Annotated in this window: 57 protein-coding genes (1 of these 57 running past the window's edge); 3 read left to right on the top strand and 54 right to left on the bottom strand. The window is 29.0% G+C overall.

Annotation, left to right across the window (positions count from 1 at the left end; translation table 11 throughout):
• From smc to pta, 9 genes are all read right to left on the bottom strand, one after another.
• Positions 1-2001 carry the 5' portion of a chromosome segregation protein SMC gene (gene smc, locus Q0G30_RS01720; protein WP_294385678.1) on the bottom strand. Its footprint begins 1557 nt before the window's first position, so the window shows 2001 of its 3558 coding nt (coding positions 1-2001); it begins with the start codon at positions 1999-2001; its stop codon lies off the left edge, out of view.
• Between the two features lie 297 nt (positions 2002-2298).
• Positions 2299-3330 carry a radical SAM protein gene (locus Q0G30_RS01715; RefSeq protein ID WP_294385676.1) on the bottom strand — a complete coding sequence of 344 codons (1032 nt, stop codon included), beginning with the start codon at positions 3328-3330 and terminating at the stop codon, positions 2299-2301.
• Positions 3323-4021 carry a ribonuclease III gene (gene rnc, locus Q0G30_RS01710; RefSeq protein ID WP_294385674.1) on the bottom strand — a complete coding sequence of 233 codons (699 nt, stop codon included), beginning with the start codon at positions 4019-4021 and terminating at the stop codon, positions 3323-3325. Before rnc ends, Q0G30_RS01715 begins: the two co-directional genes overlap by 8 nt.
• Positions 4022-4143: 122 nt before the next feature.
• Positions 4144-4374, bottom strand: a complete 231-nt coding sequence (gene acpP, locus Q0G30_RS01705) for an acyl carrier protein (RefSeq protein WP_294385672.1) — start codon at positions 4372-4374, stop codon at positions 4144-4146.
• 150 nt (positions 4375-4524) lie between these two features.
• A complete protein-coding gene (gene plsX / locus Q0G30_RS01700; RefSeq protein ID WP_294385670.1) occupies positions 4525-5526 on the bottom strand; it encodes a phosphate acyltransferase PlsX in 1002 nt (333 codons plus the stop codon).
• 56 nt (positions 5527-5582) lie between these two features.
• Entirely contained in the window at positions 5583-5768 is a 186-nt protein-coding gene (rpmF, locus tag Q0G30_RS01695; protein ID WP_005213472.1) for a 50S ribosomal protein L32, read from the bottom strand.
• Positions 5769-5780: 12 nt separating this feature from the next.
• Positions 5781-6278: a DUF177 domain-containing protein gene (locus tag Q0G30_RS01690; RefSeq protein ID WP_294385667.1), complete on the bottom strand. Its 498-nt coding sequence runs from the start codon at positions 6276-6278 to the stop codon at positions 5781-5783.
• Positions 6279-6437: 159 nt separating this feature from the next.
• Positions 6438-7637: an acetate kinase gene (locus Q0G30_RS01685; protein WP_294385665.1), complete on the bottom strand. Its 1200-nt coding sequence runs from the start codon at positions 7635-7637 to the stop codon at positions 6438-6440.
• A 31-nt stretch (positions 7638-7668) separates the two neighbouring features.
• Positions 7669-8676, bottom strand: coding sequence for a phosphate acetyltransferase (gene pta, locus Q0G30_RS01680; RefSeq protein WP_294385664.1), 1008 nt, complete (start codon positions 8674-8676; stop codon positions 7669-7671).
• A 230-nt stretch (positions 8677-8906) separates the two neighbouring features.
• Here pta and Q0G30_RS01675 point away from each other — a divergent pair, with 230 nt between their 5' ends.
• Together Q0G30_RS01675 and ylbJ are read left to right on the top strand one after the other, a co-directional pair.
• The gene (locus Q0G30_RS01675; protein ID WP_294385663.1) at positions 8907-10112 is read left to right on the top strand and encodes a nucleotidyltransferase; all 1206 of its coding nucleotides are present in this window, start codon (positions 8907-8909) and stop codon (positions 10110-10112) included.
• 35 nt (positions 10113-10147) lie between these two features.
• On the top strand, positions 10148-11335 hold the full coding sequence (gene ylbJ, locus Q0G30_RS01670; protein WP_366013302.1) for a sporulation integral membrane protein YlbJ: 1188 nt from the start codon (positions 10148-10150) through the stop codon (positions 11333-11335).
• Here the strand turns inward: ylbJ and Q0G30_RS01665 are convergent.
• The 6 genes from Q0G30_RS01665 to Q0G30_RS01640 all read right to left on the bottom strand — a co-directional run bounded on the left by Q0G30_RS01665 (position 11321) and on the right by Q0G30_RS01640 (position 17228).
• Entirely contained in the window at positions 11321-11857 is a 537-nt protein-coding gene (locus Q0G30_RS01665) for an ATPase (RefSeq protein WP_294385658.1), read from the bottom strand. The genes ylbJ and Q0G30_RS01665 overlap by 15 nt on opposite strands.
• A 17-nt stretch (positions 11858-11874) precedes the next feature.
• The gene (gene coaD, locus Q0G30_RS01660; RefSeq protein WP_294385655.1) at positions 11875-12354 is read right to left on the bottom strand and encodes a pantetheine-phosphate adenylyltransferase; all 480 of its coding nucleotides are present in this window, start codon (positions 12352-12354) and stop codon (positions 11875-11877) included.
• A 15-nt stretch (positions 12355-12369) separates the two neighbouring features.
• Positions 12370-12927 carry a 16S rRNA (guanine(966)-N(2))-methyltransferase RsmD gene (rsmD, locus tag Q0G30_RS01655; RefSeq protein ID WP_294385652.1) on the bottom strand — a complete coding sequence of 186 codons (558 nt, stop codon included), beginning with the start codon at positions 12925-12927 and terminating at the stop codon, positions 12370-12372.
• Between the two features lie 162 nt (positions 12928-13089).
• Positions 13090-15120, bottom strand: coding sequence for an ATP-dependent DNA helicase RecG (gene recG / locus Q0G30_RS01650; RefSeq protein WP_294385649.1), 2031 nt, complete (start codon positions 15118-15120; stop codon positions 13090-13092).
• 99 nt (positions 15121-15219) lie between these two features.
• Entirely contained in the window at positions 15220-16866 is a 1647-nt protein-coding gene (locus Q0G30_RS01645; RefSeq protein WP_294385645.1) for a DAK2 domain-containing protein, read from the bottom strand.
• A gap of 11 nt (positions 16867-16877) precedes the next feature.
• Positions 16878-17228 carry an Asp23/Gls24 family envelope stress response protein gene (locus tag Q0G30_RS01640; protein ID WP_195988894.1) on the bottom strand — a complete coding sequence of 117 codons (351 nt, stop codon included), beginning with the start codon at positions 17226-17228 and terminating at the stop codon, positions 16878-16880.
• A gap of 218 nt (positions 17229-17446) precedes the next feature.
• Here Q0G30_RS01640 and rpmB point away from each other — a divergent pair, with 218 nt between their 5' ends.
• Positions 17447-17638, top strand: a complete 192-nt coding sequence (gene rpmB / locus Q0G30_RS01635; RefSeq protein ID WP_005213497.1) for a 50S ribosomal protein L28 — start codon at positions 17447-17449, stop codon at positions 17636-17638.
• A 338-nt stretch (positions 17639-17976) separates the two neighbouring features.
• Here the strand turns inward: rpmB and Q0G30_RS01630 are convergent, their stop codons facing one another.
• From Q0G30_RS01630 to sigK, 39 genes are all read right to left on the bottom strand, one after another.
• Entirely contained in the window at positions 17977-18615 is a 639-nt protein-coding gene (locus Q0G30_RS01630) for a thiamine diphosphokinase (protein WP_294385642.1), read from the bottom strand.
• Between the two features lie 2 nt (positions 18616-18617).
• Positions 18618-19265 (bottom strand): ribulose-phosphate 3-epimerase, encoded by a 648-nt coding sequence (gene rpe / locus Q0G30_RS01625; RefSeq protein ID WP_294385638.1) that lies wholly within the window; start codon positions 19263-19265, stop codon positions 18618-18620.
• On the bottom strand, positions 19265-20128 hold the full coding sequence (rsgA, locus tag Q0G30_RS01620; RefSeq protein WP_294385637.1) for a ribosome small subunit-dependent GTPase A: 864 nt from the start codon (positions 20126-20128) through the stop codon (positions 19265-19267). The genes rpe and rsgA overlap by 1 nt, the downstream gene beginning before the upstream one ends.
• A 123-nt stretch (positions 20129-20251) precedes the next feature.
• On the bottom strand, positions 20252-22348 hold the full coding sequence (gene pknB / locus Q0G30_RS01615; RefSeq protein ID WP_294385635.1) for a Stk1 family PASTA domain-containing Ser/Thr kinase: 2097 nt from the start codon (positions 22346-22348) through the stop codon (positions 20252-20254).
• 2 nt (positions 22349-22350) lie between these two features.
• Entirely contained in the window at positions 22351-23067 is a 717-nt protein-coding gene (locus Q0G30_RS01610; protein ID WP_294385631.1) for a Stp1/IreP family PP2C-type Ser/Thr phosphatase, read from the bottom strand.
• A 15-nt stretch (positions 23068-23082) separates the two neighbouring features.
• A complete protein-coding gene (rlmN, locus tag Q0G30_RS01605; RefSeq protein ID WP_294385628.1) occupies positions 23083-24114 on the bottom strand; it encodes a 23S rRNA (adenine(2503)-C(2))-methyltransferase RlmN in 1032 nt (343 codons plus the stop codon).
• Between the two features lie 11 nt (positions 24115-24125).
• Positions 24126-25439: a 16S rRNA (cytosine(967)-C(5))-methyltransferase RsmB gene (gene rsmB / locus Q0G30_RS01600; RefSeq protein ID WP_294385625.1), complete on the bottom strand. Its 1314-nt coding sequence runs from the start codon at positions 25437-25439 to the stop codon at positions 24126-24128.
• 10 nt (positions 25440-25449) lie between these two features.
• On the bottom strand, positions 25450-26145 hold the full coding sequence (locus tag Q0G30_RS01595; RefSeq protein ID WP_294385623.1) for a zinc metallopeptidase: 696 nt from the start codon (positions 26143-26145) through the stop codon (positions 25450-25452).
• 18 nt (positions 26146-26163) lie between these two features.
• Positions 26164-27090, bottom strand: a complete 927-nt coding sequence (fmt, locus tag Q0G30_RS01590; RefSeq protein WP_294385621.1) for a methionyl-tRNA formyltransferase — start codon at positions 27088-27090, stop codon at positions 26164-26166.
• Between the two features lie 13 nt (positions 27091-27103).
• Positions 27104-27547 carry a peptide deformylase gene (gene def / locus Q0G30_RS01585; protein WP_294385619.1) on the bottom strand — a complete coding sequence of 148 codons (444 nt, stop codon included), beginning with the start codon at positions 27545-27547 and terminating at the stop codon, positions 27104-27106.
• A gap of 11 nt (positions 27548-27558) precedes the next feature.
• A complete protein-coding gene (gene priA / locus Q0G30_RS01580) occupies positions 27559-29766 on the bottom strand; it encodes a primosomal protein N' (protein WP_294385614.1) in 2208 nt (735 codons plus the stop codon).
• A 120-nt stretch (positions 29767-29886) separates the two neighbouring features.
• Complete coding sequence (gene coaBC, locus Q0G30_RS01575) at positions 29887-31077, bottom strand: bifunctional phosphopantothenoylcysteine decarboxylase/phosphopantothenate--cysteine ligase CoaBC (RefSeq protein ID WP_294385612.1); 1191 nt, start codon at positions 31075-31077, stop codon at positions 29887-29889.
• A 2-nt stretch (positions 31078-31079) separates the two neighbouring features.
• Positions 31080-31298, bottom strand: coding sequence for a DNA-directed RNA polymerase subunit omega (gene rpoZ / locus Q0G30_RS01570; RefSeq protein WP_294385610.1), 219 nt, complete (start codon positions 31296-31298; stop codon positions 31080-31082).
• Positions 31279-31914: a guanylate kinase gene (gene gmk / locus Q0G30_RS01565; RefSeq protein ID WP_294385604.1), complete on the bottom strand. Its 636-nt coding sequence runs from the start codon at positions 31912-31914 to the stop codon at positions 31279-31281. Before gmk ends, rpoZ begins: the two co-directional genes overlap by 20 nt.
• Entirely contained in the window at positions 31914-32183 is a 270-nt protein-coding gene (gene remA / locus Q0G30_RS01560; RefSeq protein ID WP_005213529.1) for an extracellular matrix/biofilm regulator RemA, read from the bottom strand. The genes gmk and remA overlap by 1 nt, the downstream gene beginning before the upstream one ends.
• 13 nt (positions 32184-32196) lie before the next feature.
• A complete protein-coding gene (locus Q0G30_RS01555) occupies positions 32197-33078 on the bottom strand; it encodes a YicC/YloC family endoribonuclease (RefSeq protein ID WP_294385602.1) in 882 nt (293 codons plus the stop codon).
• Between the two features lie 215 nt (positions 33079-33293).
• Positions 33294-34658, bottom strand: a complete 1365-nt coding sequence (locus tag Q0G30_RS01550) for an NCS2 family permease (protein WP_294385600.1) — start codon at positions 34656-34658, stop codon at positions 33294-33296.
• Positions 34659-34962: 304 nt separating this feature from the next.
• Positions 34963-35931: an asparaginase gene (locus tag Q0G30_RS01545; protein WP_294385597.1), complete on the bottom strand. Its 969-nt coding sequence runs from the start codon at positions 35929-35931 to the stop codon at positions 34963-34965.
• A gap of 369 nt (positions 35932-36300) precedes the next feature.
• Positions 36301-36705: a PBECR2 nuclease fold domain-containing protein gene (locus Q0G30_RS01540; RefSeq protein ID WP_294385595.1), complete on the bottom strand. Its 405-nt coding sequence runs from the start codon at positions 36703-36705 to the stop codon at positions 36301-36303.
• A gap of 174 nt (positions 36706-36879) precedes the next feature.
• Positions 36880-38358, bottom strand: coding sequence for a stage IV sporulation protein A (gene spoIVA / locus Q0G30_RS01535; RefSeq protein WP_294385593.1), 1479 nt, complete (start codon positions 38356-38358; stop codon positions 36880-36882).
• A gap of 314 nt (positions 38359-38672) precedes the next feature.
• Positions 38673-39665: an NAD(P)H-dependent glycerol-3-phosphate dehydrogenase gene (locus Q0G30_RS01530; protein WP_294385590.1), complete on the bottom strand. Its 993-nt coding sequence runs from the start codon at positions 39663-39665 to the stop codon at positions 38673-38675.
• 2 nt (positions 39666-39667) lie between these two features.
• Entirely contained in the window at positions 39668-40987 is a 1320-nt protein-coding gene (gene der, locus Q0G30_RS01525) for a ribosome biogenesis GTPase Der (protein ID WP_294385587.1), read from the bottom strand.
• A complete protein-coding gene (locus Q0G30_RS01520) occupies positions 40987-42324 on the bottom strand; it encodes a DUF512 domain-containing protein (RefSeq protein ID WP_294385586.1) in 1338 nt (445 codons plus the stop codon). Before Q0G30_RS01520 ends, der begins: the two co-directional genes overlap by 1 nt.
• Before the next feature lie 171 nt (positions 42325-42495).
• On the bottom strand, positions 42496-43152 hold the full coding sequence (phoU, locus tag Q0G30_RS01515; protein WP_294385584.1) for a phosphate signaling complex protein PhoU: 657 nt from the start codon (positions 43150-43152) through the stop codon (positions 42496-42498).
• Between the two features lie 28 nt (positions 43153-43180).
• Positions 43181-43945 (bottom strand): phosphate ABC transporter ATP-binding protein PstB, encoded by a 765-nt coding sequence (pstB, locus tag Q0G30_RS01510; protein WP_294385581.1) that lies wholly within the window; start codon positions 43943-43945, stop codon positions 43181-43183.
• A 101-nt stretch (positions 43946-44046) separates the two neighbouring features.
• Entirely contained in the window at positions 44047-44871 is an 825-nt protein-coding gene (pstA, locus tag Q0G30_RS01505) for a phosphate ABC transporter permease PstA (protein ID WP_294385579.1), read from the bottom strand.
• Positions 44872-44873: 2 nt separating this feature from the next.
• Positions 44874-45767 carry a phosphate ABC transporter permease subunit PstC gene (gene pstC, locus Q0G30_RS01500; RefSeq protein ID WP_294385577.1) on the bottom strand — a complete coding sequence of 298 codons (894 nt, stop codon included), beginning with the start codon at positions 45765-45767 and terminating at the stop codon, positions 44874-44876.
• Positions 45768-45858: 91 nt separating this feature from the next.
• Entirely contained in the window at positions 45859-46704 is an 846-nt protein-coding gene (locus Q0G30_RS01495; protein ID WP_294385576.1) for a phosphate ABC transporter substrate-binding protein, read from the bottom strand.
• Positions 46705-46953: 249 nt separating this feature from the next.
• The gene (locus Q0G30_RS01490) at positions 46954-48633 is read right to left on the bottom strand and encodes an ATP-binding protein (RefSeq protein ID WP_294385572.1); all 1680 of its coding nucleotides are present in this window, start codon (positions 48631-48633) and stop codon (positions 46954-46956) included.
• A gap of 6 nt (positions 48634-48639) precedes the next feature.
• Complete coding sequence (locus Q0G30_RS01485; RefSeq protein WP_294385570.1) at positions 48640-49335, bottom strand: response regulator transcription factor; 696 nt, start codon at positions 49333-49335, stop codon at positions 48640-48642.
• A gap of 18 nt (positions 49336-49353) precedes the next feature.
• On the bottom strand, positions 49354-50091 hold the full coding sequence (gene pgeF / locus Q0G30_RS01480; protein WP_294385567.1) for a peptidoglycan editing factor PgeF: 738 nt from the start codon (positions 50089-50091) through the stop codon (positions 49354-49356).
• Positions 50092-50244: 153 nt separating this feature from the next.
• Positions 50245-50703 (bottom strand): transcriptional regulator NrdR, encoded by a 459-nt coding sequence (nrdR, locus tag Q0G30_RS01475; RefSeq protein ID WP_294386020.1) that lies wholly within the window; start codon positions 50701-50703, stop codon positions 50245-50247.
• A gap of 60 nt (positions 50704-50763) precedes the next feature.
• On the bottom strand, positions 50764-51042 hold the full coding sequence (locus tag Q0G30_RS01470; RefSeq protein WP_294385564.1) for a YlmC/YmxH family sporulation protein: 279 nt from the start codon (positions 51040-51042) through the stop codon (positions 50764-50766).
• Between the two features lie 113 nt (positions 51043-51155).
• Positions 51156-51929: an RNA polymerase sporulation sigma factor SigG gene (gene sigG / locus Q0G30_RS01465; RefSeq protein WP_294385563.1), complete on the bottom strand. Its 774-nt coding sequence runs from the start codon at positions 51927-51929 to the stop codon at positions 51156-51158.
• A gap of 81 nt (positions 51930-52010) precedes the next feature.
• Positions 52011-52718, bottom strand: a complete 708-nt coding sequence (gene sigE, locus Q0G30_RS01460) for an RNA polymerase sporulation sigma factor SigE (protein WP_294385560.1) — start codon at positions 52716-52718, stop codon at positions 52011-52013.
• Positions 52719-52734: 16 nt separating this feature from the next.
• Complete coding sequence (locus tag Q0G30_RS01455; RefSeq protein ID WP_294385558.1) at positions 52735-53538, bottom strand: sigma-E processing peptidase SpoIIGA; 804 nt, start codon at positions 53536-53538, stop codon at positions 52735-52737.
• A 256-nt stretch (positions 53539-53794) separates the two neighbouring features.
• Entirely contained in the window at positions 53795-54910 is a 1116-nt protein-coding gene (gene ftsZ, locus Q0G30_RS01450; protein ID WP_294385556.1) for a cell division protein FtsZ, read from the bottom strand.
• Between the two features lie 406 nt (positions 54911-55316).
• Positions 55317-56372, bottom strand: coding sequence for a type IV pilus twitching motility protein PilT (locus tag Q0G30_RS01445; protein WP_294385554.1), 1056 nt, complete (start codon positions 56370-56372; stop codon positions 55317-55319).
• Positions 56373-56476: 104 nt separating this feature from the next.
• On the bottom strand, positions 56477-57172 hold the full coding sequence (gene sigK, locus Q0G30_RS01440) for an RNA polymerase sporulation sigma factor SigK (protein WP_294385551.1): 696 nt from the start codon (positions 57170-57172) through the stop codon (positions 56477-56479).
• Positions 57173-57671 lie beyond the last annotated feature (499 nt).

Below are 57671 nucleotides of genomic sequence, written 5' to 3'. Positions count from 1 at the left end.
ACCTGTTAAGGCACCTCCTGGGTTAATTACCTCACCAGTTAATGTAACTATTTTATAATTATGCCTTCCAATTTTAGATATATTAAGAGCACAATCCATATTTTCAGCAATTATAGTTCTACCTAGATTATATTCTATTACACCTTTATATCTTATATCATACTTTAGAATTTCTGAAGCAATTCCTATATATCCCTTAGCTTTTTTAATATCATTAGGTACTTCTAACTTTTTACCTCTAATAATATTTAAAGGTAAAAATGTTGCTCTACCTAATCCTCTATTCTTCAAATATGAAATTAAGTTTTTAGCATCAGTATCATTAACAGTTATTACATTAGATATTGCACCTCCTAAGGCTATCTCAATGGCAACTTCATACTTCTTCTCCACTTCAAAAACTTCACCAAGTACTTTTATATCCTTTATTCCTTGAACTCTACCCTTTTCAACATGCTCCATTAAACTCTTTACTGTTCTATTATATCCATCATAATGCTTTTCTAAAGTTTCTAAAGTATTATGAGTAGCTTCTGACTCATTAATTTTTTTTGATAACATTTTAAGCTTATTATCTTGATTATTTAAAAGAGAATGTGTTTTAGATAACTCTTTTCTTATTGATACTACCTCTTCTTCTAATTTAGAAATATTATCTTTTGTATGTATAAGCTTTAGTTTAACTTCCTCTATAGTTCCTATATTAATCGCTAGATTTCCTTCTAAAGTAGCTATTGATTTATCTAAACTTTCCTGTATATCATTTTTTTCATTTATTTCTTTTTTTAAACTTTGAATTGTATTATTAATATCAGAATTTCTAGATATAATTTCAAATTCATTATTTTTTAAGATATTAAGTTCCTTTTCTATTTTGTCAATTTTTATAGTTATATCATTAATTAATCTTTCTACACTTTTAATTTCAGAACCCTTATCTTTACTTTCTTTACTCTTTTCATTTAACTTTTCTTCTAAGTCCTTCTTTTCTAAAGTAACTTTTTCTAGGTCCTCTTTTAAAAGTTTTATTTCATTTTCTTCTTTTTCTATTAATGATTTAAAATTATTAATTCTTTCTTTAAAAAGCTCAATATCTCTAAGATGATTTGTAGCCTCTTCCTTTTTCGTATAATATTCTTCTTTTTCTAATTTATTTTTCTTTTCTATATTTTCTATTTTTATTTGCAACTCATCTAAAACATTTTTATGAGCCTTAAGCTTTTCTCTTTTACTCTCTATTGATTCTTGTCTTTTTTCTATTTCACCAGATAATCCATCTATATCTTTTGAAACTCTATCAATGTGATTAACTAATATAGAAACTTCTTTTACATTTAACTCTTCTGCTAAAGCTTTATATTTTACAGCCTTTTCCTTTTCTACTCTTAATGGCTCAAGTCTCTCTTCATAAGTTGCTATTATATCTCTAATTCTAACTAAATTACTATCAGTGTTATCAAGTCTTTTTTCAGCTTCTTCTTTTCTAGACTTATATTTAACAATTCCAGCAGCCTCTTCTAATAAAGCCCTTCTTTCTTCTGGCTTACCACTTAATATTGCATCAATTTTACCTTGTCCAATTATAGAATACCCTTCTTTACCTATACCTGTATCCATAAATAATTCAGTAATATCCTTTAATCTACATTTTTGATTATTAATTAAATACTCTGTTTCACCAGATCTAAATATTCTTCTAGTTACTGTTACTTCATTGTAGTCCGTTGATAATGTTCCATCTGAGTTATCTAAAGTAAGGGATACTTGTGCAAGTCCTAAGGGTTTTCTAAATTGTGTTCCTGCAAAAATAACATCTTCCATTTTACCTCCTCTAAGACTTTTCACACTTTGCTCTCCAAGCACCCATCTTACAGAATCAGAAACGTTACTTTTTCCACTACCATTAGGTCCAACAACTGCAGTTACTCCCTTTTTAAATCTCAATTCAGTCTTATCTGCAAAAGATTTAAATCCACGTATCTCAAGTGACCTTAAAAACATAAATCCACTCCTTATCTTTTTATATAAAAGCTGGTACTAAACTTAGTAAAAATACTATAAGCATAAAAATACTAATTATATATATCATTTTTTCTCTTGTCTTCGCTTTCATAATAACTCTCACTCCATTCTTTCTCTAGTTTATAGCAAAGCTAAAGAAATATCAATAAAACAATGACAAGATTCAAAGCTTATAAACAAGAATATTATTACTTATCTTGCTATATACCCTTTGCCCCTTGTCACCTAAATTCATATCTTTTATTATTTTAACTACTAAAGTTTAAACTTCCACAATTATATTTTAAATTCTTCCCTCTTCTCAATAATTGTTAGCTTAACTCTTCCCTTTTTAACCTTATTGTTAGTATTAACATATACCTTACCTTGTCTATTAGCTAAAAAAGCTTTAAAATACTGCTTTTTATTGGTATATAGCTTACTAACATCCTTTTCATTGATTTCAACTATAATATCCTTTTCCTTTGGAGATCTTTTATCTAAAGTCTCACAAATTAAGTGTCCTTCTACTAATTCTCTAAAAGCTGGATGAAAAGGTCCATCTACTATATCTTTTCCTGTAGTAATAGTATCTGTTGGCTGTAATCCAATTCTAATTACCTTAATTTTAGCTTCATTATATAACTTTAACATTTCACCACTAATATATACAGCTTCATCTAAAGAGTATGGTACATAATCTCCTCTTTTATACATATCCTCCATAGGAGTATCTTTAATAACTAATGATGGATATATTCTACATATATCTGGCTTCATTTCAATTGACTTTTTAGTAGTTTCTATATCAATTTCAAAATTATCCCCTGGTAATCCTGGCATTATTTGATGACCTAAAGTAAATCCTGCTTCCTTAATAAGTTTAGATGCAACTACTACATCATTAACACTATGTCCTCTACCAGCTTTTCTTAAAACTTCATCATCTAAAGATTGAACTCCAAGCTCTATTATATCAACCTTATATTCCTTTAAATATCCTAAGATATATGGCAGTATAGCATCTGGTCTTGTTGATAACCTTATTTTATGTATTAGACCTTTTTCCTTATACTCTCTAGCAACTTCTAACAACTCTTTTTGCTTATTAACATCAATTGCAGTAAATGTGCCTCCAAAAAATGATACTTCTATAGTTGCACCTTTACTATTTATAGTACCTAAATATTCATCTATAATTTTTCTAACATCACTAGCAAAAACTTCTTCATATTTTCCTGCTATTCTATCTTGATTACAAAACACGCACTGATGTGGACATCCTTGATGAGAAATAAAAACAGGAATTATATAATAATTCTTACTCATTTTTATCCTCCAAAACCTTTAATGCTGCTTTTGCTGCATTTTGCTCTGACTCCTTCTTACTATAACCTTCACCACAAGTTAGTTCGTTATTGTCAATTATAAGTTTTGTATAGAATTTTCTTCTATGTGGAGGCCCTTCAAACTTAATAAGTTCATATACTATAGATACCTCTCCATTTTTTTGAAGATATTCTTGTAATCTAGTCTTATAATCTAATATTATATCATTATTTATTGCACGATTTATTATATCTTCGAATCTACCTATAATATAATCTTTTGCAAATTCTAAACCTTTATCTAAATATATAGCTGCTATTAAGGCTTCTACAGCATCAGCTATTAAGGATACTCTTTCTCTTCCTCCAGTTAACTCTTCACCTTTACTCATTCTTAATAAGTAACCTAAGTTTAAAGATTTCCCTATTTCATATAAAGAATTTTCACAAACAATTAAACTACGTATCTTAGTTAATTCTCCTTCACTTTTTTCTTTATAATTTAAAAATAAATATTCAGTAATACATACTTGAAGAATGGCATCTCCTAAAAATTCAAATCTTTCATTATATTCTTCATCCCTATGTTGATTTGCATATGATGAATGAGTTAAAGCCGTCAATAATAATTTAGGTTCATTAAACTTAATACCTATTATATCTTCAGCTTCTCTCTGATAGAAACTATTCATTATTTACACTCCTTCAAGTTTATTCTTCAACTTGCTTATATAAACAAATTCAAGAATAAACTATTTAGTTTTTTATAAAAGTACTTTATAAATAAAATCCCGCAAATACTGCGGGATTTTATTTATTCCTCAACATGTGACTTTACAAATCTAACTACATCACCAACAGTTACAAAGTTCTCTGCGTCTTCGTCTGGAATTTCCATATCTAGCTCATCTTCTAAAGCCATTATAAGTTCAACTATATCTAAAGAATCTGCATTTAAGTCTTCTAAAAATGCTGAATCCATAGTTATTTCGTCTTCATTAATACTTAGCTTATCAGCAATGATTTCTCTAATCTTTTCAAACATTCTTTCACCTCCTAAACACACCCATTTAGATAATATTATATATTTTTATTGTCGTCAATATAATTACTTATATTTATTATGAAAACGACTAATAAAACATTTTTTCTTTTACTTAATAAAATATATTATAACTTATACTTTCTTTAAACTCTAAGCCTTTAACTCTAATTCTTCTTTAATTTTTTCTAATACTTTACTGTCATAGAATTGTTTACTTTGTCTTATAGCATTTTTAAAAGCTTTTCCATCAGAACTTCCATGTGCTTTAATACAAATTCCATCAACACCTAAAAACGGTGCTCCACCATATTCTTTATAATCAAACTTTTTCTTTATACCTTTAAATACAGGTTTCAAGAAAAGGGCTCCAACCTTTGCTTTAACACCACTAGAAGTAATTTCATCTTTAATTATATTTAAAAGAGTAGATGCTGTTCCTTCATACATTTTTAAAATTGTGTTACCTGCAAAGCCATCACAAACGAGAACATTAGTATCGCCTGAAGTAACATCTCTAGGTTCTACATTTCCTATAAAGTTTAGTCCCTTTTCATTTTTTAATAATTGGTATGTATTTTTAGTTAATTCATTACCTTTTTCTTCTTCAGCACCAATATTAACTAATCCAACACTAGGGTTCTCTACTTTTAATACACCTTTATAATATTCTCTACCCATATGAGCAAACTGAACTAAATACTCTGGCTTACAATCTACATTAGCTCCTGCATCTACAATCATAAATGGTGCATTCTTTCCTGGCATAATAGGAGTTAGTGCTGGTCTCTTAACGCCTTTAATTCTTCCTACAATAAAATTACAACCTGCTAAAAAAGCTCCCGTACTTCCTGCTGATAAAACAGCATCACACCTTTTTTCCTTAACTAAATTTAAAGCTTTACACAAACTTGAATCTTTCTTTTTTCTTATAGCCATAACTGGATGCTCATTAGTTGATATAACTTCTTTTGCATCTACTATAGTTATTTTATCACCAGTATAATTTTCTTGCTTTAATTGCTCTTTTATTATATCTTCTGGCCCTGTTATAAAAAACTCCAAATCATTAAATTCTTTAAGAGCTTGCACTACACCATTAACAACAGCTTGTGGTGCATTATCTCCACCCATACCATCTATAGCAATTCTCATTTCTTTCACCCCTTATTTCTTTATATATAAAGAAAAGAAAGTCATAAGACTTTCTTTTATTCTTCAGTTGAAGCAACTACTTCTTTACCTTTGTAGAATCCACAGTTCTTACAAACTCTGTGAGCCATCTTCATTTCGTGGCATTGTGGACATTCAACTATTCCTGGTAAGCTTAACTTAAAAGTTTGAGCTCTTCTAGAATCTCTTTTTGCTCTATATGTCTTTCTAGCTGGATTTCCCATTATTACACCTCCTTATTCCCCAAACAACTCTCTAAGCTTTGCAAGCCTAATATCAACATCATAATCTAAACAACTACAATTTTCAACATTTTTATTTGCACCGCATTGAGAACATAGTCCCTTACAGTCTTCCTTGCAAAGTCTTTTGATAGGTAAGGTTGAAATAATACTATTTTCAATAATCTCGGTAATATCTAGTGTATCACCATCTACAAACATAATTTCCTCACTATCAAGTTCCTTATTGTTTGTAAACCTTTCTTCTATATCAATATCTATTGGATAGATAAAGGTATCTAAGCATCTAGAACAATTTAGCTTTAGTTTTGTTTTTATAGAAGCATTTATTACTATAACATCATTTTCTGATATTGCAACCCCTTCTACAGAAACTTTTTCAATTGCTCTAATTTCTTCTCCTTCGAATTCAAATGGTTCTAACTCGAATGATAAAGATATTTGTTTTTTTCTGTTCTTTTTAGATAATAAGTCTGAAAAATTAATTACCATATCTTAAGCCCTGGATATAATCCTCATACCTTCAAGGTATATTATACACTATGTACAGCTTGAGCCAAAGCAATATTTCACTCCTCGCTAAAATTTACTGAATTCAAACACAATTTATTATATAAAGGTCGACATTAAAAGTCAAGCTTTATATACAAATTACTTTTGTATTAATTCTAAAGTATCTCTAGCAATCATTAATTCTTCGTTTGTAGGTATAACGAAAGCTTTAACTTTGCATCCTGCTTTAGATATTTCTCTTACCTTACCTCTAACATTGTTAGCTTCTTTATCTATTTCTACTCCTAAGAATTCTAATCCTTTTAGGCACTCTTCTCTAGTTTCTGGTCCATTTTCTCCTACACCAGCAGTAAATACTATAGCATCTACTCCACCCATTATAGCAGCGTATGATCCAATTGTAGCTCTTACTTTGTATTCAAATACTTTAAGTGCTAATATTGCTCTTGGGTCCTTATCCTTAAATGCACCATCTTCAATATCTCTGAAGTCTGAGCTTATTCCTGATATTCCAAGAACTCCTGATTTTTTATTCATTAAATCATTAACTTCATCAGCCGATAATCCTTCTTCTTTCATTAAGAATGTAACTATAGCTGGATCTATATTACCACATCTTGTTCCCATTGCAACACCTTCAAGTGGAGTGAATCCCATTGAAGTATCAACAGATACACCATTCTTAACAGCACATAAACTTGCACCATTTCCTAAATGACAAGTAATTATTTTTAAGTCTTTAATATCTCTTCCCATAACTTCAGCAACTTTTTGTGAAACATACTTATGTGAAGTTCCGTGGAATCCATATTTTCTTATTCCGTGCTTCTTATATAACTCATATGGTAAAGCATAGATATATGCTTCTTCTGGCATAGTTCCATGGAAAGCAGTATCAAATACAGCTACCATTGGTGTATTTGGCATTAATTCTTCACAAGCATTAATTCCTATCATGTTTGCTGGGTTGTGAAGTGGAGCTAATTTAAAGCATTCTTCTATATATGACTTAACCTCTGCATCAATTATAACAGACTTATTGTACTTTTCTCCACCGTGTACAACTCTATGTCCTACTGCTGAAATTTCATCCATTGAAGAAATAACACCGTTTTTCTCATCTACTAAAGCTTCTAAAACTAACTTTATTGCATCTTTGTGATCTGCCATAGGTTGTTTTACTATGTATTTATCTCTACCTTCAACCTTTTGAGTTAAAACAGAACCTTCAATACCTATTCTTTCAACTAATCCTTGTGCTAGTGATTCTTCTGTTGTCATATCGATTAATTGATATTTAAGTGAAGAACTTCCACAGTTTATAACTAATACTTTCATCTTTGAACACCTCTTAAATTGTTTAATTTTACTATTTTGCATTTTGAGCTTGTGCTTGAACTGCAGTTAATACTACAACATTAACGATATCCTCTGAGTTACATCCTCTTGATAAATCATTAATTGGCTTAGCAAATCCTTGACACATTGGTCCTATAGCCTCTGCTCCTGCAAATCTTTGAACTAACTTATATCCAATATTACCTGATTGTAAATCTGGGAATATTAATACATTTGCCTTACCAGCAACTTTACTATTTGGCGCTTTTTGAGCTGCAACACTTTCTACTATAGCTGCATCTAATTGTAATTCACCATCGATTAATAAATCCGGTCTTAATTCTTTTGCAAGTTCTGTTGCTTTTCTAACCTTGTCAACCATCTCATGATCAGCACTTCCCATTGTTGAAAATGATAACATCGCAACTCTTGGCTCTACTTTGCAAAGGTTACGTGCTGTATCAGCAGTTGCAATAGCAATAGCTGCTAATTGTTCATAATTTGGATTTGGATTAACAGCACAGTCTGAGAATAATAACATTCCATTTTCTCCGTACTTAGATCCTGGTACCATCATGATAAAGAAACTTGATACAACAGATACTCCTGGTGCAGTTTTAATAATTTGTAAACCTGGTCTTAATAAATCTCCAGTTGTGTGAACAGCACCTGATACCATTCCATCAGCATCATCTAATTTAACCATCATTGTTCCGAAATATAATGGATCTCTAACGATTTTGTCAGCTTTCTCTAAAGTCATTCCTTTACTTTTTCTTGACTCATAAAATGCATTTATATAATCTTGAAGTCTATCTGATTTGTCTGGATTGACTATTTCAACACCAGTTAAATCAACTCCAAGTTCTTTAGCTTTTTCTAATATTTTTTCTTCATTACCAACTAGGATTGGAAAGGCTAAACCTAATTTTTGAATTTTTTCAGTAGCAATAATAGTTCTTTCTTCATCACCTTCAGGTAAAACTATTCTTTGCTTATTTTCCTTAGCCGCATTCCATAATTTATCCATAAGTTCCATATTTAATTTCCCCTTTCGACTTTGTACGGTCTCATCTTCACTATTACTATACTCCTATGAGTACATATTTTTCAATACCTAAATTACTCAAAAATTTAATTCTTTATATTATAAATTTTCTGAATTTTACTATATATTTAAACTTATATAATATAAATATTATATAAATCCTTCCACATTTCCTCCTCTATGCTATAATATTTTTATATTTCCCAAAAAGGAGTTTAAATATGAATATAACTGGAATAATTACTGAATATAATCCATTTCACAATGGACACCTTTATCATTTAAGAGAAGCAAAAAAGAATACAAATGCCGATGCTATCATTTGTGTAATGAGTGGAAACTTCGTTCAAAGAGGTGGTCCTGCAATAATTGACAAATGGAAAAGAACTGAAATGGCCTTAAATAACGGAGTAGATTTAATTATTGAACTTCCTACATACTACGCAGTTTCATCTGCGGAATTTTTTGCAAAAGGCTCTGTATCAATTCTTCATAATCTTGGTATTGTTAATAATTTATTTTTCGGTTCTGAATGTGGAGATGTAGATAAACTAACGGCACTTTCAAAGATTTTAGTTAACGAAGATACTCAGCTAAAATCTCTTATAAAGGAGCATTTAGCTAAAGGAGATACATTTGCAAAAGCTCGTGAAAAAAGCTTAATACAATACTTAAAAGACGAAGAGATAAACAAGATAATAACTTCATCAAATAATATTTTAGGCATTGAATACATAAAGTCTATTCTTAGACTAAACAGCACAATTACCCCTTCTACATTAAAACGAGAAGGATCTAACTACAACGATAAAAATCTCTCTAATTCCTTTTCATCAGCTACAGCAATTAGAGAGCTGTTAAAAAACAAAAATTCTTTAGAAAACTTAAAAAATTTAATTCCTAAAGAATCTTATGAAATATTTAGTAAATTGCAAGATGAGAACTATCCTCTTGTCTTTGATGAAGATATGTTTAAATTTATAAAATATAAAATCCAAACAAATTGTATAAACTTTAACAATCTTTATGAGATAACGGAAGGCTTAGAAAATAAATTGATAAAAGAAATAACTTCATCAAATTCTTATGAAGATTTTATTTTAAAAGTAAAGAGCAAGAGATATACATATAGTAAAATTTCAAGAATTCTAACTCATATTTATCTTGGACTTGATTCTAATACTTTTTTAAATATAGATAATCCAAATAACCTTTACGCAAGAGTTCTAGGCTTTAACAATAGAGGAAGAGAAGTTCTTTCATTAATAAAAAGAAACTCCTCCATCCCCCTTATTACCAAAGTTCCACGTTTTACTAATAATCCTTTACTTCAATTTGATATACAAGCTACAGCTGCTTATGCAAATTTAAATAATAAAATAAACCCAAATAAAGATTATCTTCAAAGTCCAATAATAAAATATTAATAATACTTTATGTATACCGCATATAAATACTATAGATGGGAGGGAATACCATGTATAGTATTATTTTTTTATTAATAATCATATTTTTTCTACTGTTACTACTTTTTAAACTATTTGACAAAAACCATAATTACTTTATGTGTGTTTTAATCACAATGTTTATTTTTATTTTTGTATACAATCTACAAAGCTGTATAGATGCAGCATTAATCGGAGTAAGCTTAGTGGTAAAGACTATCATTCCAACAATTTTTCCTTTTTCCGTAATATGCAACCTTTTAATTTCCTATGACGGAGTTGGATTATATTCAAAAATATTAGGACCAATACTTTGTAAGCCTCTTAAGCTTTCAAAATCCTCTTCATTCCCCATAGTTGCTAGCTTTTTAAGTGGTTATCCTCTCGGTTGTAAGTACTGTTGTGATCTTTATTCCTTAGGATACATAGATAAAAGTGAGTTCCAAAGACTTTTAAATATAGCTAGCAATGCAAGCCCTATGTTCATAATAGGCTCTATTGGAGCAACAATGTTAGGAGATGTGAAATTAGGTTTTATTTTACTTATCGCTAATTATTTATCCCCTATTATTGTAGGTATTTTAACAATAAATCCAAGTAAAACAACATCTTCTATGAAGGAATTACCTGAAAATAATACCAATATGAACTTTGGTTCTGCTTTAAAATCTGCTTTAGATAATGGAATTAATACTACATTACAAGTTGGTGCTTTTGTAGTACTATTCTCTATAATCATAAGTATAATAAAAAACAATGCTTATATAAGCATTGCTTTTAATAATATAGAAGCTTTTTTAAATCTTCCTAAATATTCAATTTATGGACTATTTCTAGGCAGTGTTGAGTTTACTAATGGTTGTAATCTTATAACTACCTTACCTTTAACACTTCCATTTAAACTAGCTATAATAAGCTTTATTTGTTCTTTTTCTAGCTTATCAGTAATAGCGCAAATAAGCTCATTTGTCTATAAATATGATATTTCTTTAGCAAAATATAGCTTTATGAAATTTATTCAAGGAGTACTAAGCTTTAGCATAACTTTTATCATTAGCAGCATTTTCTCACTACAATATACCGCTTATACCTCCTCTGCTACTATTGATAATTTCAATATTTCAATAATAATTTCATTAACTTTGTCACTTTTATTAATAGGAACTTTAATAATTTTACTCATAAAAAAGCTACATCGTTCTTAATTCAGCTATATTTTCTTTAATTATTGTTCCTGTTTGTGTTAAATTTTCATCTATTTGCTTTGCTACTTTTTCAAAAGATTCTTGCATAGATTTAATTAACTGTTCCTTTTGTTTTTCTATTTCAACATCTAATTGCATTAAAATTTCATTTGAATATTCTCTAGAACCTATTCTAATAGCTTTAGCATCTCTTTGTGCTAGAGCTATTATTTCACTTGCTCTCATTTTAGCTTCTCTAACAAGATCATGGGTCTCAACATTTTGCTTCATTATTTCTACTGTTTCTTTTTTTACATTATCGAATTCTTTTTGTGCTTCTTGAAGAATTCTATCTTTTTCATTAACAACCCACTGGGCCTTTTTAAACTGATCTGGCAAATAATTAATTATTTGATCTATTACTTCATTAAACTCTTTCTTATCAATAATTGTTTTTCCTGTTATAGGCATTTTAGGTGAACTTTCCACCATATCTTGCAAATACTCTAATAGTTCAATAACATTCAATTCTACCTTTTCCAAAATATACCCCCTAAGTTTTATCCCTTAATCTTTCTAATAACATCATCAACTATTTCATCCGGAACTAAGCCATTAATATTTCCACCAAATTTAGCAACTTGCTTAACTGATGATGAACTTAAAAATGAATTAGCTGCAGACGTAGTCATAAATAAAGTTTCAACATCTGAATCTAATTGAGAATTCATCAATGCCATCTGAAACTCATACTCAAAGTCTGATACCGCTCTTAACCCTTTTAATATAACTCTTGCATTATTTTTTTTAGCCAATTCAACTAAGAGCCCGTTAAAACTTACAACCTCAACATTTTCTAAATGCTTTGTAACTCTTTTTATAAGCTCAACCCTCTCTTCAATAGGAAATAACCCTACCTTATCAACATTGACTAAAACACCAACTATAAGTTTATCAAATACCTTTGATCCTCTTGTAATAATATCTAAATGACCATTAGTAACAGGATCAAAACTACCTGGATAAATTGCAACTCTCATAATTTACTCCCCATGTTATTCTCTAATATATTTATAGTAACAAACTGTTGTGTTACCATATTTCTTACTTTTAAACAATTTGATATCTTCATACCCTTCATAAATTTCTTCTATTGAATCTATTTTAGTTACTATTATACCATCTTCAGCTAACATATTATTTTCCTCAACAATTTTAATTGCTTCTGGAATCATTTCTCTGCAATAAGGAGGATCTATAAAAATAACATCCATTACCTTACCCTTTTTAGCTAAATTTCTAAGAACTTCATATGAATCCATATTTAAAGGAAAACAAAAATCTTCAAACTTTAAATTTTTCACATTTTCTTTTAATAACGGAAATGTTACAGCACTCTTATCAACTAAATATACTTCCTTAGCCCCTCTACTTGCTGCTTCTAATCCTAAACTACCTGTTCCAGCAAATACATCAATTACTACTGCATCTAATAAATAATTTTGTATTGTACTAAACATAGCTTCCTTAACTCTATCTAAAGTAGGTCTAGTTTCCATAGTTGCTGGAGGTATTAACTTACGTCCTCTTGCTTTTCCTGCTATAATTCTCATTTAATTTCCTCCTTTGTCATTAACATTATAATTCTAACATATAATTAATTTATTAACAATTTTTTTATTATAATTGAATTTTAGAGTTCACTTATGGAATTGACTATTCTCTTCGTTTATATAAATAAATTTATTTAGACAAATTAAAATTTAGAAATTCACTTAATTAAAGCAAATATATTTACTCCATCTTTCTAAGGAATTTTTTACCTCATTGCAGAACTTAATTTTTTCTTCCTCATCTGAATCTAGCAATATTTTTGCTTCACTTTTAGCACATCTTAATATATTCATATCATCATATATATTGGCCAAAATAAACTCCTCATCTCCACTTTGCCTTCTTCCAAACATCTCACCTGATCCTCTTAATTTTAAATCCTCTTCAGATATATAGAAACCATCAGTTGAAGTAGTCATAATCTCCATTCTTTTTTTAGTATTTTCAGTTTTAGCCTTTGCAATTAATATGCAATACGATTCATAGCTTCCTCTTCCAACTCTACCTCTTAATTGATGCAGCTGTGCTAATCCAAATCTTTCTGCATTTTCAATTATCATAACAGACGCATTAGGAACATTAACACCAACTTCTATTACTGTAGTTGAAATTATAGCCTTTGTTTCATTTTGCTTAAATCTATTTATTATTTCATCCTTTTCTTTTGGCTTCATTTTGCCATGTAAAATTTCTATAGGTATTCCTCTAAATATGCCATCACTTAATTCATCATATAATTTTTCAACAGAATTTAGCTTCATATCCTCATCTTCTTCAATAAGAGGACATACTATATAAACTTGGCGGCCCTTATGAATCTCCTCTAAAGCTAAATCATAAGCAGATAATCTTTCATTTTCATTAAAAAATCTTGTATCAACAGGTTTTCTTCCTGGAGGTAACTGATCTATAGCTGATATATCTAAATCGGAATATACATATAATGCTAAAGTTCTTGGAATTGGAGTTGCTGTCATTACCATAACATCAGGACGTCTTCCTTTATTTATAAGTTTACTTCTTTGTTCTACTCCAAACCTATGCTGCTCATCTGTTATAACTAACCCTAAGTTTTTAAAGTCTACATCCTCTTGAATTAAAGCATGAGTTCCTATTACTATTACAGGTTCTTCTGTAGTGATAAGTTCCTTTATACGCTTCTTCTCCTTCAAAGAAGTGCTTCCTGTTAATAACTCAATATGTATATCAAAAGGTTCTAATAACTTCTTAGCCTCTAAATAATGTTGATTAGCTAATATTTCAGTAGGAACCATTAAAGTTGCCTGATATCCATTTTTAATAACATTAAACATAGCTATTAAAGCTACTACTGTTTTTCCACTACCAACATCACCTTGGACTAATCTATTCATAGGCCATGGACTTTTTTGATCTCTTAAAATTTCTCTTACCACTCTTGTCTGTGCATCTGTTAGACTATAGGGTAAAGCAGCCTTTAAATCTTTTAATTCTTCTACTAATCTAAATTCAATTCCGTTTTTAGTTCTTAGATTCTTTTTAAGCATTAATAATTTCATTGAATATGTAAATAACTCTTGAAATTTTAATCTATTTATAGCCAATTCAAGTTCTCTCTTTCCCGTAGGAAAATGAATGTTTTTTATAGCAAAATCCAAATTAGTCATTTTATATTTTTCTAATAAATATCTTGGCAAATTATCTTTTATATTTATTTGTTCTAGGCAACTTCCTATAAGCTTTATTAATATTTTATCTGTTAAATCACCTTTTAAACTATATTTAGGTACTATTTCATTTTCCTTAGCTAATTTAACCCCTACTATAGGATTAATAACTTCAAGTCTATTGGTAACTCTTTTAAATTTCCCCATCAAATCATAACTTTGCCCAACCTTAAATGTATTCTTTATAAATCCTTGATTAAACCACTTACCTATAACTAAATTTCCTAAATAATTAAATCTTATAGTAGTTAGTATTTTTCCAGTCTTAGTCCTAACATCTCTATCTATTCCTACACATACACAAGTTAATACTTGCTTATCCTCTTCATCTATTTCATTAAAGGGAATATTACTTCTTAAAAACTCATAATCTCTTGGAAAATATAAAAGCAAATCTAAAACAGTAAATATTCCACATCTATTTAACTTTTCTAATAATTTAGGTCCAACACCCTTTAGATATTTTACATCTTGTGATATATCCATTTTATTTCTCCTAATTCTTAAATAATAAATATAATTTTATAATATTAAATAAAAAAAATAAAGCACAAGAAATCAACTTCCTTGTGCTTTTGAAAATAATTACTCTACAGCCATTATAAAGTAGTATAAAGGTTGATCTCCTTTGTACAATTGTACATCACACTCTTCATACTTTTCTTCTAATTTTTCTGTAAACTCTTCTATTTTACTCTCATCTACGTCTTTACCATAGAATATAGTTATAAGTTCACTATCTTCATCTATCATAGACTCTAAAACATCTTCTGCTACTTTAAAGTAATCTTCTCCAACCTTATTGATTTTTCCTTCAATAAGGCCAAGCATATTACCTTCTTTAATCTCTATTCCATCCATTTCAGTATCTCTAACTGCATAAGTTACAGAGCCTGTCTTAACAAGTTCCAATGCTTCCATTAAAGCAGCCTCATTTTCATCAACTTCATGTTCTGCATTAAACATAGTTATACAAGTAATCCCTTGAGGAATACTCTTAGTTGGTATAACTCTAACATCCTTATCTGATATTTCTGCTGCTTGAGTTGCTGCCATAATTATATTCTTATTGTTAGGTAAAATAAATATGTGGTCAGCATTTAACTTAGATATACATTCCATCATATCTTGAGTTGATGGATTCATAGTTTGACCACCTTCAATTACGTAATCAACACCTAAATCTTTAAGAACATTAGTTATTCCTTCTCCCATAGCTACTGAAATAAAGGCATACTTTTTCTTTTCTACTGCTACTTCTGCTTCTGCTTCTTCAACTTTACCTGTAGCGTATTCTTCTTTTGACATTAAAACTTCTCTATGCTCTTCTCTCATATTATCTATTTTAATTTTAGATAGTTCACCTACAGCTACTGCCTTAGATAATACTAATCCTGGGTCATTAGTATGAATATGTACTTTTATTACATCATCATATCCAACAACAATCATAGAGTCACCAAGAGGTTCGATTTCATCTTGGAATGCTTTAGCCTTAGAAGCATCTCCTAATATTATAAATTCTGTACAGTATCCAAACTTAATATCTATATCTTCTATAGCTTGAGCACTTGCTCCATTTGATCCTTTAGAAGATATATCTTTTATTTCTGCTTTTATTCCATCTTTTAATGCATCATACATTCCTTGTAATATGATATATAATCCCATACCACCTGAATCTACAACCTTAGCCTTTTTAAGTGCTGGTAAAAGATCTGGAGTTCTATCTAGCATTACCTTTGCTTCAACCACTATTTCACTTAAAAGTTCTACTATATCAGTTTTATCACTTTTTACAGCTGCTTCTGATGCAGCTCTAATAACTGAAAGTATAGTACCTTCTGTCGGTTTCATTACGGCTTTATAAGCTGCTTTGCTTCCTTCTACAAATGCATTTGCAAATTCAGCACTATCAACGCTTGTTTTTCCTTCTAATCCTTTAGAAATCCCTCTAAGTATTTGAGATAAGATAACACCTGAGTTACCTCTTGCTCCCATTAAAGCACCCTTTGCTAATTTCTTTGAAGTTTCTCCAATTGATTCTGAATTTAAGTTTTCTATTTCTTTTACAGCAGACTTAAAAGTCATTGACATATTAGTACCTGTGTCACCATCTGGCACAGGGAAAACATTCAACGCGTTAACGAAATCACTTTCCTCCAATAATCTATTACTAGCATTAACAACCATATTGTAAAAATCATGGCCGTTTATTCTATCATATTTCATCCTGTTCCCTCCTAGACTCTTACCGCTTGAACATTAACTGTAACTGAAGCTACCTTTAGTCCAGTATAATTTTCAACACTATAACGCACCTTTTGAATTATATTATTAGCTATTACAGAAATTTTAGTTCCGTATTCAACCATTATTGATAATTCTATTATTAATTTATCTTCATCATTAAATCTTAATTTAACACCCTTACTTAAATTCTCAATTCTCATTAACTCCCATAGGCCTTCAGTAGCGTTCTTAGAAACCATACCAACAACGCCATAGCATTCCATTGTTGATAATCCTACTATTTTTCCTAATACTTCTTCAGAGTAATGTATACTTCCAAGGTCATTTGAATATCCTACCATAGAAAATCCTCCTTTTTATCTTTCCATATAGATTATTGTATATTAGTTGCTATATTAATTCAAGTAAATTTATCCTATTCCTTCGCCATTTAACAACATAATATAATTTTTTTAAATATTTTTTTGAAATATCCTTGCATTTTTTATATAACCTATGTTAAAATCTATTTTGTCCTATTGAAGAGAAATTATCTTCAAACATAAGGAGGTGTTTTCAAGTGGCAAGAAGATGCGAAGTTTGTAATAAAGGTGTAGTATCTGGAACTCAATACTCACACTCACATCGTCAATCTAAGAGAACTTGGGCTCCTAACATAAAGAGAGTAAAGGCTTTAGTTAACGGAACACCAAAAACTGTTCACGTTTGTACAAGATGCCTTAGATCTGGTAAGGTTGAAAGAGCAATATAAGTTCAAATAGAAAAAGCAATTGATTGATTCAATTGCTTTTTTTATTATTAAAATTTAATAATGTATAAATAAAAGGCATACTATCCTTAATAGCTTCTGCTACTTTTCTCCTATGTACTTATTTTTTTCTAGTAAAAAACTTAATTATAGATGATAAAAACTTTGGTAATTTAATAGCAACAATCTTCAAAATTAATCCCCCCATTCATTTTCTGTTACATAAATAATTTTAAACATGCTGTTTTATTTAAAATAAAAACACCACTCCTTACTATACATATTATGCAAGTAACTGCTAAGTGGTGATTATTTTTAAAAAATTTTTTTATTTTTTTATTTTAATCTTTTGAATATACTACCAAAATACTACCATTAGAAATTTCTAAACTAATTTCATCAGTTATAAATTCATTAGATACAGTTCTAGAATCTCCAATTTTTAAAGTATATTTATCTAAGTTATATTTAGCACCTTTTATGCTAAACTCCTCTACTATACTATCATACGCTAAAAAAGATACATACTTATATTTATTATCTCTTTTTATACTGGTATTTTTATTAATTAAAAACATTTTATTTCTATCATCAACTATTTCTGTTAATACTCCTGAATTCAAAGCTTTTAATAATAATCCTAAATTACCTAATGTATGATCAAACCTTTGTCCTGTAGCTCCTAAAAAAATAATTTTTTTTACCATTTTAGAAATTGCTAATTCAAAAGCCTCTTCAGAATCAGTAAAATTTTTCTCACATTGATACTGATATTTAACTACACCTTGTTTAACTATTTCATCTATTATAGCTAAATTTGAAGAATCAAAGTCTCCTACAATATAATGAGGCTTTACTTTAGCTTCAAAAAGATAATTACATCCTTTATCTACCCCAATTATTAGCTCACACTGATCTGAATAATACTTAATAATTTCATCTTTAGGTTTAACGCCTCCAGCTACTATTAAACAATTCATCTCTACCCTCTTAAAGCTTTAATGTTTTCTTCTATATTTCCATCTCCAAAAACAGCAGATCCTGCTACTATAACATTAGCACCAGCTTCAATAACATCCTTCACATTATTTTTATCTACTCCACCATCAACTTGGATTAAAATATTAGGATTATTAGCCTTTAACGCCATCTCCTTGACTTCCTTAATTTTATTTAATGAATATGGTATGAACTTTTGTCCTCCAAACCCTGGATTAACAGACATTATTAAAACCATATCTAAATTTGCAATTATATCCTTTAAAACAACTGTTGGTGTAGCTGGATTTAATGCAACTGCAGCCTTAACTCCTTTTGACTTAATATATTGTATAGCTCTATCTAAATGTCTTTCTGCTTCATAATGTAAAGTTATTATATCAGCTCCTGCAGCTATAAATTCATCAATATATCTTTGAGGATTATTTATCATTAAATGTACATCAAAAACCTTATCCGTTTTATTTCTTATAGCCTTTATTACTGGCATTCCAAATGTAATATTAGGTACAAACTCCCCATCCATAACATCAATATGAATAAAATCTGCTCCTGCATTGTGTAATTTTACTACTTCCTGTCCTAACTTCGAAAAATCTGCTGATAATATAGATGGTGCTATTTTAACCATTAATATCTCCTCCCACTCATTATATCCTCTAAAGTTCTTATATAAAATTCATATCTAAAATTATTAATTTTACCTTCTTCAACTGCATTTTTCACAGCACAATTAGGCTCTTTATAATGTAAGCAACCTCTAAACTTACATTGATTGTTATATTCCTCAAACTCTGGGAAACAATATTTCAAATCATCTTTTTCTATAAAGGTTACTTCTAATGTTGAAAACCCTGGAGTATCAACTATGTATCCATCTTCTACATCAATAAGTTCACTATGTCTAGTAGTATGTTTACCTCTTCCTATTTTATCAGAAACTTCTCCTGTCTCCATATGATATTTTTCTGTTAGGGTATTAATTAATGTTGATTTTCCTGCTCCTGATGGTCCACATAAAACTGTTACATTTCCATCTAACTTTTCCTTTAATGATTCTACCCCTAAACCTTTTTTAGCATTAATAAATAACACTTCATATCCAATAGCATTTATTTTATTCTTAACTATTTCTTTTTCCTCATCTGATACTAAATCAACCTTATTTAAGCAAACTATGGCTTTAATATTATTATGCTCACATAATACTAAAAATCTATTTAACAGATCATAATTAATATCAGGGTTCTTTATAGCAAAAACAACAAATGCTTGTGTTACATTAGCTACTGTAGGTCTAATAAGTTCAGACGTTCTTTCATGAATATCACAAATAACTCCTTTACCATTATCTATTAATATTTCTACATCATCTCCAACAAGAGGTTTCATATCCTTATGTCTAAATTTTCCTCTTGCTTTACATTCTATTAATCCATCAGTAGTTTTTACATAATAAAATCCACCAATTCCTTTGATTATTTTTCCTTTCATAGTACCTCCAAACTTTTTACTCTTCTTATTTATAATAAACACTATTTCAAAATAAATGCAATATTTTCTTTTAGAAAGTTTAAAAAAATAAGATTGCCTAAAATTAAGCAATCTTATCCTTTTTTAGTTACCTGCTGTAGAATCTGGATTACTACTTCCTTGATCTAAACCTGCACTTACATCTGTAGAATCTTCATCATCTGGAGTTGTCGTCTCTGTATCATCTTCACTTGGCTCTGTTGGTTCTGTAATTTTAGTTTTTTCAACTTGAATTTTAACAGTTTCACCTTGCTTTATTTTATTTGTAAATCCCTTTACAGTATATAGGCTCATATCACTTTGCGGTGGAGTTCCTCCTGATATAGAATATGATATTCCTGCTGCATTTAAAGAATTAATAGCATCTTCTAAAGACATACCTATACTTAAATACTGGCTAATATCTACATTGCTAGGTGCTGTATATTTTCCATAAGTTAAAGTTATTTTTGCACCTGCAGAAATTTTAGTTCCACTTTCAAGAGATTGGCTTAATACAACTCCATTTTCAGATTCTCTATCCGTTTGTTGCTCTTGAAGTATAACTGTCAATCCTAACTCTTCTAACTCGCTCTTTGCTGCATCTACATTTTGTCCTAGATAATTAGATACTGATACAAATTTTTCTTCTGGTCCCTTACTTATAGTAAGTTCAATTGTTGTTCCCTTTGTAACTTCCTTATCTCTTTCTGGATACTGACTTATTAGATATCCTGCTTTAATATTTTCACTATATTTATAAGTAATATTCCACTCTAATCCCTTTTGACTTAATAAATTTTCTATATAATTTATTTCATAATCTCTTAAGTCAGGAACTGTTACTTTAGATAGACCACCAGAAACTTTTACTTCTATAATATCACCTTTTTTAGCATCTGTATTTGATACAGGATTCATTTCTATTATAGTATTTTCTTCTTCATCGCTTTCAACAGTTTCTAAAACCTTAATTTTCAATCCTAACTTTTCTAACTCCTTAGTAGCATTTTCTAATGTCATACCAACTATATTAGGAACTGTTACAGTCTTATTACTGCTAGTACTTCCTCCTGTTAATAATCCAGAACCAAATGCAATTCCACCTAATAATGCAATTGCAATAATTACAGATCCAACAATTATAATAACTTTATTATTGCGCTTACTTTTTTTTGAATTATCTTTTGATTCAAAGAAGTTATCATCATCTTCTTCATCATCTTCTTCATAGTCATTTTCAAAATCAGACTTTGAATATAAACTTTTATTAGGTTCTGATTTTACATCTTTATTTAGAATACTTTCATGCCTAATAGGCTCCATTACTATTGTTCTACCATCATCATAATTCATTTTAGCATCAATAGATGCATTTGGATTTTCCTTTATCTTTTGTAAATCATTTATTAATTCTCTACAATTCTGATATCTATTTATAGTTTCTTTACTTATAGACTTCATTATTAAATTATTTAAACTATCTGGTATAGAACTATTATATTTTTTAGGCTCAATTGGCTCTGATTGAATATGCTTTAAAGCAATTGTAACTGGTGACTCGCCATCAAAAGGAAGTACTCCCGTTACCATTTCATATAAAACTATGCCTAAAGAATAAATATCTGATCTTAAATCAATAAAGGTACCTTTAGCTTGCTCTGGTGATAAATAATGTGCTGATCCCATTATTGTTGTAGTATTAGTTATAGTAGCTGAAGTTGAACTTTTAGCTATTCCAAAATCAGTAACTTTTACCACTCCACTTTCAGTAACTAATATATTCTGTGGCTTTACATCCCTATGAATAATATTATTTTTATGTGCACATTCTAAAGCTTTTGCTATTTGAATTGCTATACTAATAGCAACTGTATAATTTAATTTTCCATTTTCAACTATTAATTCCTTTAGTGTTTTACCACTAACATATTCCATAACAAAATAGTCCATGTTTCCTTCTTCTTCATGTCCAACATCTAATACATTAACTATATTTGCATCTGAAAAATTAGCTACAGCTGTTGCTTCTTTTTTAAATTTATCCGAAATATCTTTATTATTGGCGAATTCCTTTTTTAGAATTTTCACAGCAACAAGTCTACTTAACTTATTATCCCTAGCCTTATAAACTATTGCCATTCCACCTTCTCCTATTTTTTCCATCAGTTCATATCTATTACCTAATACTTCACCGATCATTTCTACACCTCTCCTCCAAATAGCAAGACCGTAATATTATCTCTTCCCCCTCGATTCTTTGCTAATAAAACTAACTTGTCACAGGCAGTATTGTAGTCATTAATATCACTTATTTCTCTTAGTATTTCTTCTTTTAAAACTTCATTAGATAATCCATCTGTACATAACAAATATTTATCATAAGTATTTATATCAATTTTAAATATATCGACTTTAACTATATTATTTGTTCCTAATGCCCTAGTAATAACATTTTTCTTTGGATGATTTCTTCCCTCTTCTTCAGTTATACTTCCAGAATCTATTAATTCTTGAACTAAAGAGTGATCTTTTGTTATTTTAATAATATCATTATCAATAATACCAAAACAACTGCTATCTCCAACATTAGCAACAATAACATTATCTTCATATACAAAAGCAGCAACTAAAGTAGTTCCCATACCTTTATATTCAGAACCGCATCTTGCTTTATCATATATTTTTTCATTTGCAAAAATTATGGCATTTTCAAGTACATTGATACCATCACTTTTGTAATTGTCTTTTACATATAATTTAACAGCATTCACAGCCATCTCGCTAGCTACTTCTCCAGCATTATGACCTCCCATACCATCAGCTACTATATATAACTTATAGTCCTCTTCTTCAATGTATGAAGCATAATCTTCATTTAAACTTCTAACTACACCTACATCACTTTTTATACCCACCATTTTTTCTTCTCCCCTTTATTTCTGAGTGTCTATATAACTTCTTCTTAATTGCCCACAAGCGGCATTAATATCTGTACCCATCTCTCTTCTGACTGTAACTTCAATTCCTTGTGATTTTAATATTTCTTCAAAAGCTTCTATAGTCCTTTTTGACGGTCTCTTTAATTCATTTTCTTTAATTTCATTAACTGGAATTAAATTAACATGACAACTCATATTTTTTAATAATTTTGCTAAAGATTTAGCATCTTCTTTTCCATCATTAACTCCCGATACTAAAGAGTACTCATATGTAATTCTACGACCTGTTTTATCCATATAGTATCTACAAGATTCTAATATCTCATTAATACTGTATTTATTAGCTATAGGCATTATTGTTTTTCTTTTTTCATCACTAAAGGCATGTAATGAAATTGCTAATGTAATACTTAAATTTAAATCTGCTAATTCTATTATTTTAGGTACTATTCCACATGTAGATAATGTTATATGTCTTTGCCCTATATTTAATCCATACTCAGCATTAGCTAAATTTAAAAATTTAACTACATTATCATAGTTATCTAAAGGTTCTCCACTTCCCATTAAAACAACATTTGAAATTCTTTCTCCTAAGAATTTTTGTGCCACCATTATTTCAGAAAGTATTTCACCAGCACTTAAATCTCTTATTCTACCTCCGATTGTAGAGGCGCAGAATTTGCACCCCATCCTACAACCTACTTGAGTAGATACACAAATTGAATTTCCATGTTTATATTTCATAAGAACACATTCGATTAAATTATTATCCTTCATAGATAATAACATTTTCTTAGTATCATCTACATTAGATTCATATACTTCTACAATTTTAGGAATTTCAATAGTAAAATTTTCTTTTAGTTTTTCTTTTAAACTTCCAGGTATGTTTTTCATTTCGTCAAAATTCCATACTTCTTTATAAATCCAAGAAAAAACTTGTTTTGCTCTAAAAGCACTTTCACCATTTTCTTTCATCCAATTTTGTAATTCTTCTAATGTAAAATCTAAAATATTATACATTTGTTCACCTACTATTTTTTAGAAATCTTAGCAATATAGAATCCATCCATATATTCATTTGGTAATATCGTTAAAGATCCATCATTATTATAGATAAAATTATCCATATTCCCTAAGAATATCTTTTCTACTTTTGCATCTTTATGTTTATTTAAGAACCATTCAACATTATCTTGATTTTCTTCAGTATTTAATGTACAAGTTGAATAAATCATAGTACCACCATTTTTTAAATATGCCCAAGCATTTTCCATTATTTCTCTTTGAGTTGGTACTAAATCCTTAAGAGATTTTCTTGATTTATTCCATTTAATTTCTGGTTTCTTTCTTATTATACCAAGACCTGAGCAAGGTACGTCTATTAATACTTTATCAGCATATGCAATATATTTAGCATCTAACTTTGTTGCATCCATAGCTTCTACTTCTACATTATTTAATCCTAATCTTTCTAAGTTTTCATTGATTAAAGATAACTTATTTTCATGTAAATCAAAAGAATGTACTTTACCTTCATTTTCTAATAACTCTGCTATATGAGTTGTTTTTCCTCCTGGTGCAGCACAAAGGTCTAAAGCAATATCTCCAGCTTTTAAATCTAAAAGAGGTGATACAAGCATTGCACTTTCATCTTGAACTGTGATTAATCCTTCTCTAAATAACTCATTATTTTCGATAGAACTTCCACCTTTTATTATTATAGCTTCTGGACAAGCATATCCTTCTTCTATATCATATCCCATTTCTTCTAATCTTTCATATACTTCATCATAATCTGCTTTACTTGTATTAACTCTAACTGTTACCTTTGGAGTTGCATTTAATCCAGATAAAATCTTTCTTCCGTTTTCTTCTCCATATTGCTTATACACCATTCTTATAAACCATGGTTCATAAGAATATTGATATACTAATCTATCAATTTTATCTTTTACATCCATATCATCTGGATTTTTAGTGTAACTTCTTAATATTCCATTAACTAATTTTGAATCTTGAACTGAAATTTGCTTTGCTAATTCAACTGCTTCATTACAAGCTGCAAACTCTGGAACCTTATCTAAAAAGTGCATTTGATATATAGCCATTCTTAATATATTTAATACTCTTTCATCCATTAAAGATATATCTTTTATATAATTAGAAATTATCATATCTAATGTTTTCTTTCTTCTTATAGTTCCATAAACAAGTTCTGTTACTAAAGCTCTATCTTTTTCATTTAAATCCGCTTCATTTAATTCATTAGATAAAACTAAATTAGAATATGCTCCTTCAATTAAAACTCTATTAATTATGTTTAATGCTACTTCTCTACTATTCATACGTTACCTCTTAATCATTATTTCTATTGCTAATTGCAATTAGTCTTATTAATTGTGAAATTGACATTAATGCAGCTGCTACATATGTCATAGCTGCCGCAGTTAATACATTTTTTGCTCCATTAACTTCATTACCATATAATATATTTCTACTTTCTAATATATTTAAGGCTCTTCTTGATGCATTAAATTCTACTGGTAATGTTATTAATTGATAAATTACTGCTACAGTAAAAAATATAATTCCGATATTTGTTAATACTGGAATACTAAAAAGTAAACCAATCATAAAAATAAAAATTGATGCTTGACTGCTAAAATTAACGGCTGTTGCCATAGATGTTCTCAAAACTAAAGGTTTATAAGATTGTTGATGTTGAATTGCATGCCCTACTTCATGAGCTGCTATTCCTGCTGATGCTATACTTGTTCCATGATATATATCTCTAGATAATCTTATAACCCTACTTCTTGGATCATAATGATCTGTAAGCTCTCCACTAGTTTCAAGTACAGGTACATCATAAAGCCCTGCTGCATCAAGCATCATTCTCGCAACATTTTCTCCTGTATATCCATTCATAGTCCTTACAGTTCTATATTTTTTATAAGTACTACTTACCTTTGATTGTGCCCAAAACGAAATTATTATTGCAGGTAGCAACAAAATCATAGTTCTGTCAAAATAAAATCCTGGATAGAACATAAAATCTCCCCTTTCATATTATACCAACTTACAACCTATCTCAATATCTTTTCCATTTATATATTGTTCAATAGTTAATGGCTTTCCATTAGGGAATTGAACTTTTTTAACTAGTAAAACACCTTCACTACAACTAACTTTCATTCCAGTTTTATTAACACTTAATATAGTTCCTGGTTCTTTATTACTATTTTCAGCTAAAACTTCAGATTCATATATTTTCATATTTTCATCTTTATATGTAGTATGTGCAATTGGCCATGGATTAAGACCTCTAATTAAATTATGAATATCTAAAGCACTATTATTCCAAGATATTTTACCAGTATTTTTAGAAAGCATTTTTGCATAGCAAGTTTCACCTTCTTGTTTTATACCCTTTATAGTTCCATTTGCAACTCCCTCAATTGTTTTTATTAAAAGATCTCCGCCTCTAACCATTAATATATCATGTAGTTCTCCAGCTGTCATGTTTTCAGTTATTTCTACTTCATCTTTTAATAACATATCCCCAGTATCTAACCCAACATCCATAAGCATTGTTGTATTACCTGATTTCTTTTCTCCATTAATTACAACCCAATTAAGCGGAGCTGCTCCTCTATACATAGGAAGCAGTGATGCATGTAAATTTATGCAGCCATACTTAGGAATATCTAAAACTTCTTTAGTTAATATTTGCCCAAAAGCAACTACTATTATAAAGTCTGGTTTAAGGTCTTTTAAATACTCTATAGCATCTCTATCATCCTTTAATTTTTCTGGTTGAAACACTTTTATATCATGTTTAACAGCCACCTCTTTAACAGCAGAAAAGGCCATTTTTTTACCTCTTCCCTTAGGTCTATCAGGCTGTGTAAAAACAGCCTCTACCCCATACTTTTCTATTAAAGCTTCTAACGATGGAACAGCAAAATCAGGAGTTCCCATAAATACAATTTTCATTTATAAATTCCTCCTACTTTACAAGATCTACATATAAAACACCATTTAAATGATCATTTTCATGTAGTATAGCTCTTGCTAATAATCCTTCTCCCTCTAAAATAAATTCTTCACCTTTTTCATTTAATGCTTTAACTTTTACGTAATTTGGTCTTTCAACTTCGCTAAACTCTCCTGGAACACTTAAGCAACCTTCTTCTCCACATTGAGTTCCACTAGTTTCTAAGATTTCTGGATTAATAAATACCATTGTTCCATTTTCATCATCAATATCTATAACAAATATTCTCTTAAGTATTCCAACTTGTGGAGCTGCTAATCCAACACCATTTGCTTCAAACATAGTATCTACCATATCATTAATAAGAGTTATTTCTCTTTTAGTTATTTCAGTAACCTCTTTACACTTCTTTCTTAAAACATCGTCTCCCATAGTTCTAATAGTTCTAATTGCCATTTCATATCCTCCTAGAATAAATTATTTGGATTTATATCCATACTTATTCGTATATCATTATATACGTTCTTGTTCTCATCATAAAGTAATTCTTTAATTTTTTTAGCAAATTCTGATTCAAATTCCCCTTTTATCACAATTTGCCATCTATAATTTTCCTTAACCTTAGCCACTAAACATGGAATTGGTCCTAAAATATCAACATCTATTTCCTTTTCTACTAATGGTTTTATTACATTAGATATTTTATGCATAAAGTTCCTTAATAAATCCTCTTTTTTTGATATACCGTTTATTAATAATATCTTACCAAAAGGAGGATATTTCATCAGGGCTCTAACTGTAAATTCCTTCTCATAGAATCCTTCATAATCATAATTTACAGCATATTTTAAACTATAATGCTCTGGTGTGTATGTTTGTATTATTACTTTTCCTTGCTTTTCTCCTCTTCCTGCTCTTCCAGCAACTTGAGTAATTATCTGAAAAGTTCTTTCAGCAGCTCTATAGTCTGGTATATTTATGGACATATCCGCTGCTAATACACCTACAAGCGTAACATTCTTAAAATCAAGTCCTTTTGAAATCATTTGAGTACCTATAAGAATATCAGCTTTTCCCTCTTTAAATGTATTATAGATATTTTCATAAGCATCCTTACTTCTTGTAGTATCTACATCCATTCTTAGAACTCTAGCATTCTTAAAATATTTTTTCACCTCTTCCTCAACCCTTTGAGTACCTGCTCCAAAAAATTTAACATATTTACTATCACATTTTGGGCATTTTTGAGGTGATTTTTTTGTTTTACCACAATAATGACAAACAAGAAGACCATTTCTATGATATGTCATAGAAATATCACACTCTTCACACTTAAATACGTATCCACAACTTCTACATGATACAAAAGTAGAAAAACCTCTTCTGTTTAAGAATAATATTATTTGTTCCTTTCTAGAAAGCTTTTCTTGCATCTCATTAAACAACTCTCTACTAAATAAAGATACATTTCCACTTTTTAATTCATTTCTCATATCAATTACTTTCATAGGTGGCATATCCTTGCCATCAACTCGTGAATTTAGTTCTAACAACTGCAACTCACCTGTTAAAGCTCTATAATAAGTTTCTATACTTGGAGTAGCCGATCCTAAAACTACCTTACACCCTTTTTGCTGGCTTAAAAACTCTGCAACCTCTTTAGTCTGATATTTAGGATTTTGTTCTGATTTATATGTATTTTCATGCTCTTCATCAATTATAATAAGGCCTAAGTTTTTTACAGGTAAAAAAATAGCACTTCTTGCCCCTACTACAACCCTAGCCTTTCCAGCCTTTACTCTAAACCACTCATCAAATCTTTCACCATCAGATAATTTACTATGAAATAAGGCAACATTTCTTCCAAATCTCCCCTTAAACCTTTCAATCATCTGAGGTGTTAATGATATTTCTGGCACTAGGATAATTGCAGATTTATTTTTTTCCAAAACATCTTCTACCATTCTCATATATACTTCAGTCTTACCAGAGCCAGTAACACCCTTAAGTAAAAATAAATTATTACTTGAATTACTATATTCATTAAGTACCTGCTTTTGCTCTAATGTTAATTTTTTTTCACAATCTATATTGTAAGTTCTATTATTATACCTAAAAACAGTTTCTTCTTCTACTCCTAATAATCCTTTTTCTATTAATTTATTTAATTTATATTGAGAAAGTGAATTAGCATTAATAAGTTCACTCTTTGTATATTTACCTGAATTTTCTTTTAAAAAATTAATAATTTCTATATATCCTTCTTGTTTTTTTATGCAACTTAAATCATCACTTTTAAAAACTATTACTTTTTTGCTCTTACTTTTAGCACCTTTCATAATTCCAACTGGTATAAGTAATCTAAATGCATCAATATATTTACATAAATACTTTTCTCTTAAAAAGTCAATAAGTTTAATATCCTCTTCATCAATAACAGGTTCATCAGTTATTATACTAGAAATTTTCTTAACTCTAAAACTTATATCAATTTCACTTTCATATTTTATTGCAAGTACAAAACCTTCTGATGTTTTATTTCCCATTCCAAAAGGAACTTTTACTATTTGCCCTATTTGAACTTTCTTTTCAAGCTCTATTGGAATCTTATATGTAAAAGGTCTATCAATTTCTAAGGCCTCTGAATTTAATATTATTTCAGCATATAAATTCAATTTATCACCCTCACTCTACCTTAATTGCTATACATAAAATTAACAATTAAATTTAAACTCATAAGAGTTTATTGGATATTTAGATTTATATAAGATTATTGTATATAAAGAAAAGCGCAATTAGCGCTTTTCTAAAATCATATCAAATATATTACTTGCAACCTCTTTTTTACTCATTTTTTCTAGCTCTAACTTTTCATTATTTTTTGAAAGAATAACTACTTTATTATCCTCACTACCAAAACCAGTATCGGAAGATGTAATATCATTTGCAACTATAAAATCCAAATTCTTGTTTTTTAGTTTCTTCTCTGCATTCTCTAAAACATCATTGCTTTCTGCTGCAAATCCAACTAAAACCTGGTGAGTTTTCATGTCTCCTAGAGACTTTAATATATCATTATCTCTAGTTAAGCAAAGATTAAAATCCCCCTCACCTTTTTTGATTTTGTCTTTACTATATTCCTTAGGCTTATAATCAGCAACTGCTGCCGATTTAATAACTATATCTGCCCATTCAAAATTATCGAAAATTTCATTTTTCATTTCTTCATTAGTTTTTATGTTTATTATTTTTACGTCTTTTGGTGGATTTAAATTGGTAGGTCCTGAAACTAAAATAACTTCTGCACCTCTATCTCTAGCTTCTTCAGCTATGGCATATCCCATTTTACCAGTTGATCTATTAGTTATATATCTTACTGGATCAATTGGAGCAATAGTAGGTCCAGCACTTATTAGAACCTTTTTCCCCTTTAAATCTTGTTCCTTATCATTTAATTCAGCTAACACTCTTTCTACAATAGTATTAACATCTGCAAGTTTTCCAACTCCTACATCTCCGCAAGCTAATCTTCCACTAGCAGGTTCAATAAAACCATAGCCAAATTCTTTTAACTTTTCTATATTATTTTGAACTATTTTATTTTGATACATGTTAGTATTCATAGCTGGTGCAAATATCACCTTAGCTTTAGCTGCTGCCATTATAGTTGTTGATAACATATCATCTGATATACCATTTGCAACTTTTCCTATTATGTTTGCTGTTGCTGGAGCAATTAACATTAAATCAGCCTTTTGTGCTAATGAAATATGTTGAATTTCCCAAGCCTTAGGTTCCGCAAACATATCAGTAACTACCATGTTTTGACTGATAGATTGAAATGTTAAAGGATTTACAAATTTAGATGCGCTTTCAGTCATAATAACATGAACTTCTACATCCTTTTTTCTTAAAGCACTAATAACATCTAATGCTTTATAAACTGCAATTCCTCCAGTAACGCCAATAACAACACATTTACTCATGATTATTTTATTCCTTCATTATTTTTGTGATAACTAATTAAACCTTCATTAACTTCATTAATAGCTATTGTTAATGGTTTCTTTGAAGGATTTGAAGTTAATGGTTTGCTACCATCTATTATTTGTCTTGCCCTTCTTGATGTTACTATAACTAGTGAATATCTGTCTTCTACCTTTTTTAATAAGTCCACCACTGATGGATTAATCATAGAGTTGTTCATGAATTAAGCCCTCCTTAGAATCTAATATTGTATCTTTTATTCTATCTACTCTACATTTTTCTGCGGCAATTATTCCTTCTATTTTGTTAACTGCCGTATCAACTTCATCATTAACTACTGCATAATTGTATTTAGAAACATAGTTTATTTCTTGATATGCATTTTTAAATCTTGTCATTAATGATTCTTCTGTTTCACTACCTCTTTTAATTATTCTTTGTTTTAACTCTTCCATTGATGGAGGTAATATAAATATAAATACCCCTTCGCTGAAGTTTTCTTTAACTTTTAAAGCACCTTGAATGTCTATTTCTAAAATAACATTCTTTCCTTCAGCTAACATCTCTTCTACTTTGAACTTTGGAGTTCCATACATATTTCCATGTACTTCAGCATACTCTAAGAAATCATTGCTTTCTACTTTAGAAATAAAATCTTCTTTAGTTAAGAAGTGATAGTTTACTCCATCTACTTCTCCAGCTCTTGGACTTCTTGTAGTTGCAGAAACAGAAATAAATAAGTCATCTCGCTTTTCTAAAAGCGCCTTGCATATTGTTCCTTTTCCTGCTCCTGAAGGACCGGAAATTACAATTAATAGTCCTTTATTATTTTGCATTATTCATCAACCTCATCTACAGTTTCATCTTTAGCTACTAATCTATGCGCAACAGTTTCTGGTTGAACTGCTGATAATATAACATGGTCGCTATCAGTAATTATTACAGCTCTTGTTCTTCTTCCATATGTTGCATCAATAAGCATTCCTCTATCTCTAGCTTCTTGGATTATTCTCTTAATCGGTGCTGATTCTGGACTAACTATTGCAACAAGTCTATTAGCTGAAACTATGTTACCAAAACCGATGTTTATCAATTTTATTCCCATTACTATCCTCCTATTATTCTATGTTTTGTACTTGTTCTCTTATCTTTTCAAGTATATTTTTTATATCAATAACTATATTAGTCATTTGGATATCACTAGATTTTGAACCAATAGTATTTGTTTCTCTATTCATTTCTTGAACTATAAAATCAAGCTTTCTACCAACTGGTTCCTTTAAATTTAAAGTTTCTCTAACTTGGTTGATGTGACTTCTAAGTCTTATTATTTCTTCATCTACCGTTGCCTTATCTGCTAACATGCAAACTTCCATTGCAATTCTACTTTCATCTATATCAACATTTCCTAATAGCTCTTTTACTCTTTCTTCAAGTTTTATCTTAAAGTTTTTTGGGATAGTATCTGCAAACTCCTCAACCTTTGAAACTAATTCTTCTATAATAGAAATCTTAGATAAAATATCTTCTTTAAGCTTATCACCTTCAACTTCTCTCATTCTGATCATCATATCTAAAGAATCATTTATAAGAGGTTTAAGTTCTTGCCAAACTTCATCTATTTTATCTTCTTCTTCTACTACAGTAATAACTTCTGGAAATCTTGCAATTTGCATTACTGAAATATCATTTTTAACACCTAATTTTGCTTCTATCTCCTTAAGGCACTCTAAATATCCTTGAGCTAAGTTAATATCAACCTTTGGAATTCCGCTGCCATCATTGTAATTCTTTAAGTTGATAAATACATCAACTTTTCCTCTATTAAGTGAATTACTTATCATCTTTCTAATTTCTTCTTCTAAAGAAATTAAAGTTTTAGGCATTCTAATATTTACATCTAAATATCTGCTATTTACGCTTTTCATTTCAACAGTAAAAACTCTTCTTTGTCCTTCTTCACTGCTGCTTCTTCCAAAGCTAGTCATGCTCCTAATCATATTATTCTCCTTACCTTCTATGGCTTATTAAATATAACTTATATTTATCTTAAATAAATTTCTTTTACTATATCATAGTTTATAACCTTACTAGATTCTATGTCAATATTTTGTTTACAAATTGTTAACACTTATTTCTATATACAAAAAAGTTGCATCAATATAACTTAGTTATTCATAACTTTATTTTGATGCAACTTTTTAAATAAATATTTTTATAAGAATAGTAATTTTAATATAAATACTACTGCTAGAAGGTACATTACCCAGGAAATTTTAACTTTATTTTCCTTTTTGCTAAAGATACTATATAATAAATTAATTATTACATATGATAATATTCCAAGAGTCAAACCATCCCCAATACTATAAGTTAAGGGCATAGCTGCAATAGTTAAAAATGCTGGTACTCCCTCTGTTATATTATCAAAATCTATTTCTTTAACTGCTCCAAGCATTAAATATCCAACATAAATTAAAGCTGGAGCTGTTGCACAACTTGGAATAGCTATAAATATTGGTGAAAAGAACATAGCTATTAAAAATAAAATTCCTGTAGTTATAGCTGTAAATCCTGTTCTTCCACCTACTGCAACTCCTGTTGAACTTTCAACATAAGTAGTAACCGTAGATACTCCTAGTAATGATCCTGCTGTAGTTCCTATAGCATCAACCAAAAGTGCTCTTCCTGCATTTGGAACATTACCTTCATCATCTAGCATTTTAGCCTTGGAACAAACACCTACTAAAGTTCCTACTGTATCAAAGAAATCTACAAATAGGAAAGTAAATACTACAGTAATAAACATTTTAATATTTTCACCACTAAATGCATTTACTAAATCAACTTTTCCTGCAATTTCTCCAATTCCTTCAAACTTAAATACTCCAGTTGGCAAATAAATTCCTAAAGCTCCAGCAGCCTCCTTATCAACTAAAGCAAATCCCCATCCTATAATAGCAGAAATTAATATTCCCCAAAGAATAGCTCCTCTTATTCCCTTTTTATCTAAAACAGTTATAATTATAAGACCTATGATTGTTATTATTACAGTTGGTGTAAATACTCCTAAAGATACCATTGTTGAATCATTTGCAACAACTAACCCTGAATTAGCCATTCCAATAAATGCTATAAACAACCCAATACCACCTGTTACAGCTAATTTCATGTTCTTAGGAATTGCATTTACAACAGCTTCTCTAACTTTAAATAGTGATAAAATAATAAATATAATACCTTCAACAAATACAGCAGTTAAAGCTACCTTCCATGAAATTCCCATTTGTCCTACAACGGTATAAGCAAAATATGCATTTAATCCCATTCCTGATGCTAATGCAAATGGTAAATTAGCAAATATCCCCATTAGTATACATGCGATTGCAGCGGCTAAACATGTTGCTGTAACTAGAGCACCAGCTGGCATGCCTGTAGCTGATAAAATACTTGGATTAACTGCAATAATATATGCCATTGTTAAAAATGTAGTTAATCCTGCAAGCATTTCTTTTTTCATATCAACATTTTTGTTAGAAAAGATGGGTAGCAACTTTTCTTTTTTAGTTACGGTTTGCATTAAAAAATCCCCCTTGTAATTTATATATTTAAGTTTAAGAATAAGATAAAGGTAATTAAACTTTATCTACTCTAAATAACTTACAAGTAAATAAAAAACTGCAAAGTGCCACTAAGATAACACTTTGCAGTTATTTTAAATATTAAAACTTATAATCATAGTTTTCACTCTATAATGGGAATATAATAAATCTATCTACTTATCATTAGAATAGAAGTTATCTTATATATAAGTATAAACCATAAATTTCCAAAAGTCAATTTTTACGTACATTTCTTTTCCCACATTATGTAATATTCGTATATTAAAACTGATTCTTAATTTCTTCTTTATCTATTGTACTATTTATTGCTAACACTAGCTTTACTCTTGCTTTTTGTCCTGGAAGAGTATCCCCAAAAATTACACCTAAATCTTTAAGCATCTTTCCTCCACCTTCATATCCATAAGATTCATGAACCCTACCTTCAAAACATCTAGAAACTACAACTACAGGTAATCCTTTATTTAATGCTAACTTTATTCCATCTACCATTTTAGGAGGAACATTTCCTCTTCCTAAAGCTTCGATGATTATTCCCCCATATCCTTTGTCTATTACAAATTCAATAAATGAAGAATCCATATCTGCAACACATTTTATTAAAGCAACGTCACTTTTTATTTCTTCAACATTATATTTTTCAGTCTTTTTAGTTTCTCTATAAAATATAACCTTATTATTATCAACTATTCCGATAGGTCCAAAGTTAGGAGTTCTAAAAGCATTTAAGGCCATTGAATTTGCTTTTATAACTTCTGAAGCCGAATTTAATTCTCCATTAAAGCAAACAAGTACTCCTCTATTCCTTGCATCTTCTGAAATAGCAGTACAGATTGATGCTGCTAAATTTGATGGTCCATCATACCCTAATTCTGATCCACTTCTCATAGCTCCAGTAATTACAACTGGCTTTTCACTTTCTATAGTTAAATCTAAAAGATATGCAGTTTCTTCTAACGTATCAGTTCCATGAGTTATTACAACTCCATCAATATCATTTCTACCTAATAAATCTTTAGTAAATTTGCTTAGCTCTAACATAGTTTTAAAAGTCATGTGTGGTGATGGAAGACTTGAAAAGCTATAAGATTCTATTTCTGCAAACTCTTCTATTCCTGTAACCATTGACATTATCTCTTCTCCAGTTAAACTTGGTACAGCAGCCTTTATTCTCTCGTCAACCTTCATTGATATTGTTCCACCATTAAATACTACCGCTATTTTTTTCATTTTTCTCCTCCATCCAGTTTCTTATATTCCTTATCTACTGTTTTATAGTATATCTAAATTGTTTATTAGAGATTAAATACTGTGATGATGGAAATTAATGATACAACCATAGAAATATCATTAATTTTTCTCTATCACTCCTCATAAAACTAAAAGATAAAATTCTATATACAGACCCTCTGATTAAATCATAAAATCCCATTTCCACTTAGTTAATAATATTTTTAATTCTGATTATTGGCAGGTCGACATTTCCTGCATCTCTGTTTACTGAAATACTCAGCGCATGAGGAGCCCTTTCTCACCTCAATAATCATTCTTGTACACAACTACATATTATACATTTCGCCCAAAATTATATCAACCAAATTATTTTTTTCCCTTAATATCAATTAACTTACCACTATAAATTCTGTTCTCTATCTTCTTATCAGTTATTGGGTACATCGTGGTTACATAGATATATTGATGTTCTTCATCTAACTCTACACCCAAAAGCAAATTAGTATAAACTCTCTTAATAAATTCTACAGCAGTCTGTCCCCCTTTATTTTTATAAATACCAATATAGTCGGGTTCTTCTAATATTTTCTTCATCCACTCAAGAATACCATCCCTAGTCCTTCTATCTAATTGCCTACCATGCCTCTTTATAATATGTCTTAGCACTCCTGGGGATGCATATATTACTCCAGTAAACTCTATACCTAACTCATTGGCTACCTTTTGTCTTAAATATCCTACTCTTTTATAGGTACACAATCTGCTTTCCATACTATCCCTCTTTACTATAATATATTAAGCATAATACTATCTGCTTAATATATTCTATTCTAATACCAAGAGAGTCTACACTAACATTTAAAAAAAAATTATATTTTAACTTATTTATAGCAATAAAAATAATCTACCACTAAAATTTAAAGTTAGCAGTAGATTATATTTATGTTATAGAATTATACAAATTAATCCGCCATTACCTTCATTTATAATCTTTTGAAGTGTCTTTTGGATTTTTACTTGAACATCTTCTGGCATTTTATATAACTTATTTTGTAATCCTTCTTTAACTAATACTTCTAAAGATTTACCAAACATATTACTTTGCCATAATGATGCCGGATCCTTATCAAATTGATCCATAAGAGCATTAACTAACTCTTCACTTTCCTTTTCAGATCCCATTATTGGACTAATTTCTGTTTTAATATCTGCTTTAATAAAGTGTAGCGATGGAGCACTAGCTTTAAGTTTAACTCCAAACTTAGTTCCTTGTTTAACTATTTCAGGTTCTTCAAACTTCATTTCACTTAATTGTGGAGCAACAAGACCATATCCTGTTTCTCTAACATCAACTAAAGCATCCTTAATCTTGTCATATTCGCGCTTTGCAACATTTAAATCTTTTACAAGAGCTATTAAATCACTCTCACTTTCAATTTCAGAATCGCAATTTTCACTAAGTACTTTATAAAAAATAGTTTCACTTGGTTTAAGTAATATCCTTGCAGTACCTTCACCAAGATTTATTTCAGTTAAATCTGATGCGCTTAAATTTTCATTTTCTTTTGCATCATTAAAGGCTGATTTTATGTCTCTTATTTTATCTACGCTTTGACACATTCCCTTAATAATTTTGAAAAATTCTTTTTTTAGCCAATGATCTGGCTCTAAATTTTCAACCCAAAGAGGCATGTCTATATTTATTTCTTTTACAGGGAATTCCTTAAGTACATGCTTAAATAACTTCTCAATATCCTTTTCTGTCATATTATAAACATCCATAACCTGAACTTCTACATCATACTTTTTCTCTAATTCATCCTTTAATGCCTCTGTTTCAGGAGAGTTTATGTTTTTGGTATTAAGTACAACTATGAAAGGCTTGTTAATTGCTTTAAGCTCTTCTACTACCCTTTCTTCAGCCTCTAAGTATTCCTCTCTATTTATACCTGTAATACTACCATCTGTAGTTACTAAAAGTCCAACTGTTGAATGATCTGTTATAACTTTTCTTGTACCAATTTCAGCAGCATCTTCAAATGGTATTTCATATTCATACCATGGAGTATTAACCATCTTGGGCTCTTCATCCTCTAAATATCCTAATGCACCTTTAACTATATACCCCACACAATCTACCATTCTAACTTTTAATTTAATATCATCATCAATAGTTATTTCTACAGCTTCATTAGGAACAAATTTAGGTTCCGTAGTATGAATAGTTTTTCCTGATCCACTTTGTGGCAATTCATCCTTAGCTCTTTCCTTTTTATAAGCATTATCAATTTTTGGTATAACCATAAGGTCCATAAATTTTTTAATAAATGTAGATTTCCCAGTTCTAACTGGTCCAACAACACCTAAGTATATGTCACCTTGAGTCCTTTCTGCAATATCCTTATATATATTGAAATCGCCCATAAGTACGCCCTCCTATTTATTTTTAACACTATATATATATTCCCTAGTAAAAAAAAGTATACTATTTTTTTAATTTTATTCATTTAAATAAAAATTTTTATTTCTAGCACTAGAATTAACTTTCTTCTTAAGTATCTATATAGTTAACAATATGTTATAAGATAAATATTTATGATGTACTTTTAAATTTTATTTTTACATAACTTAATATTATTTTTATTACTATATTGGCCTAATAACATAAATAAAGTATTATTAATTTTTAAAATTAATAGCAAAAGGTGAAACCACAAAATTGCGATTTCACCTTTTCACTAATAGTTTTCAGCTTTTTTATCTCTTTCTAATAATTCTCTAACCATATTTCTTGCATCTTTACCTTCAAAAAGAACTTTGTAAAGAGCATCTGTTATTGGCATTTCAACACCTAACTTTTCCTTTAAGTTATAAAATGCATGACAAGCCTTTATTCCTTCAACAACCATTCCTACTTCTTCTACTGCTTCTTCTCTAGTTTTACCAGTTCCTATTAAATATCCGGCTTTTCTATTTCTTGAATGCATACTTGTACAAGTAACTATTAAATCGCCCATACCAGTTAGACCTAAAAATGTTTCAATTTTCCCGCCAAGCTTAGTGCCTATTCTTACTATCTCAGCCATACCTCTTGTCATTAATGCAGCTTTTGTATTATCTCCATATCCTAAACCATCACATACTCCAGCTGCAAGAGCAATAATATTTTTTACTGCTCCTCCTATTTCAACTCCAACTAAATCATCATTAGTATATACTCTAAATGTTTTAGTCATAAATAAATCTTGAATCTCTTCTGCAACTTTCATATTTTTAGATGAAGTCAGTACAGTAGTTGGAATATTAAATGCAACTTCTTCTGCATGACTTGGTCCAGATAATACTACAACAGGATTTTGAATTTCCTCTTCAATAACTTCAACTAAAGTTTTATTACTACCTTCTTCAATTCCCTTTGCAATACAAATTACAGGTATATTTTCATCTATTAATCCTTTAAGACTTCTAGAAGCGCTTCTTATTACATGAGATGGAACAGCTAATACTACATAATCACTATGTACAACAGCTTCTTCCAAAGTATTATAAGCTGTAACATTTTTAGGCACATCTAATCCCTTAATAAACTTATCATTTCGTCTATTTACATTAATATCCTCTACAACAGCATCATCTCTATCGTATACTGCTACCGTATTTCCTTTGTTTGCTAATAAAATAGCTAAAGAAATCCCGAAACTTCCTCCGCCTAAAAAAGTCACCTTACTCATAATTAACTATCCTTTCTCTCCCTATATTCTATTTGTATACCAGTTCCACTGAAATCAAAATTATCTCTTAATTGATTCTCTAAGTATCTTTCATATGAGAAATGTCTTGCATTTACATCATTAACAAAGAATACAAATTTCGGTGGTTTTGTAGCTACTTGAGTAGCATAGTATATTTTTAATCTCTTTAAAGCTACAACTGGTGGTTCTTTCATTAATATAGCTTTACTAATAACATCATTTAATACACCAGTTCCAACTCTCTTATTATAATTATCATAACACTCTTTAGCAATTTCAAGAACCTTATGAGCTCTTTGACCTGTTAATGCTGATATAAATAAGAACTTAGCATACTTTATAAACTTAAGTTTGCTTTGTAAATCTTTCTTATAGTTATCCATTGTCTTATCATCTTTTTCAATAAGATCCCACTTATTAACTATAACCATTATAGCTTTATTTAGTTCATGAGCAAATCCTATAATTTTTTCATCTTGCTCTGTTACACCTTCTGTTGCATCTATCATTAAGATACAAACATCAGCTCTTTCAACTGCAGCAAGTGTTCTAATAACTGAATATCTTTCAATTTCTTCTTTAACTTTGCTCTTTCTTCTAAGACCAGCAGTATCAATTAAAGTAAACTTTCCAAATTCGTTTTCAATTTTACTATCTATAGCATCTCTTGTAGTTCCAGCTATATCAGATACTATTAATCTATCTTCACCTAATAATCTATTTATTAATGATGACTTACCTACATTAGGCTTACCTATCATAGCAATTTTTATGTCATCCTCTTCTTCATCTTTGCTTCCTATAGAATCAAAATGAGATACTACCATATCAAGCATATCTCCAAGACCTTTTCCTTGACCTGCTGATATAGCAACTGGGTCTCCTATCCCTAAGTTATAGAACTCCCAAGCATTTTCTTCGTCCTTTAAGTTATCAATTTTATTAACAACTAATACAACTGGCTTCTTTGATTTTCTAAGCATTGTAGCAACTTCATTATCAGCTGCTGTTAATCCTTCCTTACCATCAACTACAAACATTATAACATCAGCAGTTTCTATAGCAATATTTGCTTGTCTTCTCATTTGCTTAACTATTATATCTTGGTTTTCTGGCTCTATACCACCTGTATCAATCATAGTGAAAACATGATTTAGCCATTCAGCTTCTGCATATACTCTATCTCTTGTTACACCTGGTGTATCTTGAACTATTGAAATTCTTTTTCCTGCTAATTTATTGAATAATGTAGATTTACCTACATTTGGTCTTCCAACTATAGCTACTATTGGTTTTGCCATTATTCTTCTTCCTCCTGACATGTATCATTTATTATGCTTACTATATCTTCTCCTGTATGATCACATACAAGAACCTTAACACCTAATTCTCTTTCTATATCATCTATCTTTGTATCATCTAACATAATATATTCAGCTGGCCCTAGCTCATATCCTTTTCTAAACATATTATTAGGCATAATTAAGTACTCGCTATTAATCTTTCCTTTTAATTGTCCTATTATATCTGTCCCTGTAAGAAGTCCTGCAACAGTTATAGTTTCTCCAAAGAAATGATTAATAATTTTATATGTATCTATTTTAATATTAGGGTTAACTTCCATCAACTTCTTCATTCCATTGCTTACTTCATCAAAAGCAAGTTTTCCAGTTGGAATTGAAAAAGTTCCTTTTATATTTTTATTTAAATCTTGAGCAGTATAGTTTATAGCTTCTCTAAAGCATCTAATCATACCAATTCCATCTTCTATTTGCTCATATCCATTATAAAAGTTCTCTTCAGGTACATCTATACCTGAAACTAAATAAAATTCATCAGAAAATCTTACAAATGGATCATTTATCTCCTCTATGAATTTCTTTTGGAACTCCATAACCATTTCTAATTCTTTTCTTGCTGATTCTTTAGTAAATGTCTTTACTTGAACTAATCCTTCTCTATATTTAGTAACTCCAATTGGTACTACTGCAATATTTGAAACTGCTGGATATAATTCATATAACTCAGTAATAGTTCTTTTTAATTCTTCTCCATTATTAACTTCTGGTATAAGAACTATTTGACAATGCATTTCTATTCCTGCATCTGCAAGCCTCTTCATTCTTTCATATACTGTTCCTGCAAATCTATTTCCAAGCATTTTAACTCTTAAATCTGGATTTGTTGTATGTACAGAAATATTTATAGGACTTATTCTATATCTTATAATTCTTTCTATATCCTCATCCTTCATATTTGTTAAAGTAACAAAATTACCTTGTAAGAATGAAAGACGCGAATCATCATCCTTAAAATAAAGGGTTTCTCTCATCCCTTTTGGATTTTGGTCTATAAAGCAAAACATACATTTATTACTACATCTTTTTGCTTTATCCATAATACCGCCACCGAATTCAAGACCTAACTCTTCTCCATAGTCTTTCTCTATTTCATAGTCCCAAATCTCTCCATTCGGTTTTTGTATCTCTAATACTATTTCTTCATCATTAGTTAAAAACCTGTAGTCTATAATATCAACTATCTTTTCTCCATTTACTGATAATAAAATATCATTTACTTCAATGCCGACTTCTTCAGCAATACTATCAGGCATTACACTTGTTATTACATTCTTCATAATGTCCACTCCTATAATTACCTATCATCTCTATGATATATTAACCTAATAATTTTATTCAGTCAACTAACAGTTAAGTTAATTACTTAAATTAAATTTTAAACTATCTATATTTAATTTTTCAAATTATTAGATAAAAAAAGAATATAGGTTACCCCATATCCTTTATTATTACTCATTTAAGTCTACATAATCACCTTTTGCAGAAAAAATTATCCATTCACAAATATTTGTTACATGATCTCCAACTCTTTCAAGGTATTTAGATGCAAATAATATTTGAGCACCCTTATTTATTATAGTTTCATCTTTTACCATCTTCTTTAACATATCGTTAAATAATCCACGATATAATATATCAACCTCATCATCCATCTTGCATATTTCATAAGCTGCATCTACATTCCCAGCAACAAAAGCTTCAATAGATTTATTAATCATTTTTCTTAATATATCTACCATTTGCCAAATAGGGTCACATTCTTCACCTAAAACATCTAATTCAACTCTTTGGGCAATTTTACATATATCAACTGCATAATCAGCCATTCTTTCTAAATCTGTAACTATCTTAGAAGTTGCAAATATTTTTCTTAAATCTGTAGCAACTGGAGATTCCATGGCCATAAACTTTAAACATTGTTCTTCAATCTTTCTATTTAACTCATCGACCTTATCGTCATTTTCCATAACTTGCTTTACTAGTTCCATATCTTTATTTTTAAAAGCTTCTATACTATTGTATATTTGCTTTTCAACTAAACTTCCCATTTCAGCAAGCTCTGTTCTTAATAACTTCATTCTCTTGTCTAATAGATTTCTTGTCATACTCTCACTCCCTATTACAAATTAAATTTTATCCGAATCTTCCAGTTATATAATCCTCGGTTCTCTTATCCTTTGGTCTATAGAAAATATCCTCGGTTTTACCGTACTCAATAACCTCTCCAGATAAGAAGAAAGCAGTCTTATCAGCAATTCTTCCAGCTTGTTGCATATTATGGGTAACAATTACAACAGTATATTGCTTCTTTAATTGATCCATAAGTTCTTCCATTTTGTTAGTTGAAATTGGATCTAATGCAGATGTAGGTTCATCCATTAAAATTATTTCTGGAGATACTGCTATAGTTCTAGCTATACATAATCTTTGTTGTTGCCCTCCAGAAAGACCTAATGCTGATTTTTTTAATCTATCTTTTACTTCATCAAAAAGTGCAGCTCCTCTTAAACTTGTTTCAACTATTTCGTCTAATTTCTTTTTATCTTTTATGCCATGTATTCTTGGCCCATAAGCTATATTATCATAAATTGACATAGGGAATGGATTAGGTTTTTGGAATACCATTCCTACCTTTTTTCTAAGATCTATTTCATCATATTCCTTATATATATCTTTTCCATCTATTAAAATTTCACCATTAATCTTAACACCTTCAATTAAATCATTCATTCTATTTAAGGTTCTTAAAAATGTAGATTTTCCACATCCTGAAGGTCCTATTAATGCTGTAACTTTTTTTGATTCTATATCTAAGTTAATATTTTTTAATGCTTTATTATCACCATAAAACAATTCTAAGTTTCTAACTTGAATTTCTGGTTTTGTTATACTTGACATATTTACACCTCAAAATCTATCTGGTTTTCTTTAAGATATAGTTAATTCATATATATACTAACTATATACTAACTATATACTACTTATTACACCTTAAAAATTTAATAATTAGCTTTATTAAATTTCTTACTTATAAATTTAGCTAATAAATTTAAGATTAAAATCATTACAATTAAAACTATTCCTGCTGCAGCTGCTGATGCTATATCACCTTTTTCTTTAGTCTCAAGAAATGCATGAACTGTTAAAGTTCTACCACTTGACATTATGCTTTTAGGAATCTTATAAACTGTACCTGCAGTTAAGAAAAGTGCTGCTGACTCTCCAATTACACGTCCCATAGAAAGTATTACACCTGAAAGTATACCTGGTATAGCACTTGGAAGTATTACTTTATATAAAGTTTGGAATCTTGTTGCTCCAAGGCCTAATGAAGCTTCTCTATATGAAGGTGGAACTACTTTTAATGATTCCTCTGTTGTACGAATAATTACTGGTAATATAATTATTGAAAGAGTTAATGATCCAGCTATAAGCGAATAACCAAACTTTAATGCACTTACAAAGAATGCTGCTCCAAATAATCCATAAACTATTGATGGTATTCCGGCTAATGCTTCTGTTGAATATCTAATTACTCTTACAAGCTTTCCTTGCTTTGCATACTCTTGTAAATAAACAGCTGAAAGTACTCCTATTGGTGTTGCTATAAGCAATGATAATCCTACAGTATATAATGTTGAAATAATAAATGGTTTTATTCCACCACCACCTGATGGTTTATATTCTCCAAATAAGTAATTTAAATTTATTAATTTATAACCTTTTATAAATATGAATCCTATTATAAATACTAAGATTCCAACTGTTATTATTGCTGATAAATATAATAATATCTTTAAGATATTTTCTTTAAATTTTCTCATTTTTATTTACCTTCCTTACTAGAAAGTTTTGAAATTACTAAGTTTAATAGTAAGATAAATACAAATAATACAACTCCTGTTGCAAATAGCAACTCTTGATGAGATTGTGTTGCATATCCCATTTCTAAAGCAATATTACTTGTAAGAGGTCTTACCTTATCAAAAATAGATGTTGGTATTTGAACTGAATTACCTCCAACTAAAATTATTGCCATTGTTTCACCAATTGCTCTTCCGCATCCTAATACTATTGCTGCAAGTATACCTGACTTAGCCGCAGGTACTACAACCTTAAATGTTGTTTCTATATGTGAAGCTCCAAGTGCTAGTGAACCTTCTTTGTAGCTTTTTGGAACAGCTTTTATAGCAGTAGTAGAAACTGAAATTATTGTAGGTAACATCATAACTGCTAATACAATAATTACTGCTAATAAACTTTGTCCCTGTGGTAAATTGAAAGTTCTTTGAATCCAAGGAACTATTATTGCTAAACCAAATAATCCGTATAATACAGATGGTATTCCAGCTAAAAGCTCAACTGCTGGAATTATAATTTTAGATACTCCCTTTGGAGCTACCTCTGCAATAAAAATAGCTGTTAATAACCCTATTGGTACTCCTATTATTAAGGCTCCTAATGTACCATAAATAGATGCTATTATCATTGGTAATATTCCATACTTTTGATTTTCTGATGTTGGATACCATTCGGTTCCAAAAATAAATTGTGTAAATGATTTTCCTTCTGCGAAAAATGGCCTTAGCCCTTTATAAAATACAAATCCTATTATTAATATTAGACTTATTACAGCAATAAGTGCACATACTAGAAATATGGCTCTTGTAACTTTGTCTATAATATATTTACTTTTATTATTTTTATTTTCCTCTACCATTTCAGTCCTCCTAATGGTAATAACACACTTTAATTTATTTATATAGTAAAAATGCCTCAATACCCGAGGCACCTTTACAATTGAATTAAAACTAATCTATAGTTATTAATTTATTTTCTTCTACTATTTGTTGGCCTTCATTACTTAATACAAAGTCAATTAATTTTTGTCCTTCTTCTGTTAACGTATCTTCTTTAGTTACTAATATAAATGGTCTTGAAATTTTATATTGTCCAGCCTTAACATTTTCAGCTGTTGGTTCTACATCATTAACACTTAATGCGCTCACAGTGTTATCAATATATTCAAAAGAAGCAAATCCAATTGCATTTTCATTTCCAGCAACAGTAGTTTTAACAGCTCCACTACCATCTGAAATTGTAGCATCCTTTTTCAACTCTTCTGATTTATAACCAACTATTTCTTGAAATGCATCTCTTGTTCCTGAACCCTCTTCTCTTGAAACTACAACTATTGGTGAATCTTTTCCACCAAGCTCTTTCCAGTTAGTAATTTCTCCTGTATATATTTTTCTAACATCGTCTAAAGATATGTTCTTAACTGGATTATTGGGATTTACTAATAAAGCAATTCCATCATATGCTACTGTTGTTCCTTGGACAGATGTCTTTTCCTCATCTTTTAATTCTCTTGAAGACATTCCTATTTCTGAAATACCTGATATAACATCTTTTATTCCAGCTCCTGAACCATTTTGTTGTATCTCTAATGTTACATTACTATTCTCTTCTTCATATTTTTCTTGAATCTTTTCCATTAATGGTCCTACTGAAGTTGATCCTGAGATTGAAATTGTTACTGAGTCACCATTAGAAGCTTTATTATTATCTTCATTTGATCCACATCCTACAAATGTTGCGCCTATCATAGTTACTAATAATGCTCCTACCATTAACTTCAATTTTTTACTTCTCATTTTTATTCCTCCATTTTCATAAATGAATTTTTATTCATATACCTTACACAAATAATATTATTCCTCTAAAGTTAAAGTAATATTACTTAAAAGTTAAATAACGTTAGAGAAATGTTAAAACAAGGTTAAATATGTATATTTTTTGTAAGAGAAGAAATAATATTATCAAAAAAAAATAAGATAAAAATATTTTAAATATCTTTACCTTATTTTTATTTACCATTTTCTTATATTTTATTATTAAATTTATTATTCATTTTTAATCTTTACGGTAAATGTGCTTCCCACACCCACTTCAGAATCAACTGTTATATCACCGTTAAATAATTTAACAATATGTTTAACAATTGCAAGTCCAAGTCCTGTTCCTCTTGTAGATCTTGATTTATCTACTCTATAAAACCTTTCAAAAATCCTTGGAATATCACCTTTAGGAATTCCTATACCATCATCTATTACTTTAAAAATAAAATATCCATTATTAGATGTTATAAGTATTTTAACATTTCCATTTTCATTAGAATACTTGATAGCATTTTCTATTAAATTTAAAGCTAATTGATGGAACTTATCCTTACTTCCAATAATATCATTATTAAATTCATTTATAAATTTTATATTAATTTGCTTTTTATCTGCTTGTTTTTTTACTATATCAATTATATTTTCTATTACCTCTCTTGGACTAAAGTTACTATTATCCATCTTATGAAGATTTTCAATGTTAGAAAGCACTAAAATATCACTAATTAAATTAGTTAATCTTTCAGCTTCTTTATCAATGATATTTAAAAATTTATTCTTAGTTTCAGAGTCATCAACATATCTTAAAGTTTCAGAAAAGCCTTTAATTGATGTCAATGGTGTTTTCAGCTCATGAGAAACATTAGCAACAAATTCACTTCTCATATTTTCAAGACGTTTAATATCTGTAATGTCCTGAAGCACTATTACTATACCTATTTGATTTTTTGTTCCACTTATAATAGGTGCCTTTTTTACTCTTATTTCTTTTTCTATCGGATGAAATAACCTTATCTCTCTTGAGCCTATATCAGGAACTTCTCTTATAAAATTAATTAAATCATAATCAATAATACAGGATGATATCTTCTTACCTATTACATCCCCCTGTAAGTCAAATAATTTTTTAGAATATGGATTGCTTAATATTATATTTTCATTATTATCTACTGCTATTACTCCACTTTCCATACTTTCAAGTATAGCCTCAAGCTTATTTTGTTTGTCTAGGGAGTCATTTATTTTAATTTCTAACTGATCTGCCATATTATTAAATGTTTGTGCTAACAAACCAATTTCATCATAATTTCCAATAATAGCTCTCTTATTTAAATTACCATTTGCAATTTTAGCAGTGATTTTTTCAAGCTCTTTAATGGGATATACAATTATCTTAACTAATTTCACTGACAATACTAATGACAGTAAAAATACCCCTATTACAATAGCAAAATAATATTTTAGCGTTCCTAAAGTAAATACCTTTATATTATTAATAGGAACAGAACTTCTAATAACCATATTATCATTTATCTTAGTTGCATAATAAACCATATTTGCGGATAATGTATTACTAAATCTAACACTACTTCCAGTACCATTGTTAAATGCATCTATAATTTCCTGTCTGTCTTTATGATTTTCTAAATCTGATGTCTCATTATCAAATATTACATCTCCATCTTTATTTACTACAGTAAATCTAACGGAATTCCCCTTAAATTTATATATAGATAAATCCTCATTAGTATAATCTTCTTTTGAAAAACACACATTATATATAGATAATGCTTCCTTGGCATCATTTATAGTATTTATATCTACTAATGTAATAAAGGCACTTGTCACTATGATCAATGCAAATATAACTGTAATTACTACTGATGTTATAATACGTTTTTTCATAAAATACTAGTTAGGGTTAAACCTATACCCTACTCCTCTTATAGTTTCAATAAATTTAGGATTTTTATCATCTGCCTCTATTTTCTTTCTTAAATATCTTATATGAACATCTACAGTTCTTGTTTCACCTATATATTCATATCCCCATATTTTATCTAGCAAAGTATCCCTTGTTAAAATTTTTCCTTTATTTCTAATTAAAATTTCAAGAAGCTCAAACTCCTTAAGTGTTAAATCTAGTTTTTTATCTTTAATAAGAATTTCTCTTTTATCAAAGTCAGCCACTAAATCTCCAAAAGTTAATATATTATTTTCAGGCTCTACAATAGAAACTCTTCTTAATACGGCTTTTACTCTTGCAAGTAATTCTCTTACTGAAAAAGGCTTAGTAATATAATCATCTGCACCAAGCTCTAAACCTAATATTTTATCAAACTCTTCACTTTTTGCAGTAAGCATTATTATTGGAGTGTTTCTAATTTCACTATTACTCCTAATCTCTTTGCAAACATCATATCCATCTTTTCCTGGTATCATTAAATCTAATAAAATTAAACTTGGCTTTTCTTCAATTGCAACTTTTACAGCATCAATTCCATTATTGGCTATAATTACTTTATATCCGTTATTAGTTAAATTGTAATTTATAAGTTCTGCAATATGTTCTTCATCATCTACTACTAATATTTTTTCATTAGCCATTTCTATCACCCCAATAATTTATTTAATATATGAAAATGAAAATAATCTTCCATATGTTCCATTGCTTCTTCTATAAGAAAAAAGCTTGTTTTCTTTTTCGCAATGAGTACATAAAGCAAAAGAATAAATATTCTCATCCTTAATACCTAAAGACTTTAAATCTTCTTCAATACATAACTCCATACTTAAATTTCTACCCTTAAAAAGTTTTTCACTAGGTACATTAAACTTGTTAATAAATTTCTCCTTTAGATCCTCTGAAACTTCATAACAACATTGTCTAATATGAGGCCCTATATATGCTTTTATATTAGATACATCACAATTAAATTCATTTATCATCTTTTCTGCAGCATTCTTAGTTATATCATTAAAAGTTCCCTTCCACCCACTATGTATTGCTGCTATAGTAGATGTACTTTCATCAACTAGTATTACAGGAACACAATCAGCAGTAAAAGCTCCAATAATTACTGATTTTTCTTTAGTAACTATGGCATCTCCTTCATTTTCAATAAAATCTTTTTGTTCTTTATCATAAACTAACACTTTATCACTATGTATTTGTTTTATATACTGAACTTCATCAACCGCAAAATCGCCTTTAAGTGATAGTAAATTATTAACCCCTTCATCTGTGTGTCTATTAAAGCTTCTATTCATTTTCGCATTAGAAAATATAACATTAACCTTTTCACCTTCTAATACCCAAAAATCTTTAAATTTCTTAAAATCATTAACATTTAAAATCTTCATAATCCACCTCTAAATTTTCCTAAATGTATTTTACCATTTAACATGTGTTTTTACCATTTACCATATATATTTTTTAACATGATTTTAACTTTAGGTATACATTTAATCAATAATAATTATATCATAAAAAAGACTGCCCTTTAGGCAGTCTAATTAATTTTTATTGGTCATCAATCCTTTAATTTCATCTAAGAATGTATTGATATCCTTAAACTCTCTATATACAGATGCAAATCTTACATATGAAACTTCATCTATAGCTTTTAATCTATCCATAACCATTTCCCCAATAGAACTAGAATCAACTTCAGTAAGCATATTATTTGAAATACTTTTTTCAATATCTTCAGCTAATTCTTCTATTTGTTTTCTAGAAATAGGTCTCTTTTGACAAGCAATAATAAGTCCATTTACAATCTTTTCTCGATTAAAATTTTCTCTTGTTAAATCTCTTTTCACTACTAAAATTGGAATATCTTCAACTTTTTCATATGTAGTATATCTTCTTCCACAACTAGTACATTCTCTTCTTCTTCTAATTGTTGTATTATCATCTGTAGATCTTGAATCTACAACTTTACTTTCATCAAAAAAACAAAAAGGACACTTCAAACAAACCACGCCTTTCTCCTATAGTTATATTTGTATTATACAATCTTTTTTTATTTTATTCTATATTTTATTTTCATCTGTAGGTAATTGTATACCAGAAGCATCAACAATTAATACATCAACACCTATCTTAACCACCTTTTCCCATGGTATTTCTATATCCTCTTCTCTTGAGAACCACCCTTTTGAGTTAGATGGTAAAAACAAAGAAACTACTCTATTAGTAGATAAATCAATTTTGTAATCTCTAACATATCCTAATTTACTTCCTGTTGATACATCCACAACTTCCATACTTCTTATAGCATTTACTGAATATAAAATTAAATCCTCTTCCATAAATATCTCCACCCCTTAAATATGTATTTAGATCATTTACCATAATTATATATATGATACTATATCTTATTTTATTAAAATAATTTAAAACAAAAAAAAGGACCCTTTAGGTCCTATACATACTTTCTCATGTGTTTTAATGCTGTCTTTTCTAGCCTTGAAACTTGAGCTTGAGATATACCAATTTCATCTGCAACTTCCATTTGTGTTCTACCATTAAAAAATCTTAATGTTAAAATTAATTTTTCTCTATCATTTAACTTTTTCATGGCTTCTTTTATAGATATATTTTCTAACCAACTATCATCACTATTTTTAGAATCACTAATTTGATCCATTACATAAATAGCATCACCACCATCATGATAAATTGGTTCAAATAAAGAAACTGGATCTTGGATGGCATCTAAGGCAAAAACTACTTCTTCTCTTGGTATATTTAATTCTTTAGCAATTTGAGAAACTGTTGGTTCTTTATTATTATCCTTAATAAGTTTGTCACGCACAAGTAAAGCCTTATAAGCAACATCTCTTAAAGATCTACTTACTCTAATAGAGTTATTATCTCTTAAATACCTTCTTATTTCACCTATTATCATAGGTACAGCATATGTAGAAAACTTAACATTTTGTGATAAATCAAAATTATCTATGGATTTCATTAATCCAATACATCCTACCTGGAATAAGTCATCTACATTTTCCCCTCTATTATTAAACCTTTGAATAACACTTAAAACTAACCTTAAATTCCCCTTAATAAAAGTTTCTCTTGCTTGTGTGTCTCCACTTCTCATCTTTAATAAAAGCTCTCTTTTTTCCTTTTCCTTTAGTACTGGTAATTTTGAAGTATTTACTCCACAAATCTCAACTTTGTTAACGATCAAAGTTAATCACTCCTTCAGAAGTAATAACATACTGCATTTTAAATTATTTCCGTTAGAGGATTCTTTTATACTAAAGACAACCTAAATCATTTTATTTATTTCTTTTTTCAATCTATTTATTATTTTCTTTTCTAATCTAGAAATATATGATTGAGATATTCCAAGAATGTCTGCAACTTCTTTTTGAGTCTTTTCACTATTTCCAGAAAGTCCAAACCTTAATCTAACTATTTCTTTTTCTCTATCATTTAAATTTCTTAAGGCTAAAAATAATAATTGCTTATCTACTTCATCTTCAATTAAATTATATACAGTATCGTTTTCTGTTCCTAAAATATCAGATAATAACAATTCATTTCCATCCCAATCTATATTTAATGGTTCATAAAATGATACTTCTGCCTTTACCTTACTATTTCTTCTTAAGTACATTAGTATTTCATTTTCAATACATCTTGATGCATAAGTAGCTAATTTAATTTTCTTTTCTGGATTAAAAGTATTTACTGCCTTAATTAATCCTATAGTTCCAACTGAGATTAAATCTTCAACTCCTACACCTGTATTTTCAAATTTTCTTGCTATATATACAACAAGCCTTAAATTCCTTTCTATAAGTGTATTTCTAACTGCTTCTCCACCAGTGCTTAATTTGTCTACTAACTGTTCTTCTTCATCTTTTTTAAGTGGTGGTGGTAAAGCATCATTACCACCTATATAATCTACTCTTTTTCTAAAAATATTAAATTTAGATAAGAATTTATTCAAAAATAAAATTAATTTGCCCATACCTATTTTACCCCTCCTATACTATACCTCTTGATAATAAGGCTTGAAATTCATCTTCCTTACTTAATTTCCTTTCACAACCACATACTATAGCTTCTACCCTTGTCCAACTATTTTCTTCTTCATTTCTAATCATAATATTCTGTCCCTTAAAGCCTTTCACTTCACCCACTTCATTAATTGTGTCATATTTTATAATAAACTTTTTATCATCAGCTATTTCAAATTGATTAAAATAAGTATTTTCAACTATTATACAAGGCAAATTAGTTACTGGCTCTCTTAATTCATTTCCTGTATCTAAAAATCCCTTAACTAGTACTGTTCTTGTCCCCTCTGTAATATATATATCATATAAAAAGTTTTTTACCATTGCTCTATCCTTAAGTAAATCTACAATTCGAGTTGTAAAAATAAAAATAATAGCTACAGATAAAACTATAAAACTTGCTGAATTATTTTTAATAACAAACTCTTGCCCGATTAAATATGTATTTTGCATTTGTATCATTCCAAAACATATACCACTTAGCATAAAGGCTAACATAAAAAATACTACCAGCGATTTAAAAACAAATTTTAAATTTCTTTTCTCCATAGAAATATATATCATGATTGATGGAACTAACATCTTTATTCCTATAGAACTAAAAATCTTTACATTACAAAAAATAACTAATCCGTATATCCCTCCTAATAAAGCTGCTAAATATACATTTCTTTTCTTATAATTAATTCTTAATAACTTAAAAGTAAGTAACAATAAAAATAAATTGATTATTATATTTTCCAATAAATATATATCAATATAAACTTCCATATACTCACCTCCTTAATATATAAATTATACCTTTATATGAAAAATTTTTTTGTCATATTGAAGGAGTTCAAACCAAGTTTTAAACCAAGTTTTTTTACATTTTATACCTATTTTTTCCTTATAAATTTTATTATTTTTTTATTTCTTTTTTTCTGTCTCTTTATGGGAATAATATAAATATTTTTAGAAATAAAAAATAGATAGATTACGTAAAACTTATTTACATAATCTATCTATTTATATTAATTAAACTTAATTATTTTCTTGATCTTAAGAAACTTGGAATATTTACACTTTCTCTATCTAAATCTAATAATGGATCAGTATGAGATGTTGTAGGTTCTTCTTCCTTCTTTATTGGTTCAACTGGTTTTGGTTCAATTCTAGGTTCACTAGCACTTGATACTAAATTACCATTATCTTCTTCAAAGCCAGTTGCAATTACAGTTAATCTAATTTCATCATTTAAACTTTCATCAATAACTGCTCCGAATATAATATTAGCATCTACATCCGCAGCTTCTCTAACAATTTCAGCTGCTTCATAAACTTCTATAGCACCTAAATCTACTCCACCTGTAAAGTTAATTATAACTCCTGTTGCACCATCAATAGAAGTTTCTAATAATGGAGATGATATCGCTTGTCTAACTGCATCTTGTGCCTTATTATCACCTTTTCCGTAACCAACTCCCATATGAGCTAATCCTTTATCTTTCATTACTGTTTCAATATCAGCAAAGTCAGCATTAACTACCCCTGGAATTGTAATAAGGTCAGATATTGCTTGTACACCTTGTCTTAGAACTCCATCTGCTAATTTGAAAGAATCTAATAATGTCGTTTTCTTATCTGCCATAGCTAAAAGTTTTTCATTAGGAATTATAACTAATGTATCAACATGTTGCTTTAAGTTTTCTAACCCCATTTCAGCATGTCTCATTCTTCTCTTTCCTTCAAATGGGAAAGGCTTAGTAACTACACCTACTGTTAGGATATTCATAGACTTAGCGATTTCAGCAACTACTGGAGCAGCACCTGTACCAGTTCCACCACCCATACCAGCAGTTATAAATACCATATTAGCTCCTTTTATTGCCTCTGCTATTTCTTCTCTACTTTCTTCAGCCGCCTTCTTCCCAATTTCAGGATTAGCTCCAGCACCAAGACCTTTAGTAAGTTTTTCACCTATTTGGATCTTTGTATTTGCTTGAGAAAGTAATAATGCTTGCTTATCTGTATTTACAACAATAAACTCAACATTCTTTAACCCTTCAATTATCATTCTGTTAACGGCATTACCACCGCCACCACCACAGCCTATTACCTTTATATTAGTTAATTCTTGCATATCTAATTCAAAATCTAACAAAATAACTCCTCCTTAAAACTCTCTCTATTAGTAATTTAAATACTTTCATAAAATTAACTTCACTAATTCATTTTTTAACTATACTTTAAAATTAAAAATTATTTCGTACTTTAATTTTACATCATTAAATATATGTTAACAATAGCAAATTGCTATTTGTTGAAGAATTTTGTAATGATTTCTTCACTTTTGTAAAAAATAAGTATCTAAATTTTCCAATTTATCTTAGTTAGCTTACTATTAAATTTTATTATTAATATATTATACTATTATTAATATCTAATAACATATTTTAATTCTATCATAAATATAATTCAACGTATACTAGAAAATCCCTCTATTTTTTAACATTTTTTTTAAATTTTATAATATAAAAGAGCGTAAAGATTTACGCTCATCTAATTTCTTATAAGGTTATCATTCTTTTTAAAATCTCTCTGTCAACTGCATAAGTTAATGCGGTATCCATAGAAATAACACCTTTTTTATATAGCTCACAAATTGACATATCCATAGTCTTCATACCATATTTATTTCCCGTTTGAATAGCCGATTCAATTTGATATGTTTTTCCTTCTCTAATTAAGTTTTGAATTCCTGGAGTTGTAACCATAACCTCAAGGGCACCTATTCTTCCATCACCATGTATATTAGGCAATAATTGTTGTGATATAACTGCTTGCAATACTGATGCTAGCTGAATTTTCACTTGTTGCTGTTGGTGTGGTGGAAATACATCTATTATTCTATCGATTGTCTTAGTTGCTCCAATAGTGTGTAATGTTGAAAAAACTAAATGTCCAGTTTCTGCAGCTGTAATAGCTATAGAAATTGTTTCTAAATCTCTCATTTCACCTACTAGAATAACATCTGGATCTTCTCTTAAAATTGCTTTTAATGCATTTTTATAACTTCTACTATCTTTTCCAATTTCTCTTTGATTTATTATACATTTATTATGCTTGTGTAAGTATTCAATAGGATCTTCTAATGTTATTATATGAGCTTGTCTCGTTTTATTAATTTCATTTATCATAGCAGCTAAAGTTGTACTTTTTCCGCTTCCTGTTGGTCCTGTTACTAATACAAGACCTCTCTTTTTATTAACTATTTCTTTAAGTACCGTTGGATAATTTAATTCATCTAACGTAGGTATTTTAAGTGCAATAACTCTTATTGCTATAGCATCACTATTTCTCTGTTTAAAAACATTTACTCTAAATCTACCTATTCCTTGAACAGAATAAGATGTATCAAACTCACCAATTTTTAAATATTCATCATATTTTTCACCTAAGATCTCTTTAGAAAACTCCTCCATATCTTTAGGTAACAATTTATTATCACCAATTTGAATAAGTTTTTCATTGCATCTTATAGTAGGTGGTATTCCAACTGTTAAATGCAAATCTGAAGCATTCATTTCTATGGTTTTACTTAATAGTTCCTTTAATAAATACATTTTATCTCTCCCTATTATATTATATTTTATCTATAAGTATAATTAATTCTATTTTAGTAAAATAAAGCTTATATTTCAACTTTTTTGGAACATATGGTTATTACTTACTTAAAAGTTAACTCTTTTTTAAGCTTTTTCAACGCCTTTTTCTCTATTCTAGAAACATAAGATCTTGATATTCCAAGCAAACTTGCAATTTCTCTTTGTGTTTTACATTTTCCATCAATTAGCCCATATCTCATTTTAATAATTTCTCCTTCTCTCTCATTTAAAGAAGTATTTATTTTCGAGTACAAAGCTTTAATTTGTATGTTAGTTTCAACCTTATCAATAACAGAGTCTTTATCGCTGCTTAACACATCTATTAAACTTATTTCATTCCCCTCTTTATCAACTCCAATTGGATCATGAAGAAAAGTTTCCCCCTTTTGCTTTTTACTACTTCTAAACAACATTAAAATTTCATTTTCAATGCATCTAGATGCATATGTAGCTAATCTTGTACCCTTTGATGCATCAAATGAATCAATAGCCTTAATTAACCCTACTGTACCAATAGATATAAGTTCATCTATATCCTTATTAGGTATTTGATATTTTTTCACAATATGTGCAACTAATCTAAGGTTTCTTTCTATTAAAACGCCTTTAGCCTTTTTATCACCAGCCTTTAACAGTTCTAAATATTTCCGCTCTTCTTTTTCGTCCAAGGGCTGCGGAAACGTATTGTTACCTGAAATATAGCCAGTTAAAAATACATTAGTACACAACAATTCTAATATATTACCAATAACTATCACTAAGCTTCCTCCTAGTAGTGCTTATTATATAATATGATAGTTTTTGAAAATATTGCTTAAAGAATTTAAATTAATTTTCTTTACAACACGTGGAAGCGAAAAATGAAATATTTATTTTCCAGTAACCGTGAAATTTTCACCTAGAATTTATATAATTAATTCCGTAAAGTTTGCTAAAGTTTTTAAACTCGCTGTTAGCTCAAACAGTAAAAACTTCTTTACGCAACTTTACTCCATCAATTATTAAATTCTACGGCTTAATTTTAATGGTCATTCCAAATTAATATTTCATTTTTTCTTTTCTCACATAACTACTTATAACCTCACCCTTATAGTTAATATCTTTTGCTACATGTTATATGACAAACTATTAACTAAAAGTATTTTAACCTGGCTAAAATAAGACTCATTAAATTAAAAGTTAATTATTCTATCAAAATAATTTATAGCACAGAACATTAACTTTATAGGTTTTTCGCTTTTAAATTGCAGACCTAAG

It is taken from the genome of uncultured Clostridium sp., from assembly GCF_934754925.1.
Lineage (GTDB): Bacteria > Bacillota > Clostridia > Clostridiales > Clostridiaceae > Clostridium.
Note: the sequence above shows the minus strand (reverse complement) of the source record. Positions and strands in the feature narration are given on the sequence as shown.

What these genes read in the sequence shown, in the direction of transcription:
- Q0G30_RS01715 (WP_294385676.1), bottom strand. Translation starts at nt 3,330, where the DNA reads ATGAGTAAGAATTATTATATAATTCCTGTTTTTATTTCTCATCAAGGA.
- rnc (WP_294385674.1), bottom strand. Translation starts at nt 4,021, where the DNA reads ATGAATAGTTTCTATCAGAGAGAAGCTGAAGATATAATAGGTATTAAG.
- acpP (WP_294385672.1), bottom strand. Translation starts at nt 4,374, where the DNA reads ATGTTTGAAAAGATTAGAGAAATCATTGCTGATAAGCTAAGTATTAAT.
- plsX (WP_294385670.1), bottom strand. Translation starts at nt 5,526, where the DNA reads ATGAGAATTGCTATAGATGGTATGGGTGGAGATAATGCACCACAAGCT.
- rpmF (WP_005213472.1), bottom strand. Translation starts at nt 5,768, where the DNA reads ATGGGAAATCCAGCTAGAAAGACATATAGAGCAAAAAGAGATTCTAGA.
- Q0G30_RS01690 (WP_294385667.1), bottom strand. Translation starts at nt 6,278, where the DNA reads ATGGTAATTAATTTTTCAGACTTATTATCTAAAAAGAACAGAAAAAAA.
- Q0G30_RS01685 (WP_294385665.1), bottom strand. Translation starts at nt 7,637, where the DNA reads ATGAAAGTATTAGTTATAAACTGTGGAAGTTCTTCACTTAAATATCAA.
- pta (WP_294385664.1), bottom strand. Translation starts at nt 8,676, where the DNA reads ATGGAACTTATGGATAAATTATGGAATGCGGCTAAGGAAAATAAGCAA.
- Q0G30_RS01675 (WP_294385663.1), top strand. Translation starts at nt 8,907, where the DNA reads ATGAATATAACTGGAATAATTACTGAATATAATCCATTTCACAATGGA.
- ylbJ (WP_366013302.1), top strand. Translation starts at nt 10,148, where the DNA reads ATGGGAGGGAATACCATGTATAGTATTATTTTTTTATTAATAATCATA.
- coaD (WP_294385655.1), bottom strand. Translation starts at nt 12,354, where the DNA reads ATGAGAGTTGCAATTTATCCAGGTAGTTTTGATCCTGTTACTAATGGT.
- rsmD (WP_294385652.1), bottom strand. Translation starts at nt 12,927, where the DNA reads ATGAGAATTATAGCAGGAAAAGCAAGAGGACGTAAGTTAATACCTCCA.
- recG (WP_294385649.1), bottom strand. Translation starts at nt 15,120, where the DNA reads ATGGATATATCACAAGATGTAAAATATCTAAAGGGTGTTGGACCTAAA.
- Q0G30_RS01645 (WP_294385645.1), bottom strand. Translation starts at nt 16,866, where the DNA reads ATGAAATATGATAGAATAAACGGCCATGATTTTTACAATATGGTTGTT.
- Q0G30_RS01640 (WP_195988894.1), bottom strand. Translation starts at nt 17,228, where the DNA reads ATGGTAGGATATTCAAATGACCTTGGAAGTATACATTACTCTGAAGAA.
- Q0G30_RS01630 (WP_294385642.1), bottom strand. Translation starts at nt 18,615, where the DNA reads ATGAATTGTTTAATAGTAGCTGGAGGCGTTAAACCTAAAGATGAAATT.
- rpe (WP_294385638.1), bottom strand. Translation starts at nt 19,265, where the DNA reads ATGGTTAAAATAGCACCATCTATATTATCAGCAGATTTTTCGAAGTTA.
- rsgA (WP_294385637.1), bottom strand. Translation starts at nt 20,128, where the DNA reads ATGAAAGGAAAAATAATCAAAGGAATTGGTGGATTTTATTATGTAAAA.
- pknB (WP_294385635.1), bottom strand. Translation starts at nt 22,348, where the DNA reads ATGATCGGTGAAGTATTAGGTAATAGATATGAACTGATGGAAAAAATA.
- Q0G30_RS01610 (WP_294385631.1), bottom strand. Translation starts at nt 23,067, where the DNA reads ATGGTGGGTATAAAAAGTGATGTAGGTGTAGTTAGAAGTTTAAATGAA.
- rlmN (WP_294385628.1), bottom strand. Translation starts at nt 24,114, where the DNA reads ATGTATAATATTTTAGATTTTACATTAGAAGAATTACAAAATTGGATG.
- rsmB (WP_294385625.1), bottom strand. Translation starts at nt 25,439, where the DNA reads ATGAATAGTAGAGAAGTAGCATTAAACATAATTAATAGAGTTTTAATT.
- Q0G30_RS01595 (WP_294385623.1), bottom strand. Translation starts at nt 26,145, where the DNA reads ATGTTCTATCCAGGATTTTATTTTGACAGAACTATGATTTTGTTGCTA.
- fmt (WP_294385621.1), bottom strand. Translation starts at nt 27,090, where the DNA reads ATGAAAATTGTATTTATGGGAACTCCTGATTTTGCTGTTCCATCGTTA.
- def (WP_294385619.1), bottom strand. Translation starts at nt 27,547, where the DNA reads ATGGCAATTAGAACTATTAGAACTATGGGAGACGATGTTTTAAGAAAG.
- coaBC (WP_294385612.1), bottom strand. Translation starts at nt 31,077, where the DNA reads ATGAGTAAATGTGTTGTTATTGGCGTTACTGGAGGAATTGCAGTTTAT.
- rpoZ (WP_294385610.1), bottom strand. Translation starts at nt 31,298, where the DNA reads ATGAACAACTCTATGATTAATCCATCAGTGGTGGACTTATTAAAAAAG.
- gmk (WP_294385604.1), bottom strand. Translation starts at nt 31,914, where the DNA reads ATGCAAAATAATAAAGGACTATTAATTGTAATTTCCGGTCCTTCAGGA.
- remA (WP_005213529.1), bottom strand. Translation starts at nt 32,183, where the DNA reads ATGGGAATAAAATTGATAAACATCGGTTTTGGTAACATAGTTTCAGCT.
- Q0G30_RS01555 (WP_294385602.1), bottom strand. Translation starts at nt 33,078, where the DNA reads ATGATTAGGAGCATGACTAGCTTTGGAAGAAGCAGCAGTGAAGAAGGA.
- Q0G30_RS01550 (WP_294385600.1), bottom strand. Translation starts at nt 34,658, where the DNA reads ATGCAAACCGTAACTAAAAAAGAAAAGTTGCTACCCATCTTTTCTAAC.
- Q0G30_RS01545 (WP_294385597.1), bottom strand. Translation starts at nt 35,931, where the DNA reads ATGAAAAAAATAGCGGTAGTATTTAATGGTGGAACAATATCAATGAAG.
- Q0G30_RS01540 (WP_294385595.1), bottom strand. Translation starts at nt 36,705, where the DNA reads ATGGAAAGCAGATTGTGTACCTATAAAAGAGTAGGATATTTAAGACAA.
- spoIVA (WP_294385593.1), bottom strand. Translation starts at nt 38,358, where the DNA reads ATGGGCGATTTCAATATATATAAGGATATTGCAGAAAGGACTCAAGGT.
- Q0G30_RS01530 (WP_294385590.1), bottom strand. Translation starts at nt 39,665, where the DNA reads ATGAGTAAGGTGACTTTTTTAGGCGGAGGAAGTTTCGGGATTTCTTTA.
- der (WP_294385587.1), bottom strand. Translation starts at nt 40,987, where the DNA reads ATGGCAAAACCAATAGTAGCTATAGTTGGAAGACCAAATGTAGGTAAA.
- Q0G30_RS01520 (WP_294385586.1), bottom strand. Translation starts at nt 42,324, where the DNA reads ATGAAGAATGTAATAACAAGTGTAATGCCTGATAGTATTGCTGAAGAA.
- phoU (WP_294385584.1), bottom strand. Translation starts at nt 43,152, where the DNA reads ATGACAAGAAATCTATTAGACAAGAGAATGAAGTTATTAAGAACAGAG.
- pstB (WP_294385581.1), bottom strand. Translation starts at nt 43,945, where the DNA reads ATGTCAAGTATAACAAAACCAGAAATTCAAGTTAGAAACTTAGAATTG.
- pstA (WP_294385579.1), bottom strand. Translation starts at nt 44,871, where the DNA reads ATGAGAAAATTTAAAGAAAATATCTTAAAGATATTATTATATTTATCA.
- pstC (WP_294385577.1), bottom strand. Translation starts at nt 45,767, where the DNA reads ATGGTAGAGGAAAATAAAAATAATAAAAGTAAATATATTATAGACAAA.
- Q0G30_RS01495 (WP_294385576.1), bottom strand. Translation starts at nt 46,704, where the DNA reads ATGAGAAGTAAAAAATTGAAGTTAATGGTAGGAGCATTATTAGTAACT.
- Q0G30_RS01490 (WP_294385572.1), bottom strand. Translation starts at nt 48,633, where the DNA reads ATGAAAAAACGTATTATAACATCAGTAGTAATTACAGTTATATTTGCA.
- Q0G30_RS01485 (WP_294385570.1), bottom strand. Translation starts at nt 49,335, where the DNA reads ATGGCTAATGAAAAAATATTAGTAGTAGATGATGAAGAACATATTGCA.
- pgeF (WP_294385567.1), bottom strand. Translation starts at nt 50,091, where the DNA reads ATGAAGATTTTAAATGTTAATGATTTTAAGAAATTTAAAGATTTTTGG.
- Q0G30_RS01470 (WP_294385564.1), bottom strand. Translation starts at nt 51,042, where the DNA reads ATGGAAGAGGATTTAATTTTATATTCAGTAAATGCTATAAGAAGTATG.
- sigE (WP_294385560.1), bottom strand. Translation starts at nt 52,718, where the DNA reads ATGGGCAAATTAATTTTATTTTTGAATAAATTCTTATCTAAATTTAAT.
- Q0G30_RS01455 (WP_294385558.1), bottom strand. Translation starts at nt 53,538, where the DNA reads ATGGAAGTTTATATTGATATATATTTATTGGAAAATATAATAATCAAT.
- Q0G30_RS01445 (WP_294385554.1), bottom strand. Translation starts at nt 56,372, where the DNA reads ATGTATTTATTAAAGGAACTATTAAGTAAAACCATAGAAATGAATGCT.